The 57,247-nt window shown below is 62.5% G+C and carries 51 protein-coding genes (1 of these 51 cut by a window edge); 29 read left to right on the top strand and 22 right to left on the bottom strand.

Annotated elements, in window-relative coordinates; genetic code table 11:
• Positions 1–207: 207 nt before the first annotated feature.
• Complete coding sequence (locus tag J7302_RS24005; protein WP_215380696.1) at positions 208–1,047, bottom strand: LysR substrate-binding domain-containing protein; 840 nt, start codon at positions 1,045–1,047, stop codon at positions 208–210.
• 104 nt (positions 1,048–1,151) lie between these two features.
• On the opposite strand from J7302_RS24005, the gene J7302_RS24010 reads away from it, so the two are divergent.
• From J7302_RS24010 to J7302_RS24065, 12 genes are all read left to right on the top strand, one after another.
• Positions 1,152–1,613, top strand: coding sequence for a nucleoside deaminase (locus tag J7302_RS24010; protein ID WP_215380699.1), 462 nt, complete (start codon positions 1,152–1,154; stop codon positions 1,611–1,613).
• A complete protein-coding gene (locus tag J7302_RS24015) occupies positions 1,600–2,796 on the top strand; it encodes a CynX/NimT family MFS transporter (RefSeq protein ID WP_215380703.1) in 1,197 nt (398 codons plus the stop codon). Before J7302_RS24010 ends, J7302_RS24015 begins: the two co-directional genes overlap by 14 nt.
• Positions 2,797–3,186: 390 nt before the next feature.
• Positions 3,187–3,930, top strand: a complete 744-nt coding sequence (locus J7302_RS24020) for an SDR family oxidoreductase (protein WP_215380706.1) — start codon at positions 3,187–3,189, stop codon at positions 3,928–3,930.
• A 109-nt stretch (positions 3,931–4,039) separates the two neighbouring features.
• The gene (locus J7302_RS24025) at positions 4,040–4,366 is read left to right on the top strand and encodes a DUF190 domain-containing protein (RefSeq protein WP_215380709.1); all 327 of its coding nucleotides are present in this window, start codon (positions 4,040–4,042) and stop codon (positions 4,364–4,366) included.
• Between the two features lie 54 nt (positions 4,367–4,420).
• Positions 4,421–4,651 (top strand): DUF3820 family protein, encoded by a 231-nt coding sequence (locus J7302_RS24030; RefSeq protein ID WP_215380711.1) that lies wholly within the window; start codon positions 4,421–4,423, stop codon positions 4,649–4,651.
• 270 nt (positions 4,652–4,921) lie between these two features.
• Entirely contained in the window at positions 4,922–6,271 is a 1,350-nt protein-coding gene (locus tag J7302_RS24035) for an outer membrane beta-barrel protein (protein WP_215380713.1), read from the top strand.
• Between the two features lie 72 nt (positions 6,272–6,343).
• A complete protein-coding gene (locus tag J7302_RS24040; RefSeq protein ID WP_215380715.1) occupies positions 6,344–7,651 on the top strand; it encodes an ABC transporter substrate-binding protein in 1,308 nt (435 codons plus the stop codon).
• Between the two features lie 172 nt (positions 7,652–7,823).
• On the top strand, positions 7,824–8,546 hold the full coding sequence (locus J7302_RS24045) for an ABC transporter ATP-binding protein (RefSeq protein WP_215380718.1): 723 nt from the start codon (positions 7,824–7,826) through the stop codon (positions 8,544–8,546).
• 4 nt (positions 8,547–8,550) lie between these two features.
• Positions 8,551–9,252 carry an ABC transporter ATP-binding protein gene (locus J7302_RS24050; RefSeq protein ID WP_215380722.1) on the top strand — a complete coding sequence of 234 codons (702 nt, stop codon included), beginning with the start codon at positions 8,551–8,553 and terminating at the stop codon, positions 9,250–9,252.
• Positions 9,253–9,254: 2 nt separating this feature from the next.
• Positions 9,255–10,118: a branched-chain amino acid ABC transporter permease gene (locus J7302_RS24055; protein WP_215380725.1), complete on the top strand. Its 864-nt coding sequence runs from the start codon at positions 9,255–9,257 to the stop codon at positions 10,116–10,118.
• Positions 10,118–11,134 (top strand): branched-chain amino acid ABC transporter permease, encoded by a 1,017-nt coding sequence (locus J7302_RS24060; RefSeq protein WP_215380729.1) that lies wholly within the window; start codon positions 10,118–10,120, stop codon positions 11,132–11,134. Before J7302_RS24055 ends, J7302_RS24060 begins: the two co-directional genes overlap by 1 nt.
• A gap of 229 nt (positions 11,135–11,363) precedes the next feature.
• Complete coding sequence (locus tag J7302_RS24065; protein ID WP_215380731.1) at positions 11,364–12,293, top strand: LysR family transcriptional regulator; 930 nt, start codon at positions 11,364–11,366, stop codon at positions 12,291–12,293.
• Between the two features lie 47 nt (positions 12,294–12,340).
• On the opposite strand, the gene J7302_RS24070 is transcribed toward J7302_RS24065, so the two are convergent.
• Positions 12,341–13,528, bottom strand: a complete 1,188-nt coding sequence (locus J7302_RS24070; RefSeq protein WP_251702242.1) for an MFS transporter — start codon at positions 13,526–13,528, stop codon at positions 12,341–12,343.
• Positions 13,529–13,791: 263 nt separating this feature from the next.
• On the opposite strand from J7302_RS24070, the gene J7302_RS24075 reads away from it, so the two are divergent.
• The gene (locus tag J7302_RS24075) at positions 13,792–14,517 is read left to right on the top strand and encodes a phosphatase PAP2 family protein (protein WP_215380733.1); all 726 of its coding nucleotides are present in this window, start codon (positions 13,792–13,794) and stop codon (positions 14,515–14,517) included.
• A gap of 48 nt (positions 14,518–14,565) precedes the next feature.
• Here J7302_RS24075 and J7302_RS24080 read toward each other — a convergent pair whose 3' ends face one another.
• From J7302_RS24080 to J7302_RS24125, 10 genes are all read right to left on the bottom strand, one after another.
• Complete coding sequence (locus J7302_RS24080) at positions 14,566–15,525, bottom strand: SdiA-regulated domain-containing protein (RefSeq protein ID WP_215380736.1); 960 nt, start codon at positions 15,523–15,525, stop codon at positions 14,566–14,568.
• A 77-nt stretch (positions 15,526–15,602) separates the two neighbouring features.
• Positions 15,603–17,126, bottom strand: coding sequence for an ArnT family glycosyltransferase (locus J7302_RS24085; protein WP_215380738.1), 1,524 nt, complete (start codon positions 17,124–17,126; stop codon positions 15,603–15,605).
• Between the two features lie 44 nt (positions 17,127–17,170).
• Positions 17,171–17,911, bottom strand: coding sequence for a glycosyltransferase family 2 protein (locus J7302_RS24090; RefSeq protein WP_215380740.1), 741 nt, complete (start codon positions 17,909–17,911; stop codon positions 17,171–17,173).
• Between the two features lie 94 nt (positions 17,912–18,005).
• Entirely contained in the window at positions 18,006–18,704 is a 699-nt protein-coding gene (locus J7302_RS24095) for a TVP38/TMEM64 family protein (protein ID WP_251702243.1), read from the bottom strand.
• Between the two features lie 194 nt (positions 18,705–18,898).
• The gene (locus J7302_RS24100) at positions 18,899–19,891 is read right to left on the bottom strand and encodes an NAD-dependent epimerase (protein WP_215380743.1); all 993 of its coding nucleotides are present in this window, start codon (positions 19,889–19,891) and stop codon (positions 18,899–18,901) included.
• Positions 19,888–21,231 (bottom strand): UDP-glucose dehydrogenase family protein, encoded by a 1,344-nt coding sequence (locus tag J7302_RS24105; RefSeq protein WP_215380746.1) that lies wholly within the window; start codon positions 21,229–21,231, stop codon positions 19,888–19,890. The genes J7302_RS24100 and J7302_RS24105 overlap by 4 nt, the downstream gene beginning before the upstream one ends.
• Before the next feature lie 280 nt (positions 21,232–21,511).
• Positions 21,512–22,249 (bottom strand): NHL repeat-containing protein, encoded by a 738-nt coding sequence (locus J7302_RS24110; protein ID WP_251702244.1) that lies wholly within the window; start codon positions 22,247–22,249, stop codon positions 21,512–21,514.
• Positions 22,250–22,437: 188 nt separating this feature from the next.
• Positions 22,438–23,121, bottom strand: coding sequence for a class I SAM-dependent methyltransferase (locus tag J7302_RS24115; protein WP_215380749.1), 684 nt, complete (start codon positions 23,119–23,121; stop codon positions 22,438–22,440).
• 91 nt (positions 23,122–23,212) lie between these two features.
• On the bottom strand, positions 23,213–24,883 hold the full coding sequence (locus tag J7302_RS24120; RefSeq protein ID WP_215380753.1) for a phosphoethanolamine transferase: 1,671 nt from the start codon (positions 24,881–24,883) through the stop codon (positions 23,213–23,215).
• Positions 24,884–25,124: 241 nt separating this feature from the next.
• The gene (locus tag J7302_RS24125) at positions 25,125–26,381 is read right to left on the bottom strand and encodes an MFS transporter (protein ID WP_251702248.1); all 1,257 of its coding nucleotides are present in this window, start codon (positions 26,379–26,381) and stop codon (positions 25,125–25,127) included.
• A gap of 793 nt (positions 26,382–27,174) precedes the next feature.
• Here J7302_RS24125 and quiC point away from each other — a divergent pair.
• Positions 27,175–29,085, top strand: coding sequence for a 3-dehydroshikimate dehydratase QuiC (gene quiC / locus J7302_RS24130; RefSeq protein ID WP_215380758.1), 1,911 nt, complete (start codon positions 27,175–27,177; stop codon positions 29,083–29,085).
• A 99-nt stretch (positions 29,086–29,184) separates the two neighbouring features.
• Complete coding sequence (locus tag J7302_RS24135) at positions 29,185–29,853, top strand: TetR family transcriptional regulator (protein ID WP_215380760.1); 669 nt, start codon at positions 29,185–29,187, stop codon at positions 29,851–29,853.
• Between the two features lie 153 nt (positions 29,854–30,006).
• Here the strand turns inward: J7302_RS24135 and J7302_RS24140 are convergent, their stop codons facing one another.
• The 4 genes from J7302_RS24140 to J7302_RS24155 form a co-directional block, all read right to left on the bottom strand.
• Positions 30,007–31,587 carry a malate:quinone oxidoreductase gene (locus J7302_RS24140; RefSeq protein WP_215380762.1) on the bottom strand — a complete coding sequence of 527 codons (1,581 nt, stop codon included), beginning with the start codon at positions 31,585–31,587 and terminating at the stop codon, positions 30,007–30,009.
• 182 nt (positions 31,588–31,769) lie between these two features.
• Positions 31,770–32,387 carry a helix-turn-helix transcriptional regulator gene (locus tag J7302_RS24145; protein WP_215380764.1) on the bottom strand — a complete coding sequence of 206 codons (618 nt, stop codon included), beginning with the start codon at positions 32,385–32,387 and terminating at the stop codon, positions 31,770–31,772.
• A gap of 61 nt (positions 32,388–32,448) precedes the next feature.
• On the bottom strand, positions 32,449–33,084 hold the full coding sequence (locus J7302_RS24150; RefSeq protein ID WP_215380766.1) for a hypothetical protein: 636 nt from the start codon (positions 33,082–33,084) through the stop codon (positions 32,449–32,451).
• A gap of 139 nt (positions 33,085–33,223) precedes the next feature.
• Positions 33,224–34,648, bottom strand: coding sequence for a mechanosensitive ion channel family protein (locus tag J7302_RS24155; protein WP_215380768.1), 1,425 nt, complete (start codon positions 34,646–34,648; stop codon positions 33,224–33,226).
• 141 nt (positions 34,649–34,789) lie between these two features.
• On the opposite strand from J7302_RS24155, the gene J7302_RS24160 reads away from it, so the two are divergent.
• Positions 34,790–35,131, top strand: coding sequence for an FKBP-type peptidyl-prolyl cis-trans isomerase (locus tag J7302_RS24160; RefSeq protein WP_215380770.1), 342 nt, complete (start codon positions 34,790–34,792; stop codon positions 35,129–35,131).
• Between the two features lie 20 nt (positions 35,132–35,151).
• Here J7302_RS24160 and J7302_RS24165 read toward each other — a convergent pair whose 3' ends face one another.
• Positions 35,152–35,901 (bottom strand): TIGR01458 family HAD-type hydrolase, encoded by a 750-nt coding sequence (locus J7302_RS24165; RefSeq protein WP_251702245.1) that lies wholly within the window; start codon positions 35,899–35,901, stop codon positions 35,152–35,154.
• Between the two features lie 594 nt (positions 35,902–36,495).
• Here J7302_RS24165 and ilvA point away from each other — a divergent pair.
• The 3 genes from ilvA (at position 36,496) to J7302_RS24180 (ending at position 41,022) form a co-directional block, all read left to right on the top strand.
• Complete coding sequence (gene ilvA, locus J7302_RS24170; protein ID WP_215380826.1) at positions 36,496–38,010, top strand: threonine ammonia-lyase, biosynthetic; 1,515 nt, start codon at positions 36,496–36,498, stop codon at positions 38,008–38,010.
• A gap of 171 nt (positions 38,011–38,181) precedes the next feature.
• Positions 38,182–39,792 (top strand): 5-guanidino-2-oxopentanoate decarboxylase, encoded by a 1,611-nt coding sequence (locus tag J7302_RS24175; protein ID WP_215380773.1) that lies wholly within the window; start codon positions 38,182–38,184, stop codon positions 39,790–39,792.
• Positions 39,793–39,993: 201 nt separating this feature from the next.
• The gene (locus J7302_RS24180) at positions 39,994–41,022 is read left to right on the top strand and encodes a LacI family DNA-binding transcriptional regulator (RefSeq protein ID WP_251702246.1); all 1,029 of its coding nucleotides are present in this window, start codon (positions 39,994–39,996) and stop codon (positions 41,020–41,022) included.
• On the opposite strand, the gene J7302_RS24185 is transcribed toward J7302_RS24180, so the two are convergent.
• The 3 genes from J7302_RS24185 to J7302_RS24195 are packed head-to-tail and all read right to left on the bottom strand — an operon-like array spanning position 41,019 to position 43,860.
• A complete protein-coding gene (locus J7302_RS24185) occupies positions 41,019–41,654 on the bottom strand; it encodes a LutC/YkgG family protein (protein WP_215380775.1) in 636 nt (211 codons plus the stop codon). The genes J7302_RS24180 and J7302_RS24185 overlap by 4 nt on opposite strands.
• Positions 41,651–43,084: a lactate utilization protein B gene (locus J7302_RS24190; protein ID WP_215380777.1), complete on the bottom strand. Its 1,434-nt coding sequence runs from the start codon at positions 43,082–43,084 to the stop codon at positions 41,651–41,653. Before J7302_RS24190 ends, J7302_RS24185 begins: the two co-directional genes overlap by 4 nt.
• Positions 43,084–43,860, bottom strand: coding sequence for a (Fe-S)-binding protein (locus tag J7302_RS24195; protein ID WP_215380779.1), 777 nt, complete (start codon positions 43,858–43,860; stop codon positions 43,084–43,086). Before J7302_RS24195 ends, J7302_RS24190 begins: the two co-directional genes overlap by 1 nt.
• A 139-nt stretch (positions 43,861–43,999) precedes the next feature.
• Here J7302_RS24195 and J7302_RS24200 point away from each other — a divergent pair, with 139 nt between their 5' ends.
• The 3 genes from J7302_RS24200 to J7302_RS24210 all read left to right on the top strand — a co-directional run bounded on the left by J7302_RS24200 (position 44,000) and on the right by J7302_RS24210 (position 47,136).
• Positions 44,000–44,863 (top strand): LuxR family transcriptional regulator, encoded by an 864-nt coding sequence (locus J7302_RS24200; RefSeq protein WP_349814472.1) that lies wholly within the window; start codon positions 44,000–44,002, stop codon positions 44,861–44,863.
• Positions 44,864–44,961: 98 nt separating this feature from the next.
• Positions 44,962–46,209 (top strand): Zn-dependent hydrolase, encoded by a 1,248-nt coding sequence (locus tag J7302_RS24205; protein WP_215380781.1) that lies wholly within the window; start codon positions 44,962–44,964, stop codon positions 46,207–46,209.
• 15 nt (positions 46,210–46,224) lie between these two features.
• The gene (locus J7302_RS24210) at positions 46,225–47,136 is read left to right on the top strand and encodes a dimethylarginine dimethylaminohydrolase family protein (RefSeq protein ID WP_215380783.1); all 912 of its coding nucleotides are present in this window, start codon (positions 46,225–46,227) and stop codon (positions 47,134–47,136) included.
• Between the two features lie 232 nt (positions 47,137–47,368).
• On the opposite strand, the gene J7302_RS24215 is transcribed toward J7302_RS24210, so the two are convergent.
• Complete coding sequence (locus J7302_RS24215) at positions 47,369–48,271, bottom strand: LysR substrate-binding domain-containing protein (protein WP_349814473.1); 903 nt, start codon at positions 48,269–48,271, stop codon at positions 47,369–47,371.
• Positions 48,272–48,452: 181 nt separating this feature from the next.
• Here J7302_RS24215 and J7302_RS24220 point away from each other — a divergent pair, with 181 nt between their 5' ends.
• From J7302_RS24220 to J7302_RS24235, 4 genes are all read left to right on the top strand, one after another.
• A complete protein-coding gene (locus tag J7302_RS24220; RefSeq protein ID WP_215380785.1) occupies positions 48,453–49,193 on the top strand; it encodes a class II aldolase/adducin family protein in 741 nt (246 codons plus the stop codon).
• A 109-nt stretch (positions 49,194–49,302) separates the two neighbouring features.
• The gene (locus J7302_RS24225) at positions 49,303–50,694 is read left to right on the top strand and encodes a YjiH family protein (protein ID WP_215380787.1); all 1,392 of its coding nucleotides are present in this window, start codon (positions 49,303–49,305) and stop codon (positions 50,692–50,694) included.
• Between the two features lie 76 nt (positions 50,695–50,770).
• On the top strand, positions 50,771–52,507 hold the full coding sequence (locus tag J7302_RS24230) for an amidohydrolase (RefSeq protein ID WP_215380789.1): 1,737 nt from the start codon (positions 50,771–50,773) through the stop codon (positions 52,505–52,507).
• A 49-nt stretch (positions 52,508–52,556) separates the two neighbouring features.
• Positions 52,557–53,528, top strand: a complete 972-nt coding sequence (locus J7302_RS24235) for a CobW family GTP-binding protein (protein WP_215380791.1) — start codon at positions 52,557–52,559, stop codon at positions 53,526–53,528.
• A gap of 455 nt (positions 53,529–53,983) precedes the next feature.
• Here the strand turns inward: J7302_RS24235 and J7302_RS24240 are convergent, their stop codons facing one another.
• A complete protein-coding gene (locus J7302_RS24240) occupies positions 53,984–54,577 on the bottom strand; it encodes a hypothetical protein (RefSeq protein WP_215380794.1) in 594 nt (197 codons plus the stop codon).
• Positions 54,578–55,003: 426 nt separating this feature from the next.
• Here J7302_RS24240 and J7302_RS24245 point away from each other — a divergent pair, with 426 nt between their 5' ends.
• The 3 genes from J7302_RS24245 to J7302_RS24255 all read left to right on the top strand — a co-directional run.
• A complete protein-coding gene (locus J7302_RS24245) occupies positions 55,004–55,498 on the top strand; it encodes a cupin domain-containing protein (RefSeq protein WP_215380798.1) in 495 nt (164 codons plus the stop codon).
• Between the two features lie 40 nt (positions 55,499–55,538).
• Positions 55,539–56,558 (top strand): hydroxyquinol 1,2-dioxygenase, encoded by a 1,020-nt coding sequence (locus J7302_RS24250; protein WP_215380802.1) that lies wholly within the window; start codon positions 55,539–55,541, stop codon positions 56,556–56,558.
• A gap of 159 nt (positions 56,559–56,717) precedes the next feature.
• Positions 56,718–57,247: the 5' end (the start) of an aldehyde dehydrogenase family protein gene (locus tag J7302_RS24255; RefSeq protein WP_215380805.1), read on the top strand. It continues 934 nt past the right edge of the window; 530 of the gene's 1,464 nt are visible here — the first part of the coding sequence; its start codon is at positions 56,718–56,720; its stop codon lies beyond the right edge, outside the window.

Genomic DNA, 57,247 nt, shown 5'->3' on the forward strand with positions numbered 1-57,247 from the left:
CAGCGCTACGTCACGCGCTACAACACCGCCAGGCTCCATAGCTATAACGGGTATCGGTCGCCAGTTGCGATGGAAAGGCTGGCGGCGTGAAGCCTTAACTGGTGTCCAGAATTACTTGACCAGTTCAAGCTGGCTCCTACAAGGGAGCCAGCCAGTGACAACGCTTAACTGGGACAGAGCCAATGAATTCGCCCCTGCAACGTTCGATCAACCTCCGCACAGCGCCTTCAACCGCTCCACCAACTCCGCTCCCGCACGCCCCAGCCCCTTCCGTCCATAGAGCGCGAGCCGCAATCCCTGTATTTCCGGCAGTCCTTCCGTCTCCAGCAACCGATGTTCCGGTCCCAGCACACGCAGCGGTAGAAGGCTCACCCCCAGGCCCGCCGCCACCGCCGCGCGCACGCTGGCGAGGCTGGCGCTGGAATACGCGATGCGCCAGCGCCGGCCCTGCACATCGAGGCTGTGGAGCATCTCGTTGCGGTACAGGCCGCCGGCCGGGAATACCACCAGTGGCAGGGGGTCGCGGCCATAGGCGGGATGGCTCGCGCTGTCCACCCAGCCCAGGGGCTCCGGCCAGGAGGCCAGGCTGTCGCCACCATCCCCCATGCGCTTGACCAGCAGCAGGTCGAATTCGCCGCCCTGGTACAGCCGCAGCAGTTCCGGGCTCAGACCGCTGGTCACCTCCAGGCGCACTCCGGGACGGGCGGCGGAAAATTCCGCCAGCACCGGCATCAGCCGTTCGGCGGCGAAGTCCTCGGGGACGCCCAGGCGCAGCACGCCGCCGCCGGGCTGGTGGCGCAGCATTTCCGCGGCTTCCTCCTGCAGGGCGAGGATGCGGCGCGCGTAGCCCAGCAATTGCTCCCCTTCGGGCGTTGCCACCACCTGGCGCTGGCTGCGGTCCAGCAGGCGACAGCCGAGGGCTTCTTCCAGGCGGCGCAACTGCTGGCTGACGGTGGATTGGGTGAGGTGCACGCGCTCGGCGGCACGGGTGAAGTTGCCGCAGTCGGCGACGGCCACGAAGCTGCGTAGAAGGAGTGGATCGAGCATGGCTGATCATTCTTATGGCCACTGATAGACATGTTTATATTTAATTTCAGAATACCTGACCAGCTGGACATACTTTCGGCCATCTGATTTAACCGGAGCATCCGATGTCGCTGGAGAACAATTTTCTCGAACAGGCCGTGGAATTGGCCCGGCAGAATGTCGAAAACGGCGGAAGACCCTTTGGCGCTCTGCTGGTGCGGGACGGCCAGGTATTGGCTCGCGCGGTGAATGAGATGCACCTCGACCAGGACCCGACGGCCCACGCCGAACTCCAGGCTATCCGCGCCGCCAGTCAGCAATTGGGGCCGCGTCTGGATGGTTGTGTGATCTACGCCAGCGGTCAGCCATGCCCCATGTGCCTGGCGGCCATGCACCTATGCGGTGTGGAGCGGGTGGTATTCGCTGCAGCCAACGCCGAGGGCGAGCCGTTCGGCCTGTCCACTGCCGCTATCTATCAGCAGATGGCTCTGCCACTGGGTGAGCAGAAACTCGATATCCAGCACCTGCCGCAACCGGCCATGGCTGTTGTCTATGCCCGCTGGAAGTCATTGCATGACCCGCACTGAACGCGTGCAGGGCGCAGCCGGTTGGTTGTTGCTGGTGGTCCTGGGCCTGAACCTGCGCCCGATGCTCAGTTCGGTCAGCCCATTGCTGGCAGAAATCCGTAGTGCCACGGGGATGGGCTTCCAGACCGCTGCACTGCTGACGACCTTGCCGGTGATCTGCATGGGGCTGGTGGCATTGCTGGGCAACCGCTTGGGCGTCCTGGGCGAACGGCGTGGCATCGCGCTCGGGTTGTCATTGATCGTCGCTGCCTGTTTGGCGCGACTGCTTTGTGGCCAGGCCGGGCCGTTGCTGGCGACGGCATTGCTGGGCGGAGCCGGGGTGGCTTTGATCCAGGCCTTTCTGCCCGGGGTGATCAAGCACCGCTTCGAGGGCCGGGTAGCTGTGGCCATGGGCGTCTATTCCGCATCGCTGATGGGCGGCGGTGGCCTGGCGGCGCTGTTCAGTCCGCTGCTGGCCCATCATTTCGAGCATTGGCAGGTGGGGCTGGGCTTCTGGCTGGTACCTGCATCTCTGGCGCTGCTCCTGTGGCTCCTGTGGCCGCTTGCTGGGAGCGCCTCGGAGGCGGCGGGCAGAGCGTCGAATTTCCTGCGCCAGCGTCGTGCCTGGCTGCTGGCGGTGTACTTCGGGCTGGTCAACTGCGGCTATATGAGCATGGTGGCCTGGTTGCCGGTGTATTACCTGCAACTGGGCTGGAGCCCGACCCGCAGTGGTTCGCTGCTGGCCTTCATGACCATCTTCCAGGTGCTGGCCGCGTTGCTGATGCCGGCGCTGGCGCAACGCCAGGTAGATCGCCGGCCGCTGCTCAGCGTCAGCCTGCTGGCGCAGGCCGTCGGCTTCGTTGGTCTGGTCTGGCTGCCATTGGAGTATCCCGCGCTATGGGTGGCGTTAATTGGTTTTGGCTTGGGGGCCTGTTTTGCCCTGAGCCTGATCCTCACCCTCGACCATCGGCAGGACCCGCGCGAGGCCGGGCAGCTCGCGGCCTTCGTGCAGGGCGTGGGATTCCTGATCAATGCTGTGTCGCCATGGCTCAGCGGCTGGCTGCGTGAGCTGACTGGCAGTTTCGTCAGCGCCTGGGTGGTGCTGGCGGTCACGGTGATGCTGATGCTCGGGATCACGCGATTGTTCAATCCGGCGAGCTATCGGACACAAGGCCTCGAGGAACCGGCCCTGGAACCGGGATAGGGCGGCGCGGAGTGATCGCAGCTACCTCGGGCTCTCGTAAGTTGGTACTGAGCCCGCGAAGCCCGGCAGTTCGAGCGCAGATCGTTGGGCCTCACTCCGCTCAGCGCTAACCTGCCCAGAGTTATGCCTTTACCGCTGCGCAGCTTTCTAGCGGCAGGTAACGCAGACAGACCCACTACATTGGTCGGGCCATTTGCAGGAATGGGCAGTTTGCTTCACCCCAGCCCTCTCCCGGAGGGAGAGGGAGTTAAAACGGTCCATCTGCCGTAGGCGGGCGTTCGCGCGGCACTGATAACCGGTCAGACGCGCCGTGCCAACTCCGGCTATACCACAGAAAAGGCCCCCATCCGGTCGCATGCCGTGTCCTTCCTGGCCTTTGCTGGAGGCTTCATGCAGCAGTCCGTCAGAACCGCCATTGTCACCGGTGCATCCCGTGGCATCGGCGCTGCCATTGCCCGGCGCCTCGCCGCCGACGGAATCCAGGTAGTGGTCAACTACGCTGCGCGGCCCGAGGCCGCGGAGAAGGTGGTGCAGGAAATCACACAGGCCGGGGGTCATGCCTATCCGATTCTCGCTGACGTCAGCGACCCTGTGGCGGTGGAGGTGCTGTTCGACCAGGCGGAGATGGAGTTCGGTGGCGTCGACATCCTTGTCAACAATGCTGGGGTCGTCCAGCCGGGAGCGGTACTGCTGGCTGATACCGACCGGGCGCTGTATGACCGGATTTTCGCCGTCAATACCCGGGGTACCTTCAATACTCTGAAACTGGCGGCCACGCGCCTGCGCACCGGCGGGCGTATCGTCAACCTGTCCAGCAATGCGGTTGCGCTAGGGCTGCCGGGCCACTCGGTCTATGCCGCCTCGAAAGCAGCGATCGAAGCCATGAGTGCGATCTTTGCGAAGGAGTTGCGCGGACGGAACATCACCGTCAATTGCATCGCGCCGGGGCCGATTGCGACCAGGCAGTTCCTGGAGGGCAAGTCGCCAGAGTTGATCGAGCGCCTGAACCGGCAGGCACCGCTCGAGCGCTTGGGGACGCCAGAAGATGTCGCCGCGATCGTGGCATTCCTGGTGGGGCCCGATGGCGGCTGGGTCAACGGCCAGACCCTGCGTGCCAACGGCGGTATTGCCTGAACCGGGTAGGGACCGATTGTGGATGGGGTAGCGCGCTTCATCGGCTAGTCCCTCGTCTCCCGGCAGCGGGTGCCATGCTTGACTGACATTGATATGGCGGAGGGTTGTGATGAAAGGTTTCCAAGTCACTTTCTATACCCAGCAGAACCGGCGGCATGAGGGCAAGATGCTCGCCGATTGGCTGGTTGCACTGGCCATGGAAATGGGGTTGCGCGGCGCGACCCTGGTGTCCGGTATCGAGGGGTTCGGCCGCACCCGGCATTTCCATTCCCACCATTTCTTCGAGATGGCCGACCAGCCTATGTTGATCGTCATGGCCATGAGCGAAGAGGAGTGCGAGGAACTGTTCCAGCGCCTGCACGATGAAGAGGTCACCCTGTTCTACGTGAAGGTGCCGGCGGAGTTCGGGGTGCTCGGACCGCCGCTGGATGCTTGAATCGGCGCGCGGCTCTGCGACAATCGCAGACCGTCACCGCCCATCGAGAGCCTGATGAATCCTGAAGACCTGCTGCTCCTGGTCACTCGTGAAATGCCCTACGGCAAGTACAAGGGCAGGCTGATTGCCGACCTGCCCGGTAATTACCTCAACTGGTTCGCCCGTGAGGGCTTTCCAAAGGGGGAGATCGGGCGTCTGTTGATGCTGATGCAGGAAATCGACCACAACGGGTTGAAGCCGTTGCTGGAGCCCCTGCGCAAGGGTAGGGGGAATGTGCGGAGGTGAACTCCGCCACCCTCACCCCGCGCCGTTGTCCCACTTCGATTCCCGTCCGATAACCGCCCATCCCCGCCGCACCCCATCCCCGCGCCAGCCGCTCTAGCTCCGCATCACTCGCCATTGTTCTCGATTCGCAAACACTCATATCGCTGAAACCGGAATTGTTGGTGGGCAGGGCGACTTGTAGCTTGCGATCCAGCCGAACAAGCCGAAGCCCGCACTGCCAGCGGGCCCTGCATCGGCATCAGGCTGACTAATAACAACAAGGTAGCTGCCATGATTCCTCGCAAGCCTCTTTCCGCATCCTCGCTGCTCGGCCCGGTGCTGGCCGTCGCGGCATTGTTGCCATCGTTGACTCAGGCCGCCGAACCCGGCCCCAGTGGTTCTCTGTTTCGCAGCGTCTTCGGCGACAGCCTGGAGCAGGACCACGGCATCAAGGTCCATGGTTGGGGTCAGGCCGGCTGGATCTATAACGACAACGCCAGCGATGACGTGAGCAAGCAGGCCTTCTTCAACAATGACGAAGGCTTCAATCTCAACCAATTCGCGCTGGCCATCGAGAAGGCGCCCAAGGGCAACGTGGTTGGCCGTGTTGGCCCGTTCCCCGGGCCCATGCCGCAGGAAGCCGACTGGGGTTTCAACATCACCGCCATCTACGGTAAGGACGCGCGCTTCTTCAAGACCTACGGCTTCGACGAAGACCTCGGTGTGAACCGCTCGGCTGATGCCAACGATGAAAACTTCAACATCGCCCAGGCGTTCCTGGACTTCTACTTTCCGGTTCTGGGCGGCTCAAACCTGATGCTCGGCGTGTTCCACACCCCTCTGGAGAACGACATCGGCTTTGCCCTCGGCAACCCCGCACCAGCGGACTTCTATAGCCACACCTATTCCTTCATGCACGGCCCGGCCAAGCACACTGGCGCGCTGTATTCCTTCAAGCTGCCGCAGGAGGAGGACGGCAGCATGCTCGGGTTCGAGCTGGGCGTGGTGCAGGGCTGGAACAACATGCAGGATCCCAACGGAGACCTGGACGTGATCGCCAACCTGCGCTGGCGTTCGGCGGATTTCCGCACCTGGGTGGACTGGGAAAACATCTATGGCAACGGCGCTGGAGACAGCTTCGCCGAGTGCGCTTGCGGGTCGCCCATTCCCGCTGGGACCGAGGACGACAACCTGACTCGCTATGCCTCCTACCTTACCGTTTCGCGGGTCCTGGACGAGCGCAACCGGGTTGCCGCCGAGTTCAACTATGGCCAGCAGGAGGACGCCGCTTTCGCCGGCTTTGCGGATAAGGACAATGCCCATTGGTATGGCGCCGACTTCAACTGGTACCACCGCCTGGCCGACGATCTGATGTGGAACAGCCGCGCCGAGTGGTTCTACACCGACGCCCCGGTGCATGTGGTGATGGCCAACATCGATCCGCAGACCGGCATCCCGGACCCGAGCTGGGGCAGCTTCTACGGCGTCACCACCAACCTGTCCTGGACGCCGGTGCCCAACCTGCGCCTGCGCCCAGAGTTGCGCTACGACATTCACAGCGGCAACGGCCGTGACGCCTTTGGCGGCGGCCAGGAAGACCGCCAGCTGATCGGCTCCTTCGACATCACCGTTTTCTTCTGATCCCTGCCCCAGCACGCCCGGGTTCCCGGCGGAGCCCGGGTCAGGATCGATCCTCCCAACGAGGTACCTGCCATGAACAACAAGAAACTCCTTGGTGCCGGGCTTTCCCGGCGTGATTTTCTGCGGGCCAGCGGCGTCGTGGCTGGTGGCTCGCTGCTCGCAGGCTTTTCTTCCGGCCCGCTGATCGCCGCGGAAAGGGTCATCCGCATTGGTTACGTCAGCCCGCAGACCGGCCCGCTAGCGCCCTTTGCGGCAGCCGATGCCTACATCATCGAAAGTCTCGCCTCGGTGTTGAGGAACAGCATCACGGTCGGCGGCCAGCGCTGCCGGTTGGAGGTGATAGTCAAGGACAGTCAGTCCAATCCCAACCGTGCCGCCGAGGTGGCCAACGAGCTGATCCTCGAAGACGGCGTTGACCTGATGCTGGTGTCGTCCACGCCGGAAACCACCAACCCGGTGTCGGATCAGTGCGAGATCAACGAAGTCCCGTGCATCTCCACCGTGGCGCCCTGGCAGCCCTGGTTCTTCACCCGTGGTGGCAAGCTGGATGAGGGTTTCGAGTGGACGTACCACTTCTTCTGGGGGCTGGAGGATGTGATCGCCACCTACACCGCGATGTGGGGTGGCATGGCGAGCAACCAGGTGATCGGTGGCCTGTTCCCCAACGACGGTGACGGCAATGCCTGGGGCGACGCCAAGCTGGGTTTCCCGCCGGTGCTGGCGCAAAAGGGATTCCAGTTGGTGGACCCGGGCCGTTTCCAGAGCCTGACCGACGACTTCTCCGCGCAGATTTCCGCGTTCAAGAAGGCTGAAGCCCAGATCGTCACGGGTGTCGTCATCCCGCCGGACCTCACCACCTTCTGGACCCAGGCGCGTCAGCAGGGGTTCCAGCCCAAGGCGATGTCGGTGGGCAAGGCGCTGCTCTTTCCCTCCGCCGTGGAGTCCCTGGGCACGGCTGGGCACAACCTGTCCACGGAAATCTGGTGGAGCCCGAGCCACCCCTTCAGCTCCTCGCTCAATGGCCTCAGCGCCCAGCAGTTGGCCGAGCGCTACACCCAGGCCACCGGCAAGCAGTGGACTCAGCCGCTGGGCTTCGTGCATGCCCTGTTCGAGTTGGCGGTGGACATCCTTCAGCGCACGGAGGAGGTCGGCAATCCGCAGGCCACGCGCGATGCGCTGCTGAAGACCGAGCTGAACACGATGGTCGGGCCGGTGAGCTGGAAGAACGGGCCGGTGAAGAACGTCGCCAAGACGCCATTGGTGTCTGGTCAGTGGCGCTTGGGCGGGCCATTCACCTACGACCTGGTCATCACCAGCAACCAGACCGCACCACAGATTCCGCTGGGTGGGGAGATGCAGGCGATCACTTACGGCAGCTGACGCTGAGCGTGGGCGGGGTCCCCTCACCCCAACCCCGCTCCGCGCCCCGGCCAGAGCGCTTCGCGTTCTGGCGCTCTCAGGCACTGAAAGCAGTGCTTCCAAAAGCATGCCTGATTGGCCCCGGAAGGAGAGGGGGCCAGTCCGGGCTACAGCTTCATACAGGTAATGACACATGCAAAAACTCCTCGTACTGGAGCAGGTGCACAAGCGCTACGGCTCGGTGAAGGTGACGGACAACTTCAGTCTGACCCTGGCGCCGGGCGAGGCACTGGGCATCATCGGGCCCAATGGCGCGGGCAAGAGCACGCTGTTCAATCTCATCGCCGGAGGGGTGGCACCGGATAGTGGGCGTATTCATTTCCAAGGCGCTGACGTAACCCGTGAGCCAGTGTTCAGGCGCTGCCAGCGTGGCATCGGTCGATCGCACCAGATCCCGCATCCCTTCGTGAAGATGACGGTGTTCGAGAACCTGCTGGTGGGCGCCACCTTCGGTGCCGGGCAAGGGGGAAAGGACAGCTACGGCTGGTGCGCGCACATCCTCGAACTCACCGGCTTGATGAAGAAGGCCAACGCCCAGGCCGGCGCATTGACCCTGCTGGAGCGCAAGCGTCTGGAAATGGCTCGTGCCTTGGCGACGCGACCGCAACTGTTGTTGCTCGACGAGATCGCCGGCGGCCTCACCGAGCCGGAGTGCCTGGAGCTGGTGGGCACCATCCAGGGTATCCACCGCGCCGGCACCGCGATCATCTGGATCGAACACATCGTCCATGCGCTGTTGGCGGTCGTTGGCCGTCTGGCAGTGATCAACTTCGGCCGCAAGCTGGACGAAGGCGAGCCCTGCGCGGTGATGGCCAACCCCAAGGTGCAGGAAATCTACATGGGCATCGGGAACTGAAGTCATGCTGACGATCCGCAAACTGCGCGCCGGCTACGGCGACTTCCAGGCGTTGTTCGAAATCGACCTGGACCTGGCCGAGGGCGAGACCCTGGCCATCATCGGCTCCAACGGCGCCGGCAAATCCACCTTCCTGCGGTCCCTGGCCGGGCTGATCCGCAATGACCCCGGGGCTATCCGTTTCAAGGGCGAATACATCGGCAACCTTCCGGCCAACCATGTGCTGGAGCGCGGCATTGCACTGGTACCGGAGGGACGCAAGCTGTTCCCCTCTCTGAGCGTCGAAGAGAACCTGCTGATCGGCGCCTACAGCGGGCGCAAGGGTGCTTGGAGCCTGGCGCGCATCTATGCGCTGTTCCCAGTGCTGGAGACCCTGCGCAAACGCCCCGGCACCGCGCTGTCCGGTGGGCAGCAACAGATGGTCGCCATCGGCCGCGCGCTGATGTCGAGCCCGAGCCTGCTGCTCTGCGACGAAATCAGCCTTGGCCTGGCACCGACCACGATCAAGGACATCTATGCCGCGCTGCCGTCGATCAAGGCGGACGGTACGGCAGTGGTCCTGGTCGAGCAGGACATCAATCAGGCCTTGAGCGTCGCCGACCGCTTCTACTGCTTCCAGGAAGGACGCATTTCTCTTTCCGGCAAGCCGGGCGAGGTGAGCAAGGATCAGATCAAGGCGGCCTATTTCGGCCTGGCGGAGGCATGACGATGGAATGGCTCAATACCCTGGTGCAGGGCGTGCTGCTCGGCGGCCTTTACGCCATGTTCGCGGTTGGCTTGTCGCTGATGTTCGGCATCATGCGCCTGGTCAACATCGCCCACGGCGACTTCATCGTATTCGCGTCATACCTGGCGCTGGTGGTGGTGGAGGCAATCGACCTGTCGCCACTGCAGAGCCTGCTGGTGGTGGTGCCGGTGATGTTTACGGCGGGTTACTGCCTGCAGCGTGGTCTTCTCAATCGCACCCTTGGTCAGGACATCCTGCCACCGCTTTTGGTGACCTTCGGCCTGTCGATCATCCTGCAGAACGTTCTGCTGGAGTTTTTCAGTGCCGATAGCCAGAAGCTCTCGCAGGGTGACCTGGAGGTGGCGAGTGCCGCAGTCGGCGGGCTCAGCCTTGGCGTCATGCCACTGATGGTGTTCGGCTGCGCGCTGCTGGTGATCGGCGGCCTGCAGCTGTTGTTCTACAAGACGCGCCTGGGCCGTGCCTTCCGAGCTACCTCGGATGACCAGCAGACCGCGCAGCTGATGGGCATCGACAATGCTCACATCTTCGGCCTGGCCATGGCCCTGGCGATGGCGGTGGTGTCCATCGCCGGGGTGTTCCTCGCCGTGCGCACCAGCTTCGACCCCAGCGTCGGACCTGCGCGCCTGCTCTACGGCTTCGAAGCGGTGATCATCGGCGGCCTCGGTAGCCTCTGGGGCACGCTGGCTGGCGGCGTGATCCTCGGTGTCGCCCAGGCGGCAGGAGCACGCATCGATCCGGGCTGGCAGATCCTCGCCGGCCATCTGGTGTTCCTGCTGATCCTGGTTTTCCGCCCGCGCGGCTTGTTTCCCCGGAGTGTCGACTGATGAATGCGATGAACAATGCCTACCTCGTCCAGCGCGCGACTCGCAGCAGCCAGGTGGGTCTGGCGGTGCTTTGTGTGGCGGTGCTGGTGCTGGCGTCGCTGCCTTTCTGGGCCGATCGCGCGCTGCTGCGCCTGGTGGTGGAGTTCGCCTACTACCTGGCCCTGGCGCAAATGTGGAACCTGCTCGCGGGTTATGCCGGCATGGTTTCGGTTGGCCAACAGGCCTTCGTCGGCCTGGGCGGCTACCTGCTCTTCGCGTTGGCGACGAGATTTGGCGTGCCGCCGCTGCTGGCGGTGGTGCTTTCAGGTGTGCTGGTGGCGCTGCTGGCGGTGCCGACGGCACTGGTGCTGTTCCGCTTGCGCGGCGCTTACTTCGCCATCGGCACCTGGGTGGCGGCGGAGGTCTTCCGCCTCGGACTGGCCCAGGTCGGCAGCCTGGGTGGCGGCTCCGGGCAGAGCCTGCCGGCGGGCATCGTGCGGCAGATCGGCAGCAGCCGTGACGGCCGTGAGATGCTGCTTTACTTCAGTGCCCTGGCCATCGCCGTGGCGGCGGTGCTGCTCGTGTACTTCCTGCTGCGCTCTCGCCAGGGCCTCGCACTGACGGCGATCCGCGACTCTGAGCCAGCATCCGGCAGCCTGGGCATCAATGTGTTTCGCACCAGGTTGATGGTCTATGTGCTGGCTGCCGGTTTCACCGGCGCGGTCGGCGCGCTGATCTTCCTGCAGAAGCTGCGCATTTCTCCAGATGCGGCTTTCAGCGTGCAGGACTGGACGGCTGCGGTGATCTTCATCGTTATCATCGGCGGCATCGGCACTCTGGAAGGCCCGCTGGTCGGCACGCTGATCTACTTCGCGCTACGCAGCTGCTTCGCGGAGTTCGGCGCTTTGTACATGATCATCCTCGGCAGCGTTGCGGTGGTGATGATGCTCAAGGCGCCGCAGGGTGTGTGGGGGCTGGTGAGCGAGCGGTTCGGCTGGCAGCTGTTTCCGATGCAGCGCCGGCTTGTGGGGGGCTGAGGGCGTGCTACTTCCTTGGTGGGGCGAATTCATTGGCTCTGACTGCGATGAGTGTTGCAAGTGGCGGTATTCCTTGTAGGAGCGAGCTTGCTCGCGAAAGGGGCCGGTTCGCGAGCAAGAACTCGGCGTCCCCCGGCCCCAAAAGGGCAGACCTACGGCCTGCCCAGCGAATTAATTCGCCCCCCCACAGGTTTCAATCCTGCAATTCACTGCCAATTCGGAAAGCACCATGGACCGTCTGCTCAGCATCGAAGCCTTCGTCCGCGTCGCGGAAACCGGTAACTTCGCCAAAGCTGCCCAACAACTGGGCGTGACGCGTTCGGTCGTCAGCCATCGCATCCAGCAGCTGGAAGCTTTCATCAACGCACCGCTGTTCCACCGCAGCACCCGCCATGTGCGGCTGTCGGAAGTGGGGGAGACCTACTACAAGGAATGCGCGGACATGGTGGCGAGCTTCAACAGCCTCACCGAGCACATGCGCGACCTGCGCGCCAAGCCGACCGGCAAGCTGCGGGTGCAGATGCTGCCGGGATTCGCCCTCGGCCACTTTGGCCGCCTGCTGGCGGAATTCACCGAGCTGTATCCGGACATCGATGTGGATGTGATCGTCAACGACCGGGTGGTGGACCCGATCGAGGAAGGCTTCGATGTGGCCTTCCAGATGTTCCCGCCGCTGGCCGAGTCCCTGATCGGGCGCAAGCTGTTCAGTGTGCGCCGGCTTTTTTGCGCCTCGCCCGAATACCTTGAGCGCCACGGTGCACCGAACGAGCCTGCCGATCTGCAGGCGCACAAGGTGGCGCTGTACGAAGGCTACCCTTCGCGCAACAAGTGGGTGTTCAACGGTGGGGCGGAGCTGGTGGAGCTCAGTCTGGCCGGGCAGGTGCGTTCCAACTCGGTCCACCTGCTGCGCGACTATGCGTTGAACGGCACCTGCGTCGTCTGCCTGCCGACCCTGGTGGCCAGCGATGACCTACTGGCTAGGCGTCTGGTGCCGGTGTTGGCTGATTACGCGCTCACATCCTTCAACTTCTCTGCCGTCTACCCGGCGACCCAGCGCCAAGCCTTGAAGGTGCGCACGCTGATCGACTTCCTGGTGGAACGGATCAGCGAGGAGCCGGCGTGGGATCGGCCGTTATTGGAGCAGGGCTGGGTTCGGTAGGGTGTGCTGTGCGCACCGGGCGTCGGTCGTGGTGCGCACAGTTCACCCTACGAACGGCTCGCATGCCTGATCAGTAGCAGGAGCAGCGCTGCTGTGCCAAGCAACGCGCTGCAGTAGAAGGCGAGAGCGGCACCATGGCTTTGCCACAGCCAGCCGGCAATCACACTGGCCAGCAGCAGTGCGACGCCGCTGGCGAAGTTGAACAGGCCGAACGCGGTGCCCTTGAGGTCGCTTGGCGTTGTTTCCGCGACCATGGCCGCGAGGATGCCTTGGCTGAAGCCCATGTGCAGGCCCCACAGGGCAACGCCAACCATGACCATCGGGGCTGCCGTGGCCCTGGCCAGCACCACATCGGCCATGACCAGCAGCACCAGACCGGCTATCAGTAGCGCCGTGCGCCCGACTCGATCGGACCATTTACCCGCCGGGTAGGCCGACACCATGTAACACCCGGCCATCACCACCATGACCAGGGGAATCCAGGTGATGCGAAACCCCAGCTGCTGCGCGCGCAGTACCAGGAAGGCCTCGCTGAAGCGAGCCAGTGTGAAGGCTGTACCGATCGCCATCACCCACCAGTACGCCCTTGAGAAACGATTCAATGAGCTCAGTCTGATGGGAGAGCGGAACACTCGCCGTGAGGTGTCGTGCGGGGGCTCGCGCACACCGACCCCCAGGAACGCGACCGACAGCAGCGCAGGAATCACGGCGAACCACAGGACCATTGCAATGTCGTCGTGCAACCAGCTCATCAACAGGATCGCCAGGATGGGACCCAGGAAAGCGCCCACCGTATCCATGGACTGACGCAGCCCGAAGCAGGCCCCGCGAATGTCGGGTGGCGCAATATCAGCGACCAGGGCATCCCGGGGAGCACCTCGAATGCCTTTGCCAATGCGGTCGAGGAGCCGAGCCACGAAGACCTGCTCGGCAGCGTGGGCGAGAGGGAACAGCGGCTTGGTCAGCGCCGCCAGTCCATAGCCGAGCAGCAGCAAGACTTTGCGACGGCCGATGGCATCACTGATGGCCCCGGAGAACACCTTGACGATGAGCGCAGTCGCTTCCGCCATGCCTTCGATGAAGCCCAGGGTCAGCACGCTGATGCCCAAGGTGCCGACCAGAAATACCGGCAGCAGGCTGTGAATCAACTCGGACGACAGGTCCATGAACAGGCTGACGAAGCCCAGCATCCATACGGTACGTGGGATCAGCGGGGACGAAGTGGGTGCAGGCATATCCCGGTCTCTGGCCATGGAGGGTGGCGTCAGCGGCAACCTGTTCCGCCCTTCGCTAACGCGATGCATGCTGCAGATTTGAGGTCCAGACAGTTCAGCACATCGATGAGGATGATAAATCCGCCTTCGATGTCCAGGACGCGCTGGTTCTCTCCTGAACCTGACCGTCGCGTGGCGTTGACGTTTTTTTCACGTGCCTTCGACCAACTGCTCACGAGCGATCAAGCAGACTGGCGCGACCCTTATTCGAGCAGGACTTAGCAATGCCGTACTCCCGCCCGTTCAACTTCCGCTTTTGGATCAGCTTACCGATTGCCTTGATGGCCCTGCTGTTGATCGTAGACGTCCCGCACCTGGATTTTGCCCTGGCCCATCTGTTCTACGATCCACAAGGTGGCTTCATCGGGCGCCATAGCCAATTCCTCGAAGATGTGTTGCATGACCGCGCCAAGCAAGCGGTCATCCTCCTCGGCGTCCTGGCGATTGCCGGGTTCCTGGTAAGCCTTTTGCCAACCCGTGTGCGCAGAATCCGCCGACCGCTCGGTTACCTGGTGCTGGCCCTCGGGCTGAGTACCGCGATCGTTTCACCGCTCAAGACGGTGACTGCTGTCCAATGCCCCTGGAGCCTCAGCGAGTTCGGTGGCGTAGAACCCTACTCACCGTTGCTTGGGCATCATCCCTTCGTCGAGAAGGCAGGCCGCTGCTGGCCGGGTGGACATGCGTCTGCCGGCTTCTCCCTGCTGGCGCTGTTTTTTGCCCTGCGTGATCGTCGCCCACGTCTGGCTCGGGCTGCCTTGATTGGGGCGCTGCTGCTGGGCTCGGTGTTTTCGTTGGGGAGGATGATGCAAGGGGCGCATTTCCTGTCGCACAACGTCTGGACGCTGCTGTTCGACTGGATGATCAGTGTGGTCTGTTACCGATTGGTCCTGTATCGGCCCGTACCGGTCATGGATCGGCAGGCCAGCGCGTTGGCCGATCCCGCGGTCTGAGATTGGCGCAGTTCGCTCATCCTGCGAGGGCGAGCGAACCGCCAGGACTCAGGGCTTTTTGAAGACGTAGAACAGGTTCGGTTCGCTGACCACGTAGAGGTTGCCCTCGGTGTCCAGGGTCAGTCCTTCGGCCTGGGGGGCGCTGTGCTTCAGGTCGCTGAGTTGCCCCTGCAGGGAGCGGTAGCTGACCATCTCGCCGTCATCGCTCAGTTCGATGATCAGCTTGGACTCATCGCTCAAGACCAGCAGGTGGCTGGTTTTGGCATCGTAGTGCAGGTCGGAAATGTCCGTGGTGAACACGCTCCGCTCGACCCAGGGAGTCAGGTCGAGAATGCTGACCTGGAGCTTGCCCGCGAGGCTCTGCTTTATGCCCGACACCTGATAGAGCTGGCGCGGGCCTTTTTCCTTGGCGATGAACAGTCGATCGTGGTCGGCATCATAGGTGATGCCTTCGAAGCCTTTGTTCTGCGTGCTGAGGTTGATACCGAGGGAAAGAAACTCAGTATCCTTCACGTCGATTGCGGTGCCTGGCTGTTCTGGCAAATGGAAGAAGTTGAGCCGCTGGGCATCTTCGTCCGTGACGGCCACGAGACCGTCGCCCATGTAGGCCAGGCCTTCGACGTCCTGAAATCCTGTCAGTGGATACGCTTCGAGCAAGGCGCCATCCTTGCCCAGCACCACCAGGCGAACGGGGGTGGCATTGGTGACAGCCAGCAGACGGCCTTTGTCGTAGTCGTAGGCGATCGCTGAAAGGTCATCGTCGATTCCGGCGATGGGCCTGGCCTCGATGGCGATCTTGTAATCCGGTAGCCAGATGTTGCGACCAGTCTGCTGATCGGTATTCATGCTGCTGACGATCGTGTAGTAAAGCCGCTGATGCCAGTGGAACTTGATGACGGCATAACCCACGAAAGCGATGGCGGCCGCGCCCAGCGCCCAGAGGCATAGGGGACGCCAGCTGCGGTGCGAGAGATGCTTGCGCCGGTGATGTCCAACAGCACTGTTCATTTCAGGACTTCCTGTTTACGGACGGGAAAAAGTGTCTTTCGCCATCCAGCGCGACTCGTGCTGGATGGCGGGGCGGCTCAGGGAAACGGGGTTGTCCAGGCGAACCTGTAGGACGGGTTGGTGGACAGGGGTTGGCATTGGCCATTGATCGCTTCCGCCTGCACCAGGTAGGCAAGGCCGTCGGCGGCGTGCTCCAGTTTGAGGGCCTTGCCCGGGATGAAGCAGCGGGCGAGCTCCGGTTCTGAGACGAGGGCGAATGCTGCCGGATGATCTTTCAGCCATTGCACGGCACTTTCGGTCCGGTTTGGCGTGTTGGCACCAAAATGGACGATGGGTTGGCGGGCATACAGCCACACGCCTTCCCGCCAGTAGCTCAGCACCAGGTCGGCCCCGTGGGTCTTCTCCGCAACTTCGGACATGAGCACCTGGCGCTCGTTGACGCCTTCCTTGATCGGCTCCAGGAAGCCTCTGGCGAACCAGGCAATGAACCAGAACACCACCAGGCCGATGAACACCTTGCGCCCGCGCGGACGCTGGCTGAACCAGCGGTGCAGCAGCCAGGGCACCAATGGCGCTATTGCCAGTACCAGGCCGGGCAGGGCCGGGAAGATGTACAGTTTGCGCTTGCCTGTACTCAGGCTGAAGAACAGCAGCACCAGGACGACCCATCCCAACAGGATGAGGAAGCGACCATCCCTTTTGGACAGTTCTCGGCGCCAGGCCGGCACCAGCCAGGGCAGGGCGAGCACCAGCGGAAGCCAGTACTTGGGGATCACTTTCACGAAGAAATACCAGAACGGCTCCTGATGGTGCCAGGCGCTGGTATAGCGTTGGGCGGTCTGGCGCAGGAGGATTTCGGCGACATAGGCACGGCTGCTTTCATCCCCCTGGAAGGCGACTGTCAGTAGCAGCGGCACCAGCCATACACCAATGGCAGTCAAGGTCACCAGCAGGCCCAGCCACCAGGCGCGGGCTTGTCCCGGCATGCGCACGACACCGTGCCAACCCTTGCGTGCAGCGTACGCATAGGGGATGAGCATCAACACCGGGAGAAATCCCACGCCCTTGCTGATGATGCCGAAGCCCATGCCGGCGCATGCCACGTAGAACCAGCCCCAGGCTGGTCCGAGCAGCAGGTGGCGCGCCATGCCGTAGAAGCTGATGGCGATCAGCAGACAGAGAAACCCGTCGATCTGGCCGGCACGGAGGATGCTGTAGGTCTGGTAGGTCGCCAGGAACAACAGGGCGGCAATCACCCCGATGCGGCGGTTCCAGAGCCGTTTGCCGAGGTCATACAGGCAAGCGGTGGTGACCACTCCGGCCAGCAGGGCGGGAAGGAACAGTGCCAGCGTTGGTGCACCGGTCAGGCGAATGAAGAACGCAACGACCCACATGAAGAGTGGTGGTTTGTCCGGGTAGATTTCGCCTGCACGGTGCGGAATCAGCCAGTCGCCACTCTGCAACATCTCCAGGGCCACACCGAGGAAGCGCTCTTCATCCACATTGGCGGGCCCGCGCAGACCGAGGCCGGCGCCGATCATCAGCAAAGCAAGCGACAACAGGAGGAACAACTCGATACGAGGGGAACGGGAGAGCTGCATCAGTCAGCTCCCTTGGGCCAGACGCAGGGTTTTGCGCACCATCGTCAGTCCTCCAGCTCGCGGGCGGAGGTGTCGAGGCGGGTACGGCGGATGAGCCACCAGACGCCGAACAGGTCGAGAATGCCTACCAGCGCCCGGTCCAGGTTGCCATATTTGGAAACCCCTGCGCTGCGCGGGCGGTGGTTGACCGGGTGCACCAGCATGCTGCCGTGGTGGCGCTGGATCAGGGCGGGAATGAAGCGGTGCATGTGATCGAAGTAGGGCAGCTGCAGGAAAGCCTCGCGCTCGATCAGCTTGAGTCCGCAGCCGGTGTCCGGTGTGTTGTCCTTGAGCAAGCGGCCACGCAGCTTGTTGGCGAAGCGCGACGCCCAGCGCTTGCTTGCCGAGTCGCGTCGGTTGACCCGATGCCCGGCGATCAGCTTGAGGTTGAGGGGGGGCTCCGACGCGCGGACGATGGCGAGCATGCCGGGAATGTCCGCAGGGTCGTTCTGGCCATCTCCATCCAGGGTGGCCAGCCAGGTGCCCTGGGCGGCTTGGGCTGCATGGTAGATCGAAGTGCTTTGGCCCAGCGACCGATCATGGCTGAGAAGGCGCAGTTGCGAGTAGCCGGAATGCTTCAGTGCGAGCAGCCGTGAGGCGGTGTTATCGGTGCTGCCGTCGTCGACGACAATCACTTCGAAGGATTCTCCGGCGAGGGCCTGGCGAATCTCCTCCAGCAGGCTGGGCAGGTTTTCGGCTTCGTTCTTTGCCGGGATCAGCACGGAGAGGTAAGGCCTGTTCGACATTCTGGGTCCATTCGTAAATGTGATCGTTAAGGGTTCGAACCCTGGGGTTCGGATTAGGGTGCGAGTTGCGCTCGTGAATCGGTAGCGGCCTGCATCAAGGGTGCTCTGTCTCACCCAGGGCAGCGTCGACCTTGTCGTCGATGCTCAAGCCGTGACGGTGGCGGTGGTACAGGTACGCACCGAGCACTCCTGAGAGGAGGAAAAGCACTGCCGCAGCACCGATCCGCAGTGTCGGCGCAACGTTGACGCCGCTGCCGACCAGGGCGAAAACCAGCGTCTGCGGCAGGAAGCCGATGAAGCTCGCGGCCAGGAACGGCGCCATGTGTGCGCTGGAGATGCCGGCGGCCAGGTTGGTCAGCACGTTGCTGCCAACCGGCAGCAGGCGGATCAGCAGCGTCATCGAGAACGGATGGTCATGGATGAATTGGTCGAATCGCGCGGCGCGCTTCCCCAGTCGGTCGCGCAGCAGGCGCCTGCCAAAAAACCGCGCATAAAGAAAGGTGGTCATGCAGCCGAGCAGCGCGGCCAGTGCTCCGAGCAAGGTGCCTGGCAGCAAGCCGAAGGCATAGCCAGCGAGAAAGGCAATGATCTGCCGTGGCAGGCCAACGGCGGTGAATAGTGCGCCCATCGCCAGGAACAGCAGGGTGCCCTCGACCCCATGCCCGCGTATGTGGGCATCGACCCAGGCTTCGTTGATTGCATTGCCCAGGTCACTGCTTTTGAACAGGTAGCCGAACAGCGCGAGGCTGAGGATCAGACCAAGCCCCTTGAACAGCACTCGAAGGTTCATCATGCGCCTGCTCCGGATTCGATCAACGAGGTCCGGACGCCGGCTTGCGCCAGGGCGGCATGTGTACCGGCCTGGATTCTGTCCTGTAGAAGCATTGAAAGGTATCGCCCGTTCGACATATTGGGTCTTTTTATGGTGTGTCTAGAATAGTGCAGGAGCGGTAAGGCCTTGCTTCATATTGATCTCGCCTGATCGCTTCAGGCTCCGTAGAAATCGCGGTACCAGGCAACGAAATGGCCAACGCCCTCCTTCAACGGGGTACGTGGTTGGAAGCCCGTCCGTTCAGCCAGTGCGCTCACATCGGCCCACGTTTGCAGCACATCCCCTGGTTGCATGGGTTTCAGCTGCTTGATGGACTGGAGGCCGGTGGCTGCTTCGATGCAGCCGACGAAATCCAGCAGTCGAACGGGCGAGCCAAGGCCAATGTTGAATAGCCTGGCGGGCGGTCCCTGCCTGGCTTGTTCCGGCTCGTCAGGGTAGGGAGGTGGGCAGTCCTGGATGCGGACTATTCCTTCGACGACATCATCGATGTAGGTGAAGTCCCGCGACATATCGCCATTGTTGTAGATGTCGATGGGCTGGCCTTCGAGAATTGCCTTGGTGAACTTGAATGGCGCCATGTCGGGGCGGCCCCAGGGGCCATATACGGTGAAGAATCGCAGCCCTGTGGTCGGTATCCGATACAGGTGCGCGTAAGTGTGTGCCATCAGTTCATTGGCGCGCTTGGTGGCGGCATAGAGCGATACCGGGTTGTCGACGGCGTCCTCGGTGGAGAAGGGCACCTTGCTGTTCATCCCGTAAACCGAGCTGCTGGAGGCGTACACCAGGTGCTGGACGCCATTGTGGCGGCAACCTTCCAGCACATTGACGAAGCCGGTCAGGTTGGCGTCGGCATACGCATGGGGATTCTCCAGCGAGTAACGCACCCCGGCCTGGGCCGCCAGGTGGATGACTCGCTCGAAGCGCTGATCGCGAAACAGCGCCTCCATGCCAGTGCGGTCTGCAAGATCGAGCTTCACGAAACTGAACCCGGGATGCTGGTTCAGTCGCTCCAGGCGAGCGAGTTTGAGCTCGACGCTGTAGTAATCGTTGAGGTTGTCGAGGCCGACGACTTCATGCCCGGCCAGGCACAGCCGGTTTGCCGTGTGGAATCCGATGAAGCCTGCTGCGCCAGTAACCAGGAACTTCACGCTTCACCTGCTCGCACGACGGTGCGCCCGATGGGATAGTAGGAAAGACCGGCCTGCTTCACCCTGGAGGGCTCGAACAGGTTGCGGCCATCGAAGATCACCTGGTCGATCAGCTTCGCCTTGAGTTCGTCGAAGTCAGCGATGCGGAAGTTCCGCCACTCAGTGAGTATCACCAGCGCGTGGGCTTTTTCCACTGCGGACTCCTTCGAACCGGCCAACACCAGGTCGCTGCGCTCGCCATAAATGCGCCGGGCCTCGTTCATCGCCTCCGGGTCATAGGCCTGCACGCGAGCGCCAGCGTTCCAGAGGCTTTCCAGCAGCACGCGGCTGGGCGCTTCACGCATGTCATCGGTATTGGGCTTGAAGGACAGGCCCCATACAGCGAAGGTCTTGCCGCTGACGTCGTCGTGGTAGTGCTTGCTGATGTTCTCGAACAGCTTGTGTTTCTGCTTGTGGTTGACCGCCTCGACGGCATCGAGCAGATGAGGCTCGTAGCCAACCTCCGCCGCGGTACGTCGAAGGGCCTGGATGTCCTTGGGAAAGCAGGAGCCGCCGTAACCGCACCCGGCATAGATGAAGTCGTAGCCGATGCGCGAGTCCGAGCCGATGCCCTTGCGCACCATCTCGATGTCCGCGCCAAGCCGTTCAGCCAGGTTGGCCATTTCGTTGATGAAGGAAATCTTGGTGGCCAGCATGCTGTTGGCGGCGTATTTGGTCAGCTCCGCGCTGCGGCTGTCCATGACGATGAGCTTGTCGTGATTGCGGCTGAAGGGTTTGTACAGCTCGCGGAATATATCGATGCCGGCCTGGTCGTCGATGCCGATGATGATGCGTTCAGGGCGCATGCAGTCTTCGACCGCCGAGCCCTCTTTCAGGAACTCCGGGTTCGATACGACCCGCATGTCGAGGGCGAGGTGCCTCCGGGCAAGGCCTTCATTGACCCGGGCCTTGATCCTTTGCGCGGTGCCGACGGGCGATGTGGACTTGTTGATGATGATTTTGGCGCTCGTTGCGTACGCGGCGATGGCATCCGCCACTGAGAAGACCTGTTTCAGGTCCGCACCGCCATCTTCGCCGGGCGGGGTGCCCACGGCGATGAAGATGATCTCGGCATAATCGATGCCCTGGGTCGCGTCCACGGTAAAACTGATTCGCTTCGCGGCGAGATTGGTCTGTATCAGCGCTTCGAGGCCCGGCTCGAAAATGGGCGAGTGACCTGCGTTCAAACGGCTGACCCGGGCTGAATCGATATCGACGCAGCAGACCGAGTGGCCAACTTCTGCAAAGCATGCCGCCTGAGTCAGGCCGACATAGCCCGTGCCAAAGATGGTGATCTTCATGCTGTACTCGCTAATGAGGTGAGACGTAGCCCAGCGCCGGGGCTCTTTTTTGTTGTTCTTGTAGCTCTTGCTGGTCTGTCGACATTTGCACCGCTCCGCCCTGGCGAGGGCTGGCAAATCCGGGGGAATACGAAAGGCGCCGTATCCCCTGGTGACGAGCGCCGTTCTGCTTCATTCGACCACCCAATTGACGACAGAGATATGACGAGATCGTATAAAAGGCAAGCCGAACCCGATCCAATTGCGACAAGTCCGTCACGCGATGACGGTGCTGCGACCATCAATTCTTCTCCGTGCGTTTGAGTTCGAGCACGCGGTTACGGCCCTGCTCGGCAAGCAGGTAAAGACCGGGAGCAGTTTCGACTAGGGTCTGGGCCGAGCGCAGGTGGGTGAGGATTTCATGCACGTGGCCCTGGCTGTCCATGAGCAACAGGCGGGCCATGTGGGTGGTGTCTTCGGTCACCCAGAGGCCTTCGCGGTTGCACAGGAGAAAGCCGGGGGCGTTCAGGCCGTCGAGCACTATCCTGTCATTGCCATCCGGCAGCAGTTGCTTGATCTGCCCGCGTTTCTTCTCGCTGTAGAACAGCCTCCCGTCGGGGCATGCGGTGACGGCTTCCGCTTCCTCCAGCCCACTGCGCAGCGTTTCCGTCGCACCGGACTCCGGGTTGTATCGCAGTAGCCTGCCATCGCTCTTGAGGTCTTCGATGGCATAGAGGAAGTGGCCATCGGTGGCGACGCCTTCGATGTTGGCCCCACTGAGCAATTGCTGGATGCCGTGATCGTTCATCCAGTACACCGGCTGCTCGCCGCCTTCCTGGCTGAATACCACGCCGCCCCGATACGGCACCATGCCGTCGGGTTTTGAGAGTCCTGTTTCGACCGCCTTGCTATCGCCGTTGGCGCCAAGTCGCAGGATGCGCCCCTTGCCGTCGTCGAACTCCTGGCTCACATACAGGCCGCCGCGACCATCCGGGGCCAGTGCGCTGACCCGCTCGATCGCGTCGAATCGAACCTGCATGGACCAGCCCGGAGCCGCGCTTGCTGGATACAAATGCCGCCAGGCCGGAACAGTGGTAAACCCCAATAACAGCACTGAGACACCCGCCATCGCCCAGCGACCGACCCGGGAGCGAAAGGAGGACAGGATGCTCTTGCACGAGATTGCTGGACGCTGGAGCAGGGAATGAATAGCTGTTACGGACATGCTCACGCCTCCTTGCGCAGAACATAGACTCGCCACATGGCGTAGCCTGGCAGCAGATCCTGGCGGGACAGGATATGGAAACCGACACTGCGGAACTCCGCTTCGATGGTCTCCCGCGCGACGACGAATCGACCCTGTCGGGGCGAGCCTTCGCTCATTGCTGCACGGCGTCGCTCAAGGCGCTTGCGCCTCCACGCCTTGAAGTTGCCGTCGACCCACAGCGAGACGATCAAGGTGTCACGGGTAACACGATGGAATTCTCGCAACAGCTCCAGGCGCTGGTCCGCTGTCTCGATACGCTGCAAGTAGCGCATGCAGAAGATGCAGTCCACGGCATTCTCGCCAAGCTCTATCGCAAAGGGTGTGGCCTGGAAGGTACGAACACGCCGCGCTATGTCCGGTGAATGATTGGCATGGGATGCGGCCAGCCATTCTGCGTTCTGGTCCCCGGCCAGGATCAGACGATTCGGATGTTCTGCCAGCAGGGGCCAGAAGCGGCCATCGCCACAGGGCAGGTCGAGGATCAGGTTCGGTTGTCCGGCCACCTTCAGCGCACGCAGGGCCATCTGCTCGTCACGCCAGCGGGCCAGGCGCAGTCGCAAATGATCCTTGCATGTGCCGGGGCGCAGCGCGGATTCCTCTGGGGCAAGCGGCGAGTCGATCGAACTAGACCGGGGCTGCGGCATCAAGACCGGCTCCTGAATCCGTGGAAGCGAACCAAGGTAGAGGGCGGCTTGTTGTGGTCTGGTAAAGAAAATGTGAAAAAAATGTCAATTATCACGACTCCGTTTCCGTGGCCCGGCATGGCGCGAACATATCCAGCGATGCGTTGTACTCACCGGTTTGAATCTCGAGCAGGCCGAGCATCGAGTGGAACAGGTTGTCCTGGCTGAGGAGCTTGTCGCGCTCCCGGGCCAGGCAGTCGGATGCGACGGCGAAATCCTGTTGGTAGCTGTCAGAGAACCACGCGAGCATCGCTACGTGCTTCTGCTGGTCAGGGGCCAGGACGTAGGGTGTGCCGTGCAGGAAGAGGTTGTACTCGCCCAGCGACTCACCGTGGTCGGAGAGGTACAGCATGGCGGTATCCACCTTGTCCTGATTCTTGCGCAGCAGGTCGATCAGGCTCGACACCACGTAGTCCGTGTAGACCAGCGTGTTGTCATACGCGTTGGTGATGCTTTCGCGGGAGCAGTCATTCAGGGCATTGCTGGTGCAGACCGGAGTGAAAGTCTCGAACTGGCTGGGATAGCGCTTGAAGTAGTCCGGCCCGTGGCTGCCCATCTGGTGCAGGACCAGCACCGAGTCATCCTTCAGCTTATCGATATAGTCCTGCAGCCCTTTGAGCAGGATTTCGTCATGGCACTCGCCATCCACGCACAGCCCGGGATCCTTGAGGTGACTGAGTTGCATGAAGGCCACACGGTCGCAGGTGCCTTTGCAGCCCGACTGATTGTCGTGCCATGAAACGGTCAGGCCTGCGCGCTTGAGCAGGTCAAGCAGGCCTTCCTGGCTGCGGGCCTGAGTGGCGTCGTAGCCTGCGCGCCCCATGTTGGAGAACATGCAGGGAACCGATACAGCGGTTTCCGTGCCGCAGGAATGCACATTGCGAAAGGTCAGCAGACCGTCCTCCTTACTGAGGCGCGGCGTGGTGTTGCGTCCATAGCCGAGGACGCCGAAGTTGTCCGCTCGCGCGCTCTCGCCGACCACCAGCACGGTCAGCGACTTGCGCTTGTGCGTCTTCCAGGCGGGGGCCTTGTGCGCGTCGGTGCCGATTCGGCGCAGCGGCTGCTGGTTGAGCGCCAGTTCCTCGCGCAGGTAACCGAAGGAGGCGCCAAGGTAGTTGCTGGGCACCACCAGCATCCTCAGTTCATGGTGGTTACGTAGCAGTGAGGCCAGCCCCTGGTAGTTGCCCAGGGCAATCAGCCCCAGCGCTGCCACGCAACCAAGCGCCAAGACGCACTTGACGATCAACTCGCGGTGAATCGGGCGATGTTTGACGGGAAGTCGCCACAGCAGCCAGCTGGGCAAAATGCCGAGGAAGAAGATGAACAGGAAAAGTCTCACGGAAAGCAGGTCACGCACTTCGCCGACATCGGTTTCAGCGACATTGCGCAGCATGTTCTTGTCGACCAGCACACCGTACTGGCTCATGAAGTAGGCGACCGCGGAACTGGAGACCAGGAGGAAGACGAGGACCGGCTTGAAGATCCAGCGAAATGACAGCGTTACCAGCACGAGGTTGAAGATCGCGAAGACCATTGCGCCGAACGCGATGCGCATCCCCAGCCCACTGGCGCCCGCCGGAACGATGGAGAAGAGATGGTGCCAGAGCGGAAAGTTATAAATGGCAAGAAGCACGAGGCTGACCAGGAAGGCCAGGGTTTCTGGTCGAAGTGCAAGCCTGTCGGATGGATCGACGAACTTGCTCGCATAGTTTGGAAGTTGCATGTTCCGGTATTCCAGGAGGTTGCGGCGAGCAGTCTAGAAATCCGGTTATCAAATTTGCGTGAAAAAAACCTGTAAAAAAGGTGAGTCGCCAGTAGCCACATTGTCTTCCTCTATGCGACGGGCGAACAGAGAATATGCAATCTAATGGAGGGGTGATCGTTACGATCGAGAGGCAGGGAAGGGGCTGAGGCTGAGGCTGAGGCTGAGAAAGGAGGCCCGGGACCGGGCCTCCGAGGTGACATTACTCTTCGATGTGCTCGATCTTGCGCGGAGCCATGAAGTACAGCCAGGTGAGAGCGATGAAATACATCGCCGGAATCATGGTGAACAACACCGCGTAGTTGTTGTTGGTGGCGGTCAGCACGCCACCGACGATCTGGGTCATGAACATGCCGCCAATCGCGGCGCACATACCTCCGAAGCCAAACACGGTGCTCATCATGTACTTGGGGGTGTAGTCCATTACCAGGCTCCAGATGTTGGCGGTCCAGGCCTGGTGCGCTCCCACAGCGAGGGCGATGGCTAGAACCGCGACCCACAGACCGCTGGCATTGGCGGCGAAGACCACGCCGACGATGGTGCAGGCGAAGATCAGCATCGACACCAGGCGAGCGGTGATCGAGCGGACGCCACGGCCGATCAGCCAGGACGAAAGGATGCCGCCGCCCACACTGCCGAAGTCGGCGGTCAGCCAGATCAACATCAGCGGAATACCCATCTGGGTCACGCTGATACCCAGGTTGTACTGCTGGTTGAGGAAGGGCGGCAGCCAATAAAGGTAGAACCAGAACACCGGAGCAGTGATCGAGTAGGCCAGGGCAAAGGCCCAGGTGCCGCGCATGCGCAGGATGCGGGAGAAGGGTACCTTGACCGGCTCGGGCTCGACTTCCTGGTTGATGTAGTCCAGCTCGCTCTTCTGCACACGCGGATGCTCTTCCGGGTTGTAGTAGTTCAGAGCCCAGAACACCAACCAGACAATGCCCAGCAGGCCCATGCCGATAAAGGCGGCTTGCCAGCCCCAGACGGAGAGAATCAGCGGCAGCAGGGCTGGCGTGACCATGGCGCCGACGTTGGTGCCGGCGTTGAAGATGCCGGTAGCCAGGGCGCGTTCCCCAGCCGGGAACCAGAGGCGCGTGGTCTTCACGCAGGCCGGGTAGTTGGCCGCTTCGGTCAGGCCGAGGATGAAGCGGCAGACCATGAAGCCAACGGCCGAAGTGGCCAGGCCATGGGCGCCGGTGGCCAGGCTCCAGAGCAATACCGCGAAGAAGAAGGCGCGTTTGACGCCGACCTTGTCGATGAAGCGACCCTGGAGGATGAAGCCGACGGCATAGCCGACCTGGAACCAGAAGTTGATGTTGGCGTAGTCCATCGCCGTCCAGGCCATCTTCTCAGCGAGGATCGGCTGCATCACACCAAGCGCGGCGCGGTCGATGTAGTTAAGGGTGGTGGCGAAAAACACCAGTGCGAGCATGTACCAGCGCGTTTTGCCGACCGCCATGGCGCCGCGGACCTTGCCGAATATGCCGCCATGCGCGACAGCGCTGTCAGGGGTGATGCGAGTGGTGTGGGACTGAATCATTTTTGTTTGGCCATCCGTTCTAGGGCTGGGCTTCACGCCAGCCGGACTTCGTCAGGTCCTGTGGCGACATCAGATGTGCGCTCAGCTCGTCGCGAAGTTGTGCTCGAGCCTGTCGACCGGCGCCGTTGTGGCTGGTCGTTCGCTGGAAATCCGTGTTTGCCTGGGGACCGGTATCCGTCGCTCCGGAGTATCCGGAGCAGGTCGGGAGCCCGACTTACTGGGTGTGTGGTAACGCGGCAGTCCGGCAGGGAAGGAAACTGCACGCTCGGCCCAGGTTGGCCGGAGACGCAAGGAGCTTGTGGCGAATGGAGGGAGTTGCGGCTGGTACAACATTGAGTGCGAGCATGAGCAGGTACCCGTTTCTTGAAATTGTTATGTCGTGACGCTGGGTCGCTTTTGCAGGCCCCCTGGTGGCTTGGGCTGGGCAGTGAATCGGCCGCCGGGTGGTTGTCTGCGAGCTGTTGATCATGTTGCGCAGTGATCGAAAAAGCGTCAATTCGATTACCGGCCTTCTGTTCGATAAACGAACACAAAACTAACTAGTTCGTACAAATAAAATTGATGTGCTGACTGTACGCGCGAATAATCGATTCCACCAGAAAGCAGTAGAGATTTCCGATCGCTTGTGGGGGTGAATCATTTGCCGCCAAAGAAAACCTGCACCCAGCCGCTGACCAAAGAGCCGGCGCCAACTCACCAGGAGCTGAAGAGCATGCAGCGTTCCATTGCCACCGTCTCCCTGAGCGGTACCCTGCCGGAAAAACTGGAAGCCATCGCCGCCGCCGGGTTCGACGGCGTCGAGATCTTCGAGAACGACCTGTTGTACTACGCCGGCAGCCCACGCGAAATCCGCCAGCGTTGTGCTGACCTCGGCATCGCCATCACCCTGTTCCAGCCTTTCCGCGACTTCGAAGGCTGCCGTCGTGATCGCCTGCAGAAGAACCTCGACCGCGCCGAGCGCAAGTTCGACCTGATGGAAGAGCTGGGAACCGACCTCGTGCTGGTGTGCAGCAACGTCGCGCCGGACTCCCTGGGCGATGAACAGATCCTCGTCGACGATCTGCGCCTGCTGGCCGAGCGTGCAGGCGCCCGTAACCTGCGCATCGGATACGAAGCCCTCGCCTGGGGCCGCCACGTGAACACCTGGCAACAGGTCTGGAATCTGGTGCGCCAGGCCGATCACCCGGCCCTTGGCGTATTGCTCGATAGCTTCCATACCCTGTCGTTGAAGGGTGACCCGACCGCCCTCGCCGATATTCCTGGCGACAAGATCTTCTTCGTGCAGATGGCCGACGCGCCGTTGCTGAACATGGATGTATTGGAGTGGAGCCGGCACTTCCGCTGCTTCCCCGGCCAGGGTGAGTTCGACCTGGCAGGTTTCCTCGCGCCGATCATCCGCAGCGGCTACACCGGCCCGCTGTCGCTGGAGATCTTCAACGATGGTTTCCGTGCTGCACCGCCACGCGCCAACGCGGCCGATGGTTTGCGCTCGTTGCTCTATCTGGAGGAAAAGACCCGCAAGCTGCTGGCCAAGGACCCCGTGCCTCCGGCCAACCTCGACATCCTCTTCTCGCCGCCACCGGCCAGCCGCTACGACGGTGTGGAGTTCCTCGAGTTTGCCGTCGACGAGGCCCAGGGCGCCAGGCTCGCCGGCTGGCTCGAGCGCCTGGGCTTCGCCCGCGCCGGCAAGCACCGCTCCAAGGATGTGAGTCTGCTGCGCCAGGGGGACATCAACATCGTGCTTAATGCCGAGCCCTATTCGTTCGCCCATGGCTACTTCGAGTCCCACGGGCCGTCACTTTGCGCCACCGCTCTGCGGGTCAAGGACAGCGCCTCGGCCCTGGAGCGCGCCTGTGCGTTCAAAGGCCAGCCCTATCGTGGTCTGGTCGGGCCGAACGAGCGGGAGGTCCCTGCCGTGCGAGCCCTGGACGGCAGCCTGATCTACCTGGTCGAGCAGGCGCCGGCGGGGCAGACCATTTACGACAGCGACTTCGTACTCAACCCCGATGCGGTCGAGAGCGGCAACCTGCAACGCATCGACCACATGGCCCTGGCGCTACCGGCAGACGCTCTGGACAGCTGGGTACTGTTCTACAAGAGCCTGTTCGACTTTGAGGCCGACGATGAGGTGGTCCTGCCCGATCCTTACGGCCTGGTGAAAAGCCGTGCGTTGCGCAGCCGGTGCAGCACCGTGCGGCTGCCGCTGAACATCTCGGAAAACCGCAACACGGCGATTTCCCATGCACTGTCCAGCTACGGTGGTTCGGGCGCACACCATATCGCCTTCTCCTGTGAAGACATCTTCGCCGAGATCAGCCGCGCCAAGGAGGCCGGGGTTCCGCTGCTGGATATCCCGTTGAACTACTACGACGACCTGGCGGCACGCTTCGATTTCGACGACGAGTTCCTCAGCGAGCTGGCTTACTACAACGTGCTTTACGACCGCGACGCCCAAGGCGGCGAACTGTTCCATGTCTACACCGAACCCTTCGAAGGGCGCTTCTTCTTCGAAGTCCTGCAACGCAAGAATGGCTATGCCGGCTACGGTGCGGCCAACGTTGCGGTACGCCTGGCAGCGATGGCCAAGGCGCGGAGCGGCGCTGCCCGCCAGGCCAGGCTGTAAGTCAGGCAGCGGAGACCCGGCGGACTCTGGACGCCGGGCTTCCTTAGCCATGCTGGCCAGACCATAATCGCTACAGTTTCCGCTGGCCGTGAGCTCAAGATGACCATAACCGCCGAACGCCCCGAAATGCCTGCCGAGGCACCTCGCAAAGGGCGAAAGAACAACCCGGAGAAAACCCGCGAAGACATTCTCAAGGCGGCCATTGCCGAGTTCGTCCAGCAGGGGCTTTCCGGCGCCCGCGTCGACTCCATTGCCGAGCGCATGCAGACCTCCAAGCGGATGATCTACTACTACTTCGGCAGCAAGGAGCAGCTCTACGTCGAAGTGCTGGAGAAGCTCTACGGCGATATCCGCAGTACCGAGGGCAAGTTGCATCTGGCGGAGCTGGATCCTCGCGAGGCGATACACCGCCTGGTGGAGTTCACCTTCGACCATCACGAGAAGCATGTGGATTTCGTGCGCATTGTCAGCATCGAGAACATCCATCATGGCGAGTACGTCAAGCAGTCTGCTGCCATCCGCTCCATGAGCAACACCATTCTCGATGCCCTGGGCGACATCCTGCGCCGGGGTGAGGCTGAAGGTGTGTTCCGCCCCGGGGTAAACCCCCTCGACGTGCATTTGCTGATTAGCTCGTTCTGCTTTTACCGCGTCTCCAATCGCAGCACCTTCGGCGAGATCTTCCAGATCGACCTGGCCGATGAGCAGGTCAAGCAGCGCCACAAGGTGATGATCTGCGAATCGGTCCTGCGCTACCTGCAGGCTTGAGGTTCGTTTTCTCTCGTATGGTGACGAGGGGGGCGGCGAAGAGTCTTCGTGACAGGTGTGTGGCCCGCTCTGCGAATGAGTTCGCACCCACAAGCGCGAGTGCCGGCGCCCAGCAGGCGGGCCAGTGGCCTGCCGGGCGATCCGGGAGATGGATCAGTTGTTGGTGAACGCTTCGGGCTGAACCTGCTCGAAGGTCAGTTGCAGGCGCTCGCTGCTCCAGGCGCGGACCTGGTTGGTCAGTTCCAGGTTGTTGTTCAGCTTCTGGCCATAGGAGGGGATGATCTCCTTCAGCTTGGCCTGCCATTCTGCGCTCTTGACCTCGTCCTTGAACGTCTTCTCCAGCACCGTGAGCATGATCGGCGCGGCAGTCGAAGCACCCGGCGATGCGCCCAGCAGTGCAGCGATGCTGCCGTCTTCGGAACTGACCACTTCAGTGCCGAATTGCAGGATACCGCCGTGCTCCGCATCCTTCTTGATCACCTGCACGCGCTGGCCAGCCTGCAGCAGTTCCCAGTCTTTGGCCTTGGCTTCGGGGAAGTACTCGCGCAGTTCGGCGATGCGGTCTTCCTGGCTGAGCATCAGTTGGCCCATCAGGTAGGTGCTGAGGTCGAGGTTGTCGAGGCCGGCATGGGTCATAGGGCCGATGTTGTCGGTGGTCAGCGCGCTGAACATATCGAGCATCGAGCCGTTCTTCAGGAACTTGGTAGAGAAGGTCGCGAAGGGTCCAAACAGCAGGACCTTCTGGCCGTCAATCACGCGGGTATCGAGGTGCGGCACGGACATCGGCGGCGAGCCGACCGACGCTTTGCCATAGAGTTTCGCCTGATGACGGGCGACCACTTCCTGATTGCGGGTCACGAGGAACTGCCCACCCACCGGGAAGCCCGCATAGCCTTCGGCTTCCGGGATGCCGGATTTCTGCAGTAGCTTGAGGGCGCCGCCGCCGGCACCGATGAAGACGAACTTGGCCTTCACGCGGGTTTCCGCACCGCCATTGGCGAGGTCCGCCATCAGCACGCTCCAGGTGCCGTCGTCGTTCCGGGTGATGTCGCGCACGTCATGCTGCAGGCGCAGTTTCACGTTTCCGTCGCGGGTCAGCGATCCGACCAGCTGGCGGGTGATCTCGCCGAAGTTCACGTCGGTGCCGATGGCCATGCGCGTGGCAGCCACTTTCTGCTCAGGCGAACGGCCTTCCATCGCCAGCGGGGCCCACTGTTTGATCTGGTCGAAGTCTTCCGAGTACTCCATGCCTCGGAACAGCGAGCTGTGCTGCAGCGCTGCGTGGCGCTTCTTGAGGAAGGCAATGTTGTCGTCGCCCCAGACGAAGCTCATGTGAGGCACGTTATTGATGAAAGACTTCGGGTTGCTCAGCACGTTCTGCTGGACCTGATAGGCCCAGAACTGCTTGGAGATCTCGAAGGACTCGTTGATCGCCACGGCTTTGCTGATGTCGATGCTGCCGTCGGCGGTTTCCGGGGTGTAGTTCAGCTCGCAGAACGCCGAGTGACCGGTGCCCGCATTGTTCCAGGGGTTGGAGCTCTCCGCCGCGACCTGATCGAGGCGCTCGACGATATCGATAGTCCAGTCAGGCTCCAGTTCGTGCAGGTAGGTACCGAGGCTTGCACTCATGATGCCGGCACCCACCAGCAGGACATCGACCGACTTTTCGGGTTCTTTGTTTTGGGAACAGCTGGCGACGCTCAGGCACAGGAGCGCCAGCAGGATCTTTTTCATGGGGCAGTCCATTCATTAATTCATACAAGGCGCGCACCAACGGCAAAGATCGTGCCGGGTTCTTGATATGTGTATGAACTGGGCCCCGCAGGCGCTTGGCCCGCTGTTGCGACTCGTGTCGTTTGGCGGAATCCCGCCATGGTAGGCATGTTCACGCGTTAAAGCTGGCGGGTTTCCGCCTTTCATTCCGGCTTGCGCGTGAGATGGAAGCGGCAGACGTGCCCCGCACGGACCATGCATTCAAGGTGTTCCACGGTGCCGCCGGCGAGGGCGCCGATCAGTGCCAGGTCCAGCTCGCAGACTTCCGGGTGGGCCGCTGCCAGGTGATGGAAGACGCAGTTGTGCGCGATGATTTCTGGCTCACCGGAGGAGCGGAAGAAGACTTCGGCCTCGTAACCGACCTGGTTCATGTGCTCGACGATGCGTGCCTCGTCCACCACCTGCTGCTCCATGTCGGCGGCCAGCTTGCGGCCCAGGGTCCGCATCAGCCGGAGTAGTGCATCGCGGCCGATCAGGCCGGCGACTTCGTCGATCAGCAGGTCGGCCAGCATCTGGTATTGCCGGGGGAACAGTTCCCGGCCTTGTGCGGTGAGCAGATAAAGCTGTTCGGGGCGTCGGCCGGTGGGGCGGGTTGCGCCACGGACGATCAGCCCGTCGCGCTCCAGCGCGGCCAGGTGCTGGCGTATCGCCGTACGGGTCACGGCCAAATGGTCGGCCAGTTCGTCGATGCTCATGCCGGCCGCCTGATACAGCAATGCGCCAAGCAGATCCTGTTGTGTCCGTCCCATTCCTTGAAACATCCGACTACCTCTCGATCCTTGGTTCTGGGGAGGAGGGCGCTGGAGCGCCCTCAGCGTCGTTTCAGAATTTATCCGGGAACTGCTTGACCAGCGCTGCGGCCAAGGTGTCTGCCAATGCCAGCATATGCTCACGCATGGCTTTCCAGGTCTTCGCTTCGGCTGCGTAATCCTTCTTGCTCACTTGGTCGACCTGGACCACGTGGTGCCCACCGTGGGCACTGAGCATGGTAACCAGGGTGCCTTCCGGCAGGTTGGGGTTGGCAGTGGCGAGGAACTTGGCGATGGCCTTGGCGTTGCTGGTCAGTTCAGCGACGGCAGCGTCCTTGCCCGTCGCGTTTTTGGCGACCGAAGCGTCACTGTAGTGCTTCACTGCGCTCCAGTGCCCGGCCAGCAGTTTGAGCATCTGGTCTGCCGCTGGCTGGCCATAGAGCGGAGCGAGGCTGTTGGCAATGGCCGTGGCATTGGCCACGACTTCGGTGCCGGCGGCCTCGGCCTGCTTGCGCTGGCCCTCCTGGTTGGCGACCACGTAGTTCCTGACCCAGAAGATGTGCTCCACCCACAAATCGCGCAGTGCCAGGCGCGTGTCGAGCGCGGCGGCGCCCGGTGGGGCCTGGACGGCCTGGTTCTGGTCCGTCTGGCTCCAGGCGGGTTGGGTGAGAACGGCAAACAGCAGCAAAGCCATTGTCCTGATGTTCATGACGCTACCCTCACGGTGTGGAATGCGTACAAAAACAATTAAAGCATAAAAATATGACAATATTGTCAAAAGACTCTAAACGTCGCATCACCGGATGAACGGTGGACGACTCAGGGTCGGGAAAGATGGAGCGGGACGCTTATTTCTTGTGCAACCAGCTCAGGAAGCCACCTTTCTTGATCGCTTGTGGCTTTTGCAGCAGTAACGAGTTGCTGGCCTGCTCCCGGAAACTGCGTAGCCGATTCAGCGCGGAGCGGACCTCGATGCGCTGGTCGAGGCAGGTGCGAATGGTGTCTTTCTCGATGCGATAAAGGACGCAGGAGGTGAGGGTGGTGAAACGGGCCTGGGAGGGCGAGTCGTTGACGATGCCTTCTTCACCGAGAATCTCGCCCGGCCCCATGCGGCCGACCTCAACCATGGCGTTGCCATCGGCGACGGAGGCCGAGACGACGCCGGTGGCGATCACCAGCAGGCAGTCGGAGACTTCGCCCTCGGCGAGCAGCACCTGGCCGGTCGGGAACTCCACGGCCAGCATGCTCTGGCTCAAGCGATCCTTTTCGTCGCTGCTGAGTGCACGGAAGATCTTCACGTCATCCAGCAGCAGGCGCTGGCGTGTCCAGGGCGTCTGGGCCAGGTCGGTGTTCCAGGCAATGCCAGCAGCCTCCAGATGACGATGAGCCAGGTCGTACATGAGGTTGCGGATCTCGGCCTTGTTCGTCCCGGCACGTACGAAGCCACTGGCTTCATACTGCATCGAGTTCAGGTCCGATCCTTTTATGGCGACCTTGGGCTTTGGGTCCGGGAGCAGGGCGCTGATGCCTTGGATGGTCTTCTCCAGGGCGTCCAGCACCCGGCGAGGGCGAACCTGGGCCGGGATCGTCAGGCTGATGGACACGCCGTTGATGTCGTTGGGGCGGTTGTAATTGAGGATCTTCGCCTTTGCCGCCACCGAGTTGGGAATCACCACCGTATTGCCCTGGCTGGTCAGCAGATGGGTGGCGCGCCAGTCGATTTCCACCACCTTGCCTTCGGTGCCGTCGATGGCGATCCAGTCATCCAGCTGGTACGGCTTGGTGGTGTTCAGGACGATGCCGGAGAACACGTCGCTCAGGGTGCTCTGCAAAGCCAGGCCGATGACGATGGCCATGACGCCCGAGGTGGCGAGCAGCCCCTTGACTGGCAGCTGCATCACGTAGGCCGCTGCGGCCACGATGGCAATCAGGAAGATCACCGCGCCAAGCACATCCTGCAACAGCCGCCCGGCATGACCGATACGCGGCATCAACAGGCCCAACACGACGGTGAGAGTCCGCGCACCGAACAGCCACCAGACGATCTCCAGCGCCGTTGCCGTGAGGTTGTGGGCGGTCTCGGTAAAGGGCGGCGGCTGCAAGGGGCTGACGCCGGCGTCGATCAAGACCCAGCTATAGAGCAGAAAAAGCACCAGGCGGCAGAACGCGCGCCATGCCCTTTGCTCCGTCGGGATCGCGCGCCAGGCGAGCAGGTCCACCAGCAACAGGACGCTGCAGGCAACCAGCGGATGGCTTTGGACAAGTGCGAGCATGAAATCCCTTCCGAAAATGATTGACGCCGCGGGCTGTGGGTCACGTTAGCTCAGGGCCGGGTGCTTGCCAGGGCGGACAAATCTTGAGAAAACGCAGCCGGGGCAGCCACCTGGCGCTGACCGAACGAAAGAGAACAGGTCATGAGCAGCGAATTGAAGGTCGAAGATATCCAACTCGGTGACGGTAAAGAAGTGGTCAAAGGCGCTTTGATCACGACCCACTACAGCGGCTACCTGGAGGACGGCACCCAGTTCGACTCCTCCTACGATCGCGGCAAGCCGTTCCAGTGTGTCATCGGCACCCGCCGGGTCATCCAGGGGTGGGACAAGGGGCTGATGGGCATGAAGGTCGGGGGCAAGCGCAAGCTGTTCGTCCCTGCGCATCTCGCCTATGGAGATCGTCAGATTGGCGAACACATCAAACCGAACTCCAACCTGATCTTCGAGATCGAGTTGCTGGAAGTGCTGACCCGCGATGATTGAGTACGGCGCGTAACAGCCGATCAGCAGTAGCGCTGAACGGCCTCGGCCAAGTCCGAAGCCAGCAGTGCCGTCGGTGCTTTCAACTCATCGCCGGGCCTGTACTTGCCGGTCTTCACCAGACAGGCATGCAGTCCGGCGGCCAGGGCTCCGAGGACGTCCGCCTCGACGTCATCGCCAATCATCAGCGCCGCATCGGGCCTGACACCCAGCTCATCCAGGGCACTGGCGAAGAAATCCGCAGACGGCTTGCCGAGCACCAACGCCGGCTTGCCTGCTGCGTATTCGAGCGCGCGGACAAAGGGGCCAGCGTCCAGGTGCAGGGCTCCCTGGCTGCGGAAGTAGCGGTTGTCACCCATGCAGATTAGCGGTGCGCCCTCGATCAGCAACTGGAACGCGCGGTCGAGGTGGGGGTAGTCGAAGCGCATTTCCGCATCGCCGAGGACCACGGCATTGGGCTCTGGCAAGTCGAGCAGTTCGGCGAACTCCTCTTCGAGGTCTGGATGGATCAGGCAGTATGGCCGTAGCCCGTGTGCCTGAACGTGGCGGAGCACAGCCTGCGGTGCGCTGAACAGTTGCTCGGGGACGACCGTGAAGCCCATGGCGGTCAGTTTGCGGTGGATGGCCGTCTTGCCCTGCCGGGAGGTATTGGTGACCAGCCGCAATGGGTAGCCGTTGGCCTGCAGCGTTCGCATTGCTTGCAGGGCCCCCGGCAAGGGCTGGTCATCCTCGTAGAGCACCCCGCTGATGTCGAGCAGCACTGCCTGCCACATGGCCAGAGCCTCCGTCGCGTGAACCAGACTCCAACAACCCTAGGCCTTATGCGGCTGCATGCAAGGCAGCCACTGCCTCGTCGTTGCTGCGGCGGGACTGACAAAGACATGGTTGCGAAGGGTACCGGCCGTTGCAGGCCGCCATCGGGTGGCAGTCCAGACGGATTCTGGGCTCAACCCGTGAGCAGGAGCAGCAACAGCGCGACAACTGATCGAAACATGGCAAGCCTCGAATGACGTCAGCACCCAGGCTAGCGTCAGCTGACATGTCGATCGCCTAACCTGAGATTGGCGTCAGGTTGGGGCGTTCCGCTACGCCGGGCACTTCCGACGACATCTACCCCTTGACCCATTCCACCGACCCACCCTAAAGTGCGTCGCATGAATTATTCCCTGTCGTTGTTCGGCCAATCGATTATTACCGCCATTCCAGCAATGGCGGGTTAGCCAGCAACCACACCGAACCCGCCCTTGAGGCGGGTTTCTTCTTCTGTCTCCTGGGCCAAAATGTCGAACCAGGAGACGTGCATGACCACCCTCGCTTTCCAGCCCGCCAGTGACCTGACGGAATTTCCGCGCGATTCCCGCGAAAGCCTGCTCAAGTACTACGTGCGCAAGACGCTGTCGGCGCCGGTGTATGACGTCGCCATTGAAACGCCGCTGCAACCTGCCCGTCAGTTGAGCGAGCGACTGGGCAACCAGATCCTGCTCAAGCGGGAGGACCTGCAGCCGGTCTACTCCTTCAAGATTCGTGGCGCCTACAACAAGCTGGTGCAGCTGAATACCGAGGAGCGGGCGAGCGGGGTCATCGCCGCGTCGGCTGGCAATCACGCCCAGGGCCTGGCCTTGGCGGCGAAACGCCTGGGAGTCGTGGCGACCATCGTCATGCCGCGCACCACACCGGAGCTCAAGGTGCAGGGCGTGCGATCCCGCGGCGGCAAGGTGGTGCTGCACGGCGATGCTTTTCCGGAAGCACTGGCCCACGCGCTGAAGTTGGCGGAGGAGGAGGGCTACACCTTCGTGCCGCCTTACGACGATCCGGACGTCATCGCAGGGCAGGGCACGGTGGCGATGGAAATCCTGCGGCAGCATCCTGGACGACTCGACGCGATATTCGTGCCGGTCGGTGGCGGCGGGCTGGTCGCCGGAATCGCTGCTTACGTGAAGTACCTGCGCCCGGAGATCAAGGTGATCGGCGTCGAGCCGGATGACTCCAACTGCCTGCAAGCGGCCCTGGCTGCCGGTGAGCGCGTGGTGCTCGGTCAGGTCGGTCTGTTCGCCGATGGCGTTGCGGTGGCGCAGATTGGCGTACATAACTTCGAGCTCTGCCGCCAGTTCGTCGATGAGGTGGTCACCGTCAGCACCGACGAGATCTGCGCGGCGATCAAGGACATCTACGACGATACTCGCTCGATCACCGAGCCTGCCGGCGCCTTGGCCGTGGCGGGCATCAAGAAATATGTCGAGCGTGAAGGCGTTCACGGCCAGACCCTGGTCGCCATCGACTCCGGCGCCAATATCAACTTCGACCGCCTGCGCCATGTTGCCGAACGTTCGGAGCTGGGCGAGCAGCGTGAAGCCATCATCGCCGTCACGATCCCGGAGCGGCCGGGCAGTTTCAAGGCTTTCTGCGAAGCGATCGGCAAGCGCCAGATCACCGAATTCAACTACCGCTACAACACCGACGACGAAGCGCACATCTTTGTCGGCGTGCAGACCCATCCGGAAAATGATCCGCGCGCGGCGTTGGTGGAAAGCCTGCGCAGTCAGGGCTATCCGGTGCTGGACCTGACCGATAACGAAATGGCCAAGCTGCACATCCGCCATATGGTCGGAGGCCGCGCCGCGTACATCGGTGAGGAGCGGCTGTTCCGCTTCGAGTTTCCCGAGCGCCCGGGTGCGTTGTTCAACTTCCTCGACAAGCTCGGCGGGCGCTGGAACATCACCCTTTTCCATTACCGCAACCACGGCGCTGCCGATGGCCGCGTGCTGGCCGGGCTGCAGGTGCCCGAGGACGAGTGCCACCTGATCAATGAAGCGCTGGACGAGATCGGTTACCCCTATTGGGACGAGAGCGACAACCCGGCCTGCAAGCTGTTCCTGGGTTGAAACGGCCGTGTGCCTTACCCCTTTTCCGCTTGCGGGAGAGGGGAAGTAAGGCGCACGGTCCAGGCATCCAATCAGGCCGGAAAGGAAAATCTGACGAACGCTATGTTAGCGATAACAAAGCGGTGTTAGAGTGTTGCTCATTCTGAACCCATCCCCTTTGGAGAACTGCCCATGTTGACCTGCGGAGAGCTGCTGGTTGAGCTGCTGGAAGGCTTTGGCGTGGATACCGTGTTCGGTATCCCCGGTGTGCACACGGTTGAGCTGTATCGCGGCTTGCCGGCTACCCGGATCAAGCACATCACCCCGCGCCATGAGCAGGGCGCGGGCTTCATGGCCGACGGTTATGCCCGTGTCAGTGGCAAGCCAGGCGTGTGCTTCATCATCACCGGGCCGGGGATGACCAACATCACCACCGCCATGGGCCAGGCCTATGCCGACTCCATCCCGATGCTCGTGATCTCCAGCGTCAACAACACCGAGCAGTTGGGTATGGGCGGCGGTCGCCTGCACGAGCTGCCGTCGCAGCGCAACCTGGTGTCCGGCGTGGCGGCTTTCAGTCACACCCTGATGCGTCCCGACGAGTTGCCGGCAGTGTTGTCCCGTGCTTTTGCCGTGTTCAACGGCGCGCGTCCACGCCCGGTGCATATCGAGATCCCGATCGACGTCATCACCGCCCCGGCTGATCACGTGCGCCGCAAGCTGGGTGCCCAACCGAGCCGTCCGGCACCGTGCCCGGCGGCTATCACTCGCGCCGCTGAGCTGCTGAAGACCGCCAAGCGTCCGTTGGTGCTACTGGGCGGCGGCTGTGCCGATGCCGGCGCTGAGGCCCAGCGCCTGGTGGAAACCCTGGATGCGCCAACTGCCTACACCATCAACGCCAAGGGCGTGCTGCCCAAGGGCCATCCGCTGGCCCTGGGCTGCAACCAGGCCTGGGTGCCGGTGCGCAAGCTGGTGCTGGAGTCGGACTTGGTGCTGGCGATCGGCACCGAGCTGGGCGAGACGGACTATGACGTGGTGTTCGACGGCAACTTCCGCATCGAGAGCACCCTGATCCGCGTGGACATCGACGCCGAGCAGCTGAACCGCAATTACCCGGCTGACCTCGCGATCCTCAGTGACGCGCGCCTGGCCATGGCCGCCCTGGCCGATGCCCTGGGCGAAGGCGCCCACTTCAGTGCCGACAGCGCCGGTTCGCAGCGCGCGGCTGCCGTGCGCGAGCAACTGGAGGCCCAGTGGCCTGCGGCTTGGGCCGGCCAGCGCAAGGTACTGGCCACGCTGCAGCAGGCCCTGCCGGACCTGATCGTGGCGGGCGACTCCACCCAGCCGGTGTATTCCGGCAATCATCTGTTCGAGGCCACGCAGACGCGTTCCTGGTTCAACTCGGCCACGGGCTACGGCACTCTCGGTTACGGTCTGCCGGCTGCGGTAGGCGCCAAGTTGGCTGCACCGCAGCGCCCGGTGGTGGCTCTGATCGGCGACGGCGGTATTCAGTTCACCCTGCCGGAACTGGCGTCTGCCGTAGAGGCGAACGCCCCGATCATCGTGCTGCTGTGGAACAACAGTGGTTACGGCGAGATCAAGCGCTACATGCAGAATCGCGACATCCCCACCATCGGCGTCGACATCTACACGCCGGACTTCCTCGGCCTGGCCAAGGCCTTCGGCTGCAACGCCGGGCGGGCCGAAAGCCTGGAGCACCTGAGCGAGCTGCTGAAGACGGCCGCCCAGGCGGACCGCCCAACGGTGATCGAGGTCTGGGAGCACGCGGAGTTCCTGCAGTAACAGGGCGCGGCCAGCGCATTTCTGTGGGGGGCGATTTCAATCGCTAAGCGGACCGCAGGTTCGCCCCTGGCCTCCAATGGGGTAGCTGCGTTGCCCTCAGAGAGTGCATTCGCCCCCACAGGGTTCATGCATGTGCCGATAAAGGATGTTCGGCGCCTGACGGACAGGGATAATGCCTGTACCCGAAAGGCGCCAGAGGCCATGATGTCGATCAAGAGCAAACCCACGCTACAGGATGTTGCCCGGATGGCTGGGGTTTCCAGCATGACGGTGTCGCGGGCGCTAACCAAACCGGACATCGTTTCCGAGCAGACACGGCAGAAGATCGACCACGCCGTGCGTGAACTGGGCTACGTGCCCAACCTGGCCGCCAGCCAACTGGTGACCAGACGCAGCGGCATTGTCGGCGCCCTGATCACCACCATCACCAACCCCATTCTCGCGACGACCATCGAGACCCTGCAGCAGGGGTTGGCCCGCGCCGGCTTTCATATGTTGATCGGTGAAACCCGCTTCTCCCAGGAGGAGGAGGGCAAGCTGCTTCGTGCATTCCTCGGTCGGCAGCTCGATGGCCTGATCCTCGCCTACGGCTACCACTCTCCAGAAACACTGGAGCTGCTCCAGGCCGCGGAAATCCCGGTGATCGAACTCTGGGACCTGCCCGAGGGCGAGGTGCCTCGCCAGCCCGTGGGCCAGGTGGTGGGCTTCTCAAACTGGGCAGCTGGCGCTTCGGCAGGTCGCCACCTGGTGGCCTGCGGTTACCGCAAGCCAGCGTTCTTCGGCTACGACGACGAGCGGGAAAACCTGCGTTTCCAGGGCTTTCGCCGTGCGGTGCTGGATGGGCTCGGGGTTGAGCCGCAGCGCTACAAGACCTCGGCCATTCCGAGCATCGAGGACGGCGTCGATATGATCGAGCGCCTCGCTCGTGGCGAGCTGGACTGCGATGCCGCGTTCTTCACCAACGACATGCAGGCGATTGGCGCCTTGTTCGCCTGCCAGCGCCTGGGCATTGCTGTGCCGCAAACCCTGGGTATCTGTGGTTTCGGTGACTTGCCGATCGCACGGGTGGCCGCCCCTTCACTGACCAGCGTGCGAATACCCGCCGAGAAAGTAGCCAACTCGACGGTGGAGCTGCTCTGCCAGCGCATCAAGGGCGAAGAGCCCTGGGCGGCCAACATCGATGTGGGCAGCGAGCTGGTGGCGCGGGAATCAACTGCACTGCGCCGCTAGTCCACGAGCAGGACATGCACCGCGCGCGGCCCATGGGCGCCATAAAGGAGCTGGCCGCCAATATCTGCGGTGCTGGAGGGGCCGGTGATCAGCTGGATGGCTTGCGACGCCGATGCTCCTTCGCGCGCCAGAAGCGGCCAGAGTTGATCCAGGTGGCCCAGCAGGCGTGCCCTGGATAGAACGACCAGATGATGCTCCGGTAGGAAATTGAGGGCGGACGGGCTCTGGCTGCTTGCCACCATGACAAGGCTCCCGGTGGCTGCGACGCCGGCATAGGCCTGGCCAACACCCAGCGTGTGCTGGCGATCTGCAGTTCCGATGTCCACGGGCAGTTCCCGAGCGGACCAGGCCAGCGAGGCCAGTGCCGGGGCTATGGCGGTTGAGCCTTTCAGCGCATGGCGGGCAAGGTAGTCGGCGACCGCGGCGGGGACTTCATCCAGGGTCAAGGTTTCCAGCGTGACTCCGGTCATCGCCAGGCGCTCGCGAAATCGGGCTTCAAGCACTTCACCGCTCCTGTCATTCAACGGGATGGTGCCCAGGGCGATGGAAGGTGGCGAGGCGACTCCATCTTCGGCCCGACGTCCCAGGGCGCCACGAAGGTTGGCGAAGATCTGCTGGCGGGCGCTGCTCATGGGTGTTCCTCATTCTTCTGCGATTGGCGCTGGCGCCAGAGTTGCTGGAAGGTAGCGCCCTGCGGCGCCGGCATGTCGCGCTCCCGCGTCCAGTGACCGGCCATTGGCAGGTGCCTGAAACGACCACGCACCTGGCCCAGGCGCCCCAGCGCTTGGGCGAGCAGCGCGGTCAGTCGACGGTAGAGTGCGGGGCGGCGCGCGATCGCTGCCCACAGCGTGAGTCCCCACCGCGTGGTGCGGGCGGTGAGTCGCTGGCTCCATTGTCGACTGCGCAGCACGCGCATCATGTCGGGCAGTGGAATCTGCATCGGGCAGACCTGGGCGCAGCGACCGTTAAGGGTACAGGCGTTGGGCAGGTCGGTGGTCTGTTCCAGGCCGACCAGGTTGGGGGTCCACACCGAGCCCATGGGGCCGGGATAGATCCAGCCGTAGGCGTGGCCGCCAACCCAGTTGTACACCGGGCAGTTGTCCATGCAGGCGGCGCAGCGGATGCAGCGCAGCATGGGGCGAAACTCACCGGCGAGCATTTCGCTGCGGCCGTTGTCGAGGAGTACTACGTGGCATTCCTTGGGGCCATCGAGATCATCCGCATGACTGGGGCCGCCATAGATCGAGGTGTAGCTGGTCAGCGGCTGGCCGGTGGCACTCAGGGCCAGCAACTGCAGGTGAGTACCTGCATCGGCCAGTGCGGGCAGCACCTTTTCGATGCTGGCCAGGACGATGCGGACCCGCGGCAAGGTGCTGGCCAGGTCACCGTTGCCTTCGTTGGTCACCAGTACGTGGCTACCGTCTTCGGCAATCAGGAAGTTGGCCCCGGTGATACCGACATCCGCGTTGACGAAGCGATCACGCAGCAGCCGGCGCGCCTCGTCCAGCAATTCGATGGGATCCAGCAGGTAATGGTTGCGGCCAAGGCCCTGGTGGTGCTCATGGAACAGGGCCTGCACCTGCCGCAAAGTCTTGTGGATGGCGGGGCCGTTGATGTGGCTGGGCGGTTCGTCGGCCAGTTGCAGGATGTACTCGCCGAGGTCGGTCTCATGGCGTTCGATGCTGGCGCGGGCGAGGGCGGCGTTGATGCCCATCTCTTCGCCGATCATCGTTTTCCCCTTGATGACGTGGCGCGCATTGGCCTGGCGGCAGATGGCGAGCACGGCGTCCTGGGCCTCCTCCGGGGTGCGTGCCCAGTGCACCTGGGTGCCGCGCCGCGTGGCTTCGGCTTCATAGCGTTCCAGATAGTGATCGAGGTGGGCGAGGGTGTGGTCCTTGATCGCCTTGGCCCGATCGCGCAGTGCCTGGAAATCTGGGGTGAGGTCGACCTGCCGGCGCACGTGGGCGGCAAAACGGCGGTTCTCGGCCATCGCTTCCTGCAGGTCGGTATCCTGCAAAGCGGCACGAGCAGCGGGTTTGAATTGAGCGGAGGCCAGATCCATCAGCGTGGGTTCCCTTCGCCGATGGCCGGGCCATCGGCCATACCGGCCAGCACTTCGGCCACATGATAGACGCGTACGTCCATGCCGAGCCTGCTCAGCCGCCCGCTGATGTTCAGCAGACAGCCAATATCGCCGCCGAGCAGGGTATCGGCGCCACTGGTACGGATGTTGGTGGCCTTTTCGCGGGCCATGCGTGCGGAAATATCCGGGTACTTCACACAAAAAGTGCCACCAAAACCGCAGCAAGTCTGTGCTTCGGGCATTTCAGTCAAGGTCAGGCCTTCCACCTGATCCAGCAGCCGGCGAGGTTGTCGCTGGATGCCCAGTTCACGCAGGCCCGAGCAGCTGTCGTGGTAGGTCGCCGTGCCCGCGTAGCGGGCGCGCAGCGAGTCCAGGCCCCTTACATCGGCGAGGAAACTGACCAGCTCGAAACAGCGCTCGGCCAGCGCTTGGGCGCGGGCATGCCAAGCGGGGTCGTCGGCCAGCAGTTCCGGGTAGTGCAGCTTGAGTTGTGCCATGCAAGAGCCGGACGGTCCGACCACGTAGTCGAACCTTTCGAAGGCTTCGATCACTTGCCGGGCGAGGGCACGTGCCTGGCCGATGGCGCCACTGTTGAAGGCCGGCTGGCCGCAGCAGGTCTGTTCGGCTGGGACCTCGACGGTGCAGCCCGACTGTTCCAGCAACTGCACGGCCGCAAAGCCGACGCTTGGGCGATAGAAGTCCACCAGGCAGGTGTGGAACAGGCCGACACGTGGTTTGGGCGTTGGTGCGAACATGGCGCCGCCTCCGTCAACTGGTAAAGGAATGGCGACTCTATGTTAGCGATAACATCGATGTCAATGTGATGCCCGCGTGACCGCCGGCTGTGGCTGGTGGAGAATCAGCGGTCCTTTTAACAACCCAGATGGGGGGCCTGTGAGCGTCAGCACGTTCGACCTTTCCCAGTGGCAGCATCAGGGGGCCTGTTTGATCAAGGCGATCGGCCTGGCCGATTTCCCTCGTCAGTTGCTGACGTCGATTTTCGCGGCGGTGGAGATCGACAGCGCTTTCGTCGTGGTGCACAGCCCGGCGCAACGGCCGGTGATCCTGGAAGACGAGCGGGTGCGCGCCGAGCGCCGAGACGAAGTGCTGCGCTACCTGGCAGGGCCTTATCTGCTCGACCCCGTGCACCTTGCCTGTATCGAAGGCCGTCGGCAGGGGCTGGTGCGGTTGCAGGACATCGCGCCTGACCACTTCCACGAGTCGGAGTATTACCGTTCCTTCTATGTCTCCCATGGGCTGGCGGATGAAGTGAATTACCTGATCCGGCTGGAAGAGGGCGGAGGCATCGCGGTCTCGTTGGGGCGCCTGGCCGAACACGGGCCGTTCGACGCAGCCGAGCTGGAAGCGCTGGAGAGCATCGAGCCCATCGTCAGCGCGGCTGCCCAACGCCACTGGGCAGAAGGTGCGCTGGCTGCTGAGTACAACGATGCACCCAGCCAGGCCTTGCACGCGCAACTGGAGCGTGCCTTCGAAGACTTCGGCCGCTCGGTGCTGACCGAGCGGGAAGGCGATGTGGCCCGACTGATCCTGCGTGGGCACTCATCGAAGTCCATTGCCCGCGCGCTGGACATCACTCCGGACACGGTTCGAGTGCACCGCAAGAACATTCACACCAAGCTGAGTATCGGCTCCCAGGGCGAGCTCTTCTCACTGTTCATCAACGCCATCGCTTGCGCCCAGGGCAACTCGGGGGAGGATCCCTTACAGGTCTATCTCAGCCGCCGTACCCCAATTTAGGTATGGCTGCGCTGACTACCCATCCCTAGGCTGACTCCCATGCTCAGCACCCGCTACATCCTCTGTGGCGCCGGGTGCGTAGTGCCGGGAGACAGCCAATGCCAACAATCGATTCGAACACCTTATGCATCAACGGTGACCGCCTCTGGGCACGCCTTATGGAGATGGCGCGCATCGGCGCCACGGCCCAGGGTGGTTGTAACCGCCAGGCCCTGACCGACCTGGACAAGGCTGGGCGCGACCTCTTCGTGCAATGGTGCCGGGCAGCCGGTTGCGGCATCAGCGTGGATCGCATGGGCAACATCTTCGCGCGCCGGGCCGGTCGGGATGACGTTTTGCCGGCAGTGATCACCGGTTCACACCTGGACACCCAGCCCACGGGGGGCAAGTTCGATGGCGTCTACGGTGTGCTGGCCGGGCTGGAGGTCATCGAATCCCTCAACGATGCCGGCATCGCCACCGAAGCACCGTTGGAAGTCGTGGTGTGGACCAACGAGGAGGGTGCGCGCTTTTCGCCTGCCATGATTGGGTCTGGGGTCTGGGCCGGAGCCTTCGAGCTCGGTTATGGCCACAATCGTGCGGACAAACTGAGTCTGACCATCGGTGAGGAGTTGGCCCGTATCGGCTACCTGGGCGAAGCGCCGGCCGAGGCTCGCCCTTTGAAGGCGGCCTTCGAGGTGCATATCGAGCAAGGCCCGATCCTCGAGGCCGAGAATCGTCAGATCGGCGTGGTCACCGGCGTGCAAGGCATTCGCTGGTATGACCTGACGCTGACTGGTCAGCCGGTCCATGCGGGGCCGACACCGATGACGGTGCGCCGCGATCCCTTCATGGGACTGGCCCCGATCCTCCAGCGCCTGTACGCCCTGGCTGAAGCCCATGGCCCCTGGGCACGAGTCACCTTCGGCGATATCCGTGCCGAGCCGGGCTCGCGCAATACCGTGCCTGAACGGTTGGTGGTGGCGGTGGACCTGCGTCACCCGGAGCAATCCGTGCTTGATGAGTTGGACGCCGCCTTCCGCCACCTGGTGGAGGAGGAAGCTACACGGCTCGGCCTGCAGTCCGACATTCGCGAAGAGTGGCACTCCCCTGCGGTGGCCTTCGACTCGCGCTGCGTGGATGCGGTGCAGCAGGCCGTGGATGCCCTTGGCTACTCGCACTTGCGCATGTGCAGCGGTGCCGGCCATGACTCGGTGTATATCGCGCGCGTCGCCCCCACCAGCATGATTTTCGTGCCCTGCGAACAGGGTATCAGCCACAACGAAGCGGAAAACGCTGCCCCCGAGGACCTCGAAGCGGGCGCCAATGTCTTGCTGCACGCCATGCTGCACATGGCCAATTCCTGACCCTGGAGATCATCAATGACTGGATTCACCCTGAAACACCGCCGCGAGGGCGGCGATACGCCGCGCCTGGAGCAATGGGGCGCGGACTCCGAATATGGTGTGCTGCGCGATGTACTGCTTGGCCCGGTGGATCACTACCATTGGCTGGAAACCAGCTCCATTTCGCGCAAGAGCCTGCGCCTGGGCTATCAGTTCGATGCCCGCGTGGCCAAGGCCCAGCATGCTGAAATGGTCGATGCCTACCGGGAAGCCGGCGTGAAGGTGCACATGTTGCCGACCGACCCGAACCTCAAGTATCAGGTGTTCGCCCGTGACTCCAGCGTGATGACGCCCTTCGGTCCCATCGTCACCCAGATGGCACAGTGGTGGCGGCGCGGCGAGTACGCCCCGGTGATCCAGTTCTACCGGGACAACGGCATCCCGATCTACGACATGATCACCGCCGGTTCATTCGAGGGCGGTGACTTCATGATGCTGGAGCCGGGCGTGATCCTCTGCGGCTACACCGGCGAGCGCTCCCAGGAGCCGGCGGTGAGGCAGTTGCAGGCGTGGTTGGAGCGCGAAGGCTGGGAGGTGAAACTCTATGGCATGGACCCGTTCTTCGTGCACATGGATGCGCTCTGCGTGATGCTCGCCGAACGCCTTGCGGCAGTCTGCGTCGAAGCGGTGGAGCCCGAGCTGGTGACCTGGCTGAAAGGGAAGGGCATCGAGATCGTCGACATCCCCTTCAAGGAGGCCATGGAACTGGGCTGCAACGTGGTTGCCCTGGGCGAAGGCCGCGTGTTGTTGCCGGCAACCAGCAAGGTGCTGAAGGAGAAGTGCCTGGCCCAGGGCCTCAAGGTCTACGACCCGGATATCAGCATGATCGCCAAGGGTGGTGGCGGGGTGCATTGCATGTGCCAGCCGTTGCGGCGTGATCCGGCCTGATTGCGGACTGGTTATTCTGTAGGGCCGAATTCATTGGCTCTGTCGGCGTTAGCTGTTGCTAGCCATCAACGGTCGGGCTGAGAGCCCTGTAGGAGCGAGGGGGACGCCGAGTTCTTGCTCGCGAAATGCGCCCGTTCGCCAGCAAGCTGGCTCCTATCAGGGAGCCAGCCAGTGGCAACACATAACTGGGACAGAGCCAATTCATTCGCTCCCCATCTCAACCCATCAATGATCAGGGTTGCTCTTCCGCCCACTGCAACAGCCATTCGGCGAAGCGGGTGATCTTCGAATCGCGCGTCTGCTTGGGCACGACGACGTAGTAGCTGCCGCAAACCAGCGGTTCCTGGCAGGCGATCACCAGACGCCCTTCCTCGACTTCCCTGGCCACGAAGAAGCGTGGCAGCACCGTCACGCCCAGGCCATGCAGGGCGGCGTCCAACACAAACTGGAAATGCTCCAGGCGTTGGCCGGGCAGGGCTTCGATCTCCCTGGGGGTGAGCCCGGCGCTGTAAAGCCAGAGCTGCGTGGACGACTTGGTCAACGTCGTGAGCGAGGTATGGTGCAGCAGCGGATAGCGCAGGATGTCGCGCCGATCGATGATCGGACCATAGCGCTCGAGCAATTCCGGTGCGCACACCGCGACCATTTCCCCTGCCATCAGGTAGCGCGAATCGAACTCCGGCCAGTCTCCGTCGCCGTACAGGATCCCGACGTCATAGCCCTCGTGGCGATCGTAGAGTCGGCGCAGGTCGTTCATGATCTCCAGCTCGATCTCGGGATGCAGACGCGCGTATTCCTTGAGTTTCGGCAACAGCCAGCGGGTGGTGAAGGACGGTTCGGCACCGACCCGCAGGCGTCCGGAGTGGCTGCTGCGCACGCGATGCGTGGCCGCTTCCAGCTGATCCAGCAACAGGCTGACTTCCTGCACGTACTCACGACCGGAGTCGGTGAGTAGCAGGCGCTGCTTGACTCGCTCCACCAGGGTGCAGCCGAGCATGTCTTCGAGGTTCTTGATCTGCCGGCTCACGGCGCTTTGCGTCAGGTTGAGCTCTTCGGCTGCCTTGGTAACGCTCATGTGCCGAGCGAAGGCGGCAAAACAACTCAGGGAGATCATGCTGGGGAGCTGTCGGCGCACGGGAGTTCATTACGTTTTGGAATGAGTCTCAGGAGGATAAATCGATATTCCGCCCTCAACAAGCGCCATAAGCTGCGCCACAAGGGATGAAGGTGGAGTAGGCGCAGTCTGAAAGGCGCGTCCGCACCGGGAGGTGGCCAAGCTCACCTTGTTGTCGATACCAGACTGGCGGGAACGCGCAATGAACAGAACAACTACAGAACAGTCGCTCCGTACGGACCTCGCGGCAGCCTATCGGCTGCTGGACGTCAACGGCTGGAGTGACCAGGTCTTTACCCATATCTCGGTGCGTCTGCCGACGGATGAGCCGGCCTTCCTGATCAACCAGTACGGTTTGCGTCCCGAAGAGGTCAGCGCCTCCAACCTGGTGGCCATCGATGTGAATGGCAAGAAGCTCGATGACAGGGCGCCCGAAGTGAACCCGGCTGGCTTCACCGTCCACAGTGCCGTTCACATGAACCGCCACGATGCGGTTTGCGTGATGCATACGCACACCCTCGCCGGTATGGCGGTAGCGGCTCTGGAAGAGGGTTTGCTGCCCTTGAACCAGACCAACATGATGTTCTATGAGCGGGTCGCCTATTACGACTATGAAGGCGTTCCGCTGGATCTGGAGGTGCGTGCGCGAATCGTCGCTGCCCTGGGCGACAAGCAGTGCGCCATCCTGCGCAACCATGGCCTGCTCACCGTCGGTCGCAGCGTGGCTGAAGCCTACTTCCGGATGTTCTACCTGAACCAGGCCTGCGAGATTCAACTGGAGGCCATGAAGACCGGTCGACCGCTGATCCTTCCATCCCCTGAAGCCTGTGAGTTCACTGCCCGCCAACTCGAGAACGAGTGCTACCACCTGGAAAGCGTGGATCTGGTGTGGCAGGCCGAACTGCGCAGACTGGACCGGCTCGACCGTTCCTATCGGGACTGATCGCTGAATCCGCCCTGATCCAGAAATGCTGATCAAGCTTGCACGTGCCGGGAGTCTCTGCGCTGCTCTGGCTCGATATCCACTACAAATACAAGAAGGTGTGACGACCATGCATGAACAACCCGATTCCGGAGCGGCCATTCCACGGTCTGGAGGCATCCTGAGCCAGTACAGCACGGCGCAATTGCTGCGCTTCATTATTCCGTCGCTGCTCGGCATGCTGCTGTTCCTGACGCCGATGGACATCGACGGCCGCAGCACCATCCTGATTGCCTTCGTCATCGACTACATCAACGACGTCATCAAGCCAATGATGGTGCCGGTCACTGTCGGCATCGCGACCATCCCCAGCCTGATTACCGTGCTGGTGACCTTCAGCCCGCTGAAGAAGAATCCCAATCGCTTCATCCAGCTGTTCAACCCGGGTCTGGCCTGGACGGCGGTTCGAGCCATCGGCGCGGTGCTGATGGTGATGGTGTACTGGAAGATCGGCCCGGAGTGGGTCTGGCACCGTAATACTGGTGGCGTGATGCTCTATGACGTGGGTCCGGTGGTGTTGGCGATCTACTTCCTCTCCGCCATCCTCCTGCCGCTTCTGACCGACTACGGTCTGATGGAGTTCATCGGCAGCCTGGTCAGCCGCGCTTTCGAGAAGCTTTTCGGGCTGCCCGGCCGTGCTGCGGTGGACTGCCTGGCCTCCTGGCTGGCGGCGTCCAGCGTGGGCATCATCCTCACCACCCAGCAGTATCGCCAGGGCTTCTACACCAGCCGTGAGGCCTGCGTGATCGCCACCAACTACTCCATCGTGTCGATCGCCTATTCCTACCTGCTGCTCAAGCTGATCGGCATGGAGCATGTATTCGTCCAGTGGTACATCGCCGTAGCTATCACCGGCGTGATCTGTGCCCTGATCGTGCCGAAGCTGCCGCCGCTGCGCGGCAAGCCGCAGGCTTACAACCCGGCGGTTGGCAAACAGCTGAAGACCGATCGCCGCGACGGCGAGGGGCTGTTCGCCCTGGGCCTGCGCCGCGCCATCGAGCGTGCCGACAGCGCTCCTTCGCCACTGGCCCAGGTCAAGCACGGCGTGCATGTAAGCCTGGACATCGCCATCTCCGTCTACCCGGCGATGATGCTGATCGGCTGCGTGGGCCTGTCGCTGGTCGAGTTCACCAGTCTGTTCCAGATCCTGTCGGTGCCGCTGGTGCCGTACCTCGAGCTGCTGCAACTGCCGGAAGCTGAGAAGGCCGCACCTGCACTGCTCGCGGGCATGGTCGACAGCATCATGCCGTCGATCCTCGGTGCCAGCATCGAGAGCGAAGTCACCCGCTTCGTGATGGTGGGTGTTGCGGTCAACCAGATCATCTTCTTCACCGAAGCGGCCATCCTGCTGATTCGCGCCAACATCGGCCTGAAGTTGCATGACCTGCTGCTGATCTATGTGCTGCGGGTGCTCGTCTCGCTGCCGATCCTGGCCTTCCTTGGCCACATGATCGTCGGTTGATCCGCCTGCCGGAGCGCCTGACGGGCGCTCCGGTCGTGCCGATTTCCAAAAGACTTCTGATCGGGACTTCCCTGACATGGACAAACACACCGACTTCCGCTCGTCTAACGTTCCTGGCCCAGCCGGTGCTGCCGACCTGGTGCTGACCAACGGGCGCATCTACACCGTGGATGCGGCCAATCCCTGGGCTGAAGCCGTGGCGATTCGCGGCGGGCGTTTCATCGCCGTCGGCAGTGCCGCGGATGTCGACCCGCTGATCGGCGCAAACACTCGCGTGCTCGATCTCAAGGGCCGCTTCGTCATGCCCGGTCTCTACGACATGCACACGCACCCGGACCTGGCACTGGCCCCCGGCTACGCGGGCTATCTGGAAGTGGGCCTGGAAGATCCGAAGCCGGACCAGGTCAAGCAGGCCATCCTCGATTACGCCGCGGCGCACCCCGGCGAGGGTTGGGTCTATGGCCAGTACTTCGTGCGCTACACCTTCAAGCAGGCCGGGTTGGTCGCTGACCGCGACTGGCTGGACAGCTTCATGCCCGACCGCCCGGTGGCCATCCTCGACCGCTCCTGGGGCTGCATGATGGTCAACTCCAGGGCACTGGAACTGGCCGGCATCGACGCCGATACCCAAGACCCGCGCCATGGCTACATCGAGCGTGACAGCGTCACCGGTGAGCCCACCGGCATCCTGGTGGATGGCGCCTATGCGCTGATCCATGCCGCCATGCCACCGACCCCGCAACATGCGCTGAAACGCGCCTACCGTGAAGGTGTGCAGTTCCAGAGTGGTCACGGCGTGGTGGGCACCAAGTACGTCCATGTCTGCGAGCATCGCCTCAATGCGCTGAAGTCCATCGACCAGGCGGGCGAGTTGTCCGTGCGGGTGGAAGCGGCAATCAGCTGGCAGGACGACATCTTCCCGGTGAAGCGCCGCTGGGAACTGCTGGCCGGCGAGCGCCACTTCTATCGCAGCGCACGGCTCAATGCCAACGCGGTGAAGTTCCACTTTGACGGCACCCACGAGTCGCGCTCGTCCTACCTGTCCAGCGCCTGGCCGGGCGACAACAGTTGGCGCGGCCACCTGAACCTGACCCCGGAACACATCACCGACATGGTGGTGGACATGGACCGCAAGGGCGTGCGCGTCATCGCCCACTGCACTGGGGACGGCGCATCCGACCTGTTCCTCGACGCCGTGGCTGAGGCACGCCGCCGCAACGGCAACAGCGGCGTGCGCCACCAGTGCGCCCACAGCACCACACTGCTGGACGCCAATCTGCCGCGTTTCGCCGAGTTGCAGGTCACCGCCGAGTTCTCGCCGGTGGGCTGGTTCCCGTCATCATTCGCTTATGCACGTGCGGTATTCGGCGAAGACCGCATGCAGCGCGCCTACAACTTCAAGGGCGTGCTGGACGCCGGCGGCGTGGCGGTGATGGGCACCGATTGGCCGGTCTCCAGCATCAACCCCTGGATCGGTTTCGAAGCGATGATCACCCGCGAAAACCCGTTCGGCGAGGAGGAGGGCAGCTTTTACGGCAACCCGATTTCCCTGGAGCAGGCCATTCGCGTGATGACCCTCAATGGTGCCTGGTGCATGGGCATCGAGGACAAGGCGGGCTCGATCGAGGTCGGCAAGTCCGCCGACCTGATCGTGCTCGATCGCAACCTGTTCGAGGTCGAGGCCAAGGGCAACATCCACAACACCCAGGTGCAGCTGACGCTGCTCCAAGGGGAAGTGACCTGGGACCGCCAGGGCGAGTTCGATGACACCGAGCATGCCGCAATCTGGCGCGGTGATCTGCCGAACTTCTGATCCAACCGGCCGGGGCTTGCCCCGGCCCATTGCCAAGAGGCCAAGGGCCATGAGCAGACGCAGCAGCATCCCGGTGACCATCGTTTCCGGCTTTCTCGGCGCGGGCAAGACTACGTTGCTGAACCGCATCCTCACCAGCGACCACGGCCTGCGCATGGCGGTGATGGTGAACGACTTCGGCGCCATCAATATCGACAGCCAATTGATCGTCAGCCAGACCCAGACCATGGTCAGCCTGGCCAACGGTTGCATCTGCTGCACAGTGGAAAGTGACCTGATCGAGCAGCTCGGCCGTCTGCTCGATGATCGGCAGAATCGTCCCGAGTACATCGTTATCGAGGCCAGCGGCGTCTCCAATCCAAGCAAAATCGCCAATACCCTGCGTTACCCGCAGTTCCGCGATGCCCTGAGCATCGACAGCATCCTCACGGTGGTGGACGCCGAGCAATTCGAGAACCTCGAGGGTGACATGGCGCAACTGGCCATGGAGCAGTTGGACGTGGCCGACATCATCGTGCTGAACAAGGTTGACCGGGTCAGCCGCGGCCAGATCGAGGCCTTGAAAGCGCGCTGGCTCTACCCGAATGCGCGGTTGCTGGAGAGCCAATATGGTGAGGTGCCGCTGGACCTGGTGCTGGACGTCGGGAGGTTCAGCAAGGTCATGTCGTTCAAGCCGGTGGCGGCAGGACCCGCGCCGCTCGTGGCCGGTGCCACGCAGCCTGACCACGGTGCGCTGTTCGATACCTGGAGCTTCAGCTGCGATCAGCCGTTGTCACTGAAGGCTTTGCGTCAGATGCTGGCGGACTTGCCGGCCAAAATCTATCGTGCCAAGGGCGTGTGCCAGATTGCCGAGGTGCCGGGGAAACGTTGCATCTTGCACCTGGTGGGCAGTCGCAGCGAGATCAAACCCGAGGACGGCTGGGAGGGCAGGGCGCCGCATACCCAACTGATCGTTATCGGCAAGCGCGGGGCCATCGATGCGGCGGCACTGCAAGTGGCGTTCGAGGCCTGCATTGCCTGACGGATCGGCTCATGGGGTGGCATTGCCTTGTGGAGCGAATTCATTGGTTCTGCCTGCGTTGAATGTTGCAAGTGGCGGCATTCCTTGTGGGAGCGAGGGGGACGCCCCAACAAGGGCAGACCTGCGGTCAGCTTAGCGATTGAAATGGCTCTGTCCCAGTTAAGTGTTGTCACTGGCTGGCTCCCTTGTAGGAGCCAGCTTGCTGGCGAACGGGCGCATTTCGCGAGCAAGAACTCGGCCTCCCCCTCGCTCCTACAGGGCTCTCAGGCCGACCGTTGATGGCTAGCAACAGCTAACGCCGACAGAGTCAATGAATTCGCCCCCACAGAAAACGCTGCTCGCACCCCATCTGCTTTTGCTGACTGCCAAAAGAAAGAAGGCGCCAAAAGTGGCGCCTTCTGCCTTTCCAGGGTTTGCATACATCGTGAATGCCTGCCTCAGGTCTGCTCCAGGGATCAGCTGATGCGGTTGGCGCCAGTGCGATCGGAACCGCTTTCGGCTACGCGGAAGGCATTGGTGCGGTCGGCACCGCCTTCGGCGACACGAAAGGCATTGGTGCGGTCAGCACCGCTTTCAGCTACGCGGAAAGCATTGGTGCGGTCGGCACCACCTTCGGCGACACGGAAGGCATTGGTGCGGTCGGCACCACCTTCGGCGACACGGAAGGCATTGGTGCGGTCGGCACCACCTTCGGCGACACGGAAAGCATTGGTGCGGTCGGCACCACCTTCGGCGACACGGAAGGCATTGGTGCGGTCAGCACCACCTTCGGCGACACGGAAGGCATTGGTGCGGTCAGAACCACTTTCGGCGACACGGAAGGCATTGGTGCGGTCAGCACCACCTTCGGCGACACGGAAGGCTTTGGTACGGTCAGAACCACTTTCGGCTACGCGGAAGGCACTGGTGCGGTCAGAACCGTCTTCGGCAACGCGGAAAGAGCCAGTGCGATCAGCACCACTTTCAGCGACGGTCGCGCCTTGGGGCAGGGCAAAAGCGGTTGCGGACAGGGTGGCGATGAACAGGCCGGCAAGGATTTGCTTTTTCATGATGGGACCTCGATGGAGGGGGGTGAATTTGGTCTACGGGGCCCATGTTACGGAAACAAATTCGATGAAGAAGTGATGGCTCGTGATGTTAACAATCGATGCCATTGATATGGCTATAAAACCTTTATAAATCAATTAGTAATATTTAAATCGTGGCTTATCATGGCTTCTGGGAAACAAAGTTTTACGTTGATTCTAATAATCGATTAATTCGATTTATTTGCGCGATTGTCCCTCTCTATGGCTCCCTCTGATTGGCGTTCGACCCGCGGCGAAAACGAGTTGGAAAGGCTGTAGCTGCTGAGATAGAGCGCTCCGCCAACTGTTCGCGTTTTGCAAACACTGTTGTCGTCAGCCTTGGAATTGTTGGTCGGTGCCCCGGCTCGTAACGTGGCTGCACCAACTACAACAACAACGGTGAATGACATGAGCACTGCCGCATTCCGTACCGTATTCGGCTCCTTCGATGATTACCGCAAGGGCTCGATCGAGATCATCCAGGGCGAAGCCCGACATTACGCCTTCTCCAATATCTTCGAAGTTGCCCGGCAATCTGCGCCCTACGAGAAAGTGGTGGTCGGGCTAAACCTGGGTTATGTGATCGAGACTTTGCGCGCCGAAGGGCAGTCCCCTTGGTACACCTGCGCTCACGATGAATTCGCGATCTCCGTGGATGGCGATGTCCGTGTCGATTTCCTCAAGCTCGACGAACCCCTGGTTGACGGTGAGGGTACCTGCCTGGCGGGCGAGCAGCCCAAGGGCCGGCCCATGGGCTACGTGCTGCTCAAGCGCGGCCATCAGTGCCTGCTGCCGGCAGGCTGCGCCTATCGCTTCGAGAGCGCGTGCCCCAGTGTCGTGCTGCTGCAAACCATCCAGGGCCCGCTGTCGGTGGAGAAGTGGGCAGACATCTGCCTGAAGTGACACAGCCTCGACCGACATCCAGAACAAGAGGACACCTACCATGGCCATGCTCGAAACCCTCGACACCTCCGCCAGCTTCGCTGCCGATGAAGTCGAAGCCAGCCTTCCCGATGCCGTTACCGGCTACCGCGCCTTCAAGCTAGGCGCCTTCACCCTGTCCCGCGACGAATACTTCGTGCGTATCCAGTGGCCGGCCAAGGGCCAGGAGCGCTCGCACCTGATCCCTGCCGACGCCTTCCTGCGCGCCACCATGCGTGACGTAGCATGGGGCTTCTTCTATGGCTGGGTGAACTTCGATGAGGTTATCGGTACCCGCAACCATTACGGCAGGGTCGATCTCTATGCCGGTACCTTCAATGGCGTGCTCAAGGCCGCTGGCGTCGACTACACCGAACAGTTCGAGACCCCGAAGATCATGGCCACGTTCAAGGCCATCCTGCGGGACTGGACCAACGCTGGCTTCGACCCCTTTGCTGCGCCAGAAGAAACCGGCAGCGCCTTTGGTCGCAAGCGTGGTGACAATCTCGAAGCCATCGAGCGCTTCCGTGTCTCCACCCGGCGCATGCCGGGCCTGCCGGACGATTCGCCGTTGCGCAATGACCTGCCGGTGAATCGCCAGTTCGCCGACGTACCCCAGGACGAGCCGGAAATCCACGCCGCCGAGGGTTTCGAAGATGAACTGCATGCCTTCAATCTCTACAAGTACCTGTCGCGCTCCGACGTGACCTGGAACCCCTCGGTCAGCTCGGTATGCAAGGCCAGCCTGTTCTGCCCGACCACGGAGGAGTTCATCCTGCCGGTGTTCCACGGCAATGATCGCGTGGAGTGGTTCCTGCAACTGTCCGATGAAATCATCTGGGACGTGGCGGACAAGGACGATGGCAGTCCCCGTGCGCGTATCACCATGCGCCCCGGCGATATCTGCGCCATGCCGGCGGACATCCGCCACCAGGGCTACTCGACCAAGCGCTCGATGCTGTTGGTGTGGGAGAACGCCACGCCGAACCTGCCGCAGCGCTATGAGAGCGGTGAGCTGAAACCGTATCCGGTCGAGTTCTGATCGCCTGCGCCCTCTCCCTCTGGGAGAGGGCCGGTGTGAGGGCAACCTGTTCTCGGCTCCGTAACCCCCTCTCCCTAACCCTCTCCCCGGAGGGGCGAAGGGACAAAACGTATTTCACCCACGGTCGCCGCGTTCATCCGGCGGCACCCGGAGATTTTCATGCAGAACCAACTCTTCATCGACGGCCGCTTCGTGCCGGCCGTGAAGGGCGGGACCATCGAAGTCCTGTCCCCGCACGATGGAACGCTGATCACCCATATCGCCGCGGCTGAAACCGAGGATGTGGACCTGGCCGTGGCCGCAGCCAAGCGTGCATTTCCGGCCTGGGCCGCGTTGTCCGCCGCCGAACGGGGGCGCCTGCTGCTCAGGTTGGCAGACAAGATCGAGGAGAACGCCGAGGAGCTGGCGCAGCTGGAGTCCCTCGATACCGGCCATCCGATCCGCGATTCGCGCAGCCTCGACGTTCCGCGTACCGCAGCCTGCTTCCGCTATTTTGGCGGCATGGCCGACAAGATCGAAGGCGCGGTGATTCCGGTCGAGGCGGGCTTTCTCAATTACGTTCAGCGCAAGCCCATCGGTGTAGTCGGGCAGATCGTGCCGTGGAACTTCCCGCTGATGTTCACCAGCTGGAAGATGGGCCCGGCCCTGGCCGCCGGCAACACCGTGGTGATCAAACCCTCGGAGATCAC

The sequence above is a fragment of the Metapseudomonas boanensis genome, assembly GCF_018704125.1.
GTDB classification, from domain to species: Bacteria; Pseudomonadota; Gammaproteobacteria; order Pseudomonadales; family Pseudomonadaceae; genus Metapseudomonas; species Metapseudomonas boanensis.

Bases quoted from the DNA above. Each gene is read 5' to 3' on its own strand.
- J7302_RS24250 (WP_215380802.1), top strand. From the start codon at position 55,539: ATGGCCATGCTCGAAACCCTCGACACCTCCGCCAGCTTCGCTGCCGAT.
- J7302_RS24035 (WP_215380713.1), top strand. From the start codon at position 4,922: ATGATTCCTCGCAAGCCTCTTTCCGCATCCTCGCTGCTCGGCCCGGTG.
- J7302_RS24090 (WP_215380740.1), bottom strand. From the start codon at position 17,911: ATGTCGAACAGGCCTTACCTCTCCGTGCTGATCCCGGCAAAGAACGAA.
- J7302_RS24145 (WP_215380764.1), bottom strand. From the start codon at position 32,387: ATGTTTCAAGGAATGGGACGGACACAACAGGATCTGCTTGGCGCATTG.
- J7302_RS24025 (WP_215380709.1), top strand. From the start codon at position 4,040: ATGAAAGGTTTCCAAGTCACTTTCTATACCCAGCAGAACCGGCGGCAT.
- J7302_RS24050 (WP_215380722.1), top strand. From the start codon at position 8,551: ATGCTGACGATCCGCAAACTGCGCGCCGGCTACGGCGACTTCCAGGCG.
- J7302_RS24190 (WP_215380777.1), bottom strand. From the start codon at position 43,084: ATGGATCTGGCCTCCGCTCAATTCAAACCCGCTGCTCGTGCCGCTTTG.
- J7302_RS24105 (WP_215380746.1), bottom strand. From the start codon at position 21,231: ATGAAGATCACCATCTTTGGCACGGGCTATGTCGGCCTGACTCAGGCG.
- J7302_RS24015 (WP_215380703.1), top strand. From the start codon at position 1,600: ATGACCCGCACTGAACGCGTGCAGGGCGCAGCCGGTTGGTTGTTGCTG.
- J7302_RS24065 (WP_215380731.1), top strand. From the start codon at position 11,364: ATGGACCGTCTGCTCAGCATCGAAGCCTTCGTCCGCGTCGCGGAAACC.
- J7302_RS24045 (WP_215380718.1), top strand. From the start codon at position 7,824: ATGCAAAAACTCCTCGTACTGGAGCAGGTGCACAAGCGCTACGGCTCG.
- J7302_RS24155 (WP_215380768.1), bottom strand. From the start codon at position 34,648: ATGCTCGCACTTGTCCAAAGCCATCCGCTGGTTGCCTGCAGCGTCCTG.
- J7302_RS24245 (WP_215380798.1), top strand. From the start codon at position 55,004: ATGAGCACTGCCGCATTCCGTACCGTATTCGGCTCCTTCGATGATTAC.
- J7302_RS24195 (WP_215380779.1), bottom strand. From the start codon at position 43,860: ATGTTCGCACCAACGCCCAAACCACGTGTCGGCCTGTTCCACACCTGC.
- J7302_RS24165 (WP_251702245.1), bottom strand. From the start codon at position 35,901: ATGTGGCAGGCAGTGCTGCTCGACATCAGCGGGGTGCTCTACGAGGAT.
- quiC (WP_215380758.1), top strand. From the start codon at position 27,175: ATGCAGCGTTCCATTGCCACCGTCTCCCTGAGCGGTACCCTGCCGGAA.
- J7302_RS24080 (WP_215380736.1), bottom strand. From the start codon at position 15,525: ATGAACAGTGCTGTTGGACATCACCGGCGCAAGCATCTCTCGCACCGC.
- J7302_RS24120 (WP_215380753.1), bottom strand. From the start codon at position 24,883: ATGCAACTTCCAAACTATGCGAGCAAGTTCGTCGATCCATCCGACAGG.
- J7302_RS24030 (WP_215380711.1), top strand. From the start codon at position 4,421: ATGAATCCTGAAGACCTGCTGCTCCTGGTCACTCGTGAAATGCCCTAC.
- J7302_RS24160 (WP_215380770.1), top strand. From the start codon at position 34,790: ATGAGCAGCGAATTGAAGGTCGAAGATATCCAACTCGGTGACGGTAAA.
- J7302_RS24005 (WP_215380696.1), bottom strand. From the start codon at position 1,047: ATGCTCGATCCACTCCTTCTACGCAGCTTCGTGGCCGTCGCCGACTGC.
- J7302_RS24095 (WP_251702243.1), bottom strand. From the start codon at position 18,704: ATGATGAACCTTCGAGTGCTGTTCAAGGGGCTTGGTCTGATCCTCAGC.
- J7302_RS24180 (WP_251702246.1), top strand. From the start codon at position 39,994: ATGATGTCGATCAAGAGCAAACCCACGCTACAGGATGTTGCCCGGATG.
- J7302_RS24135 (WP_215380760.1), top strand. From the start codon at position 29,185: ATGACCATAACCGCCGAACGCCCCGAAATGCCTGCCGAGGCACCTCGC.
- J7302_RS24040 (WP_215380715.1), top strand. From the start codon at position 6,344: ATGAACAACAAGAAACTCCTTGGTGCCGGGCTTTCCCGGCGTGATTTT.
- J7302_RS24125 (WP_251702248.1), bottom strand. From the start codon at position 26,381: ATGGCGGTCGGCAAAACGCGCTGGTACATGCTCGCACTGGTGTTTTTC.
- J7302_RS24210 (WP_215380783.1), top strand. From the start codon at position 46,225: ATGACTGGATTCACCCTGAAACACCGCCGCGAGGGCGGCGATACGCCG.
- J7302_RS24140 (WP_215380762.1), bottom strand. From the start codon at position 31,587: ATGAAAAAGATCCTGCTGGCGCTCCTGTGCCTGAGCGTCGCCAGCTGT.
- J7302_RS24230 (WP_215380789.1), top strand. From the start codon at position 50,771: ATGGACAAACACACCGACTTCCGCTCGTCTAACGTTCCTGGCCCAGCC.
- J7302_RS24185 (WP_215380775.1), bottom strand. From the start codon at position 41,654: ATGAGCAGCGCCCGCCAGCAGATCTTCGCCAACCTTCGTGGCGCCCTG.
- J7302_RS24175 (WP_215380773.1), top strand. From the start codon at position 38,182: ATGTTGACCTGCGGAGAGCTGCTGGTTGAGCTGCTGGAAGGCTTTGGC.
- J7302_RS24055 (WP_215380725.1), top strand. From the start codon at position 9,255: ATGGAATGGCTCAATACCCTGGTGCAGGGCGTGCTGCTCGGCGGCCTT.
- J7302_RS24070 (WP_251702242.1), bottom strand. From the start codon at position 13,528: ATGCCTGCACCCACTTCGTCCCCGCTGATCCCACGTACCGTATGGATG.
- J7302_RS24205 (WP_215380781.1), top strand. From the start codon at position 44,962: ATGCCAACAATCGATTCGAACACCTTATGCATCAACGGTGACCGCCTC.
- J7302_RS24010 (WP_215380699.1), top strand. From the start codon at position 1,152: ATGTCGCTGGAGAACAATTTTCTCGAACAGGCCGTGGAATTGGCCCGG.
- J7302_RS24235 (WP_215380791.1), top strand. From the start codon at position 52,557: ATGAGCAGACGCAGCAGCATCCCGGTGACCATCGTTTCCGGCTTTCTC.
- J7302_RS24220 (WP_215380785.1), top strand. From the start codon at position 48,453: ATGAACAGAACAACTACAGAACAGTCGCTCCGTACGGACCTCGCGGCA.
- J7302_RS24020 (WP_215380706.1), top strand. From the start codon at position 3,187: ATGCAGCAGTCCGTCAGAACCGCCATTGTCACCGGTGCATCCCGTGGC.
- J7302_RS24085 (WP_215380738.1), bottom strand. From the start codon at position 17,126: ATGCAGCTCTCCCGTTCCCCTCGTATCGAGTTGTTCCTCCTGTTGTCG.
- J7302_RS24060 (WP_215380729.1), top strand. From the start codon at position 10,118: ATGAATGCGATGAACAATGCCTACCTCGTCCAGCGCGCGACTCGCAGC.
- J7302_RS24115 (WP_215380749.1), bottom strand. From the start codon at position 23,121: ATGCCGCAGCCCCGGTCTAGTTCGATCGACTCGCCGCTTGCCCCAGAG.
- J7302_RS24225 (WP_215380787.1), top strand. From the start codon at position 49,303: ATGCATGAACAACCCGATTCCGGAGCGGCCATTCCACGGTCTGGAGGC.
- J7302_RS24075 (WP_215380733.1), top strand. From the start codon at position 13,792: ATGCCGTACTCCCGCCCGTTCAACTTCCGCTTTTGGATCAGCTTACCG.
- J7302_RS24110 (WP_251702244.1), bottom strand. From the start codon at position 22,249: ATGCAGGTTCGATTCGACGCGATCGAGCGGGTCAGCGCACTGGCCCCG.
- J7302_RS24240 (WP_215380794.1), bottom strand. From the start codon at position 54,577: ATGAAAAAGCAAATCCTTGCCGGCCTGTTCATCGCCACCCTGTCCGCA.
- J7302_RS24150 (WP_215380766.1), bottom strand. From the start codon at position 33,084: ATGAACATCAGGACAATGGCTTTGCTGCTGTTTGCCGTTCTCACCCAA.